This window comes from Streptomyces sp. bgisy159 (assembly GCF_965341775.1).
In the GTDB taxonomy this organism is placed as follows: Bacteria; Actinomycetota; Actinomycetes; order Streptomycetales; family Streptomycetaceae; genus Streptomyces.
Window position 1 is genome coordinate 1 of sequence record NZ_CBDQZH010000040.1, and the last position, 56,670, is coordinate 56,670.

A 56,670-nucleotide genomic window follows, 5' to 3' on the forward strand; every position below is an offset into this window, starting at 1 on the left:
AACCCTGGGCCGTCTCTGGGCCGTGCGAGGGTGCCCGAGGCCGACCGATGGCGACCGACAGTGACAGGCGAGTCGTGACCGGCAGTGGCGAAAGCCCAGGTCAGGGGGGCAGGCCCATACGGGTTTCCCCCCAGGGGTGGCGATCCGGCAAGATGGGGTGTATCTGCCCACTGCCTGATTTCAAGCTGCCGGACGGTTTCTCTTGGCTGAGTTCATTTACACCATGCGCAAGGCGCGCAAGGCGCACGGCGACAAGGTGATCCTCGATGACGTCACCCTGAACTTCCTCCCCGGGGCGAAGATCGGCGTCGTCGGGCCGAACGGTGCCGGTAAGTCGACCGTTCTGAAGATCATGGCGGGGCTGGAGCAGCCCTCCAACGGCGACGCGTTCCTGTCGCCCGGCTACAGCGTCGGCATCCTGCTGCAGGAGCCGCCGCTCAACGAGGAGAAGACGGTCCTGGAGAACGTCCAGGAGGGCGTCGCCGAGGTCAAGGGCAAGCTCGACCGGTTCAACGAGATCGCCGAGCTGATGGCCACCGACTACTCCGACGCGCTGCTCGACGAGATGGGCAAGCTGCAGGAGGAGCTGGACCACGCCAATGCCTGGGACCTCGACGCCCAGCTGGAGCAGGCCATGGACGCCCTGGGCTGCCCGCCCGGCGACTGGCCCGTCACCAACCTCTCCGGTGGTGAGAAGCGCCGCGTCGCACTGTGCAAGCTGCTGCTGGAGCAGCCCGACCTGCTGCTGCTCGACGAGCCCACCAACCACCTCGACGCCGAGTCGGTGAACTGGCTGGAGCAGCACCTCGCCAAGTACGAGGGCACCGTCGTGGCCATCACCCACGATCGGTACTTCCTCGACAACGTGGCCGAGTGGATCCTCGAACTCGACCGCGGCCGCGCCTACCCGTACCAGGGCAACTACTCCACGTACCTGGAGACCAAGCAGACCCGTCTCAAGGTCGAGGGCCAGAAGGACGCCAAGCGGCAGAAGCGGCTCAAGGAAGAGCTGGAGTGGGTCCGCTCCAACGCCAAGGGACGGCAGGCCAAGTCCAAGGCCCGCCTCGCGCGGTACGAGGAGATGGCCGCCGAGGCCGAGAAGATGCGGAAGCTGGACTTCGAGGAGATCCAGATCCCGCCGGGCCCCCGCCTGGGCAACGTGGTCGTCGAGGTCGAGAAGCTCAACAAGGCCTTCGGCGAGAAGGTCCTCGTCGACGGCCTCAGCTTCACCCTCCCGCGCAACGGCATCGTGGGCGTCATCGGCCCCAACGGCGCCGGCAAGACCACCCTGTTCAAGATGATCCAGGGTCTGGAGACCCCGGACTCCGGCGACATCAAGGTCGGCGAGACCGTCAAGATCTCCTACGTCGACCAGAGCCGCGAGAACATCGACCCGAAGAAGACGCTCTGGGAGGTCGTGTCCGACGGGCTCGACTACATCAACGTCGGCCAGGTCGAGATGCCGTCCCGGGCGTACGTGTCCGCGTTCGGCTTCAAGGGTCCCGACCAGCAGAAGCCGGCCGGTGTGCTGTCCGGCGGTGAGCGCAACCGCCTCAACCTGGCGCTCACCCTCAAGCAGGGCGGCAACCTGCTGCTCCTCGACGAGCCGACCAACGACCTGGACGTCGAGACCCTGTCCAGCCTGGAGAACGCGCTGCTGGAGTTCCCCGGCTGCGCCGTGGTCGTCTCCCACGACCGCTGGTTCCTCGACCGCGTCGCCACCCACATCCTCGCCTACGAGGGTGATTCCAGGTGGTTCTGGTTCGAGGGCAACTTCGAGTCGTACGAGAAGAACAAGATCGAGCGGCTCGGCCCGGACGCGGCCCGTCCGCACCGTGCGACGTACAAGAAGCTGACCCGGGGCTGATCGATCTTGCGGCACCTCTACCGCTGCCCGCTGCGCTGGGCGGACATGGACGCGTACGGCCATGTCAACAACGTGGTCTTCCTCCGCTACCTGGAGGAAGCCCGTATCGACTTCCTGTTCCGCCCGGACAAGGACTTCCAGCAGGGGTCGGTGGTGGCCCGCCACGAGATCGACTACAAGCGGCAGCTCGTCCACCGGCACACCCCGGTCGACATCGAGCTGTGGGTCACCGAGATACGGGCCGCGTCGTTCACCCTCACCTATGAGGTGAAGGACGGCGAGGTCGTCTACGTGCGGGCCTCCACGGTCATCGTGCCCTTCGACTTCGAGGCACAGCGGCCCCGCCGGATCACCGAGGAGGAACGCGAGTTCCTCCGGGAGTACACGGACGATGTCGGCGACGAGGAGGCCGTCGCCGCATGACCGTGCTCCACCTGGCCGACGAGGGGGAGGCGGCGGATCTCGCCGCCTTCCTCTCCCGGCTGCTCCACTACGACCGGGGCGCCGCGGTCCGCCTTCAGGCGGTCGGCACCGCGCTGGCCGTCTTCGGGCGGCCCCCCTCCTTCGAGGTGCTGGCGGTACGCGCGGTACGGCTGGCCAAGCCCTACGAGCACGGGCTGGACGACACCCTCGACGTGACCGTCTCCGCCGGTGAGCTGCTGGAGTCCGTCGACGAGGCGGGTGCCACGGCCGCGGTGCCGGCGGCGGTCACCGGCCCGCCCTGGGCGGGTGTGCTGCCGCCGCGCGGCGGCTGGCAGCCGGTCGCCGGGCTGCCGGGCGCGGAGGAGCTGCGCCGGCTCGTCTCGACGGCCGTCGCGGAGTTCCGCGGCCGTACGGAGGAACTGGCGCCCGAGGAGCGCACCCGCTCCCGACTCGACCTGATCGGGCGGGAGATATGGTCCCGGACGATCGCCGACACCGGGCTGCCGGTGCGCGCCGTGCACGCGGCCCAGTCGCTCGGCTTCCTGCGCGCGGGCGCCGCGGCACCGGCGCGGCTGGTCGCCTCCGGCGCGTGGCTGCGGCTGCGCACGCCCTACGGCTCCGTCGCCGTACGGCGGTCGGGGCTGGGGACGTTCGGCCTCAGCGTCCGCTGACGAACCGCGGGACGAGCGCCTGCTGGAGGAGCCCACCGGACGGGCGCCTGCCGGAGGAGCCCCACCGAACGAGCGCCTGCCGGACGGGCGGCTGCTGGAGGAGCCCCACCGGAGGAGCCCCCACCTGACGAGCGCCCACCTGACGAGCGCCCGCCGGACGAGCGACCCGCCCCCGCCGCTCAGCCCGCGCTGTCATCCGGCCACACCGTGATGTGGTCCTCCTCCAGATCGAGCGCCACCCGGTCCCGCATATCCAGCGTCCGGGTGTACTCGGCGGGCAGTTGGAGCCGGCCGGCCCGGTCGAGCATGGCGTACTCACGGGCGACGACCGTCTCGTGGCCGGTGCTCGCGTCGACCTCGCTGCGGCGCAGCACCTCGGTGGAGGTGCGGCCGTCGCGGATGGCGACCGTGCGGCGGACCTCGGTCGCGACGGCCCTGTCGTGGGTGACGATGACGATGGTCGTGCCGAGTTCCTCGTTGGCCGTGCGGAACGCGGCGAAGATCTGTTCCGCCGTGTGTGAGTCGAGTTCGCCGGTGGGTTCGTCGGCGAGCAGCACGGACGGGTCGTTGGCGAGGGCCACGGCGATGGCCACGCGCTGCTGCTGCCCGCCGGACATCTGGTGAGGGTGGCGATCCCGGCAGTCGGCGACCTGCAGCAACTCCAGCAGGGCGAGCGCGCGTTCGTCCCGGGCTCGGGCGCGGTGGCCGGTCAGCTGCAGTGGCAGGGCCACGTTCTGGGCGGCGGTGAGATAGGGCAGGAGGTTGCGGGAGGTCTGCTGCCAGATGAAGCCGACCACCTTGCGGCGGTAGCGGAGGCGGTCCTTCGCGGTCATGGCCAGCAGGTCGTGGCCGGCGACCCGGGCCGCACCGGCGGTGGGGGTGTCGAGACCGGCCAGGATGTTCATCAGCGTGGACTTGCCGCTTCCGGAGGCGCCGACCAGCGCCATCAGCTCGCCCTCGCGGACCAGCAGGTCCAGGCCCTGCAACGCCTGCACCTCCACGCCGTCCGTGGAGAAGACCCGGACCAGCCGGTCGCAGGTGATCAGCGCGTCGTGTCCGTAGCCGGGCTGTTCGCGGGCGCTGGTGACCCGGTCGGTGAGCTCGGCCAGAGTGGGGTCGGTCGTCGTCATGGCACTCCTTCGCGGCCGGCTCATTCCGGTTCCACCACGGTCGTCTCGGGCTTCACGGTCGTCTCGGTCTCCACGGCGGTCTCGGTCTCCACGGCGGTCTCGGTGCCCCCGAGGGTCCCGGTCCCCCCGAGAGGCCACCTCGTCCCGCCCGTTCACCTGCCGTCCCCCACCCTCAGTTCCCGTACCGTCCCCCGCCGCCCCGACCACCATGCCTGGACGGCCGCCACGCCCACCGTCACCGCGATCACGGCCAGGGCCGGGACGGTCAGGGACAACGGGTCGGTGTGGAGTTCCGCGCGGCTCGGCGTCGAGGACGACGCCGGCAGGGCGATCACGGTGAGGTCCAGGCCGGGGGAGAGCAGCCGGATCGCGGCCCACCCGGTGAGCACGCCGCCCAGCGCGGCCAGCGCGGCCTGCGGCAGCGACTCCAGGACGAGCAGGCGGCGGCCCTGCGCCCGGGTCAGGCCCATGGTGCGCAGCCGGGCCAGAAGCGCCCCGCGTTCGGGGGCGGTGCGCAGCAGGGCCAGCATCAGGGCGAGCACGGCGTAGCCCGCGCCCGCCGCGACGGCCGCCGCGTACAGGCGTTCCGTGCCGGACTGCAGGGGCGAGTCGGCGTAGCGGGCCCGTTCCGCGGCGCGGACCCGGACGAACACGGCGCTCCCGGCCGCCCGGCGCAGCGCGTCGCCGTCCGCGTGCTCCCCGCTGACCAGCAGCGCGGTCGGCCGGGCGGCCTCGGTGGCGAGCCCGGCGCGGTCCACGACCAGGAAGTTCTCGCTGGGCACGGCGGGGGTGACGGCCCGTACCAGGGTGATGCGGACGGTGACGGTGCTGCCGTCCGCCAGAGCGACCTCGAAGGGCGCCCTGCCGTAGCGTTCGGCCACCGCCTGCGAGGCCAGCGCGGGCAGCGCCTCGCCCCGGCCGCCCCCGGCCAGCTCACCGGCGGGGAAGGCACCGAGCTTGGTTTCCCGCGCGAGGTCCGCGTAGCGGGCCGGGTCGACGCCCACCACGGGTACGGAGTGCCGTCCGTTGCCGGGCCTGCCCTGGTAGTCGACGCTCACCGCGGTCACGTTCCGCACCCCGGAGACGTTCCCGACCCGGTCGGCCAGCCCGGTCGCGAGCGGATACGTGATCGACTCGATCCGGGCGTCCGCGCCGACCTCCAGCAGCGCCGCCCGGTCCCGCGCCTGGTCCACGCCCGCCAGCACCGAACCGCCGAACGCGGCGGTCGTGAGCGCGGTGAGCAGGGCGAGCAGCGGCAGCACCGCCGAGGCGGAGGTGCGGCCGGCGCGGGCCAGCGACAGATGGGCGACGAAGCCGCGCAGCCGGCCGGCCGGGCGGGCCAGGCCGCGCAGCGGCAGCGGGTAGAGACGCACCAGCACGAGCGCGGCGATCACGCCGACGAGGACCGGCGCGGCGGACACCAGTTGGTCACCGGACGTGCCCTGCCGGCGCAGCGCCTCCACCGCGCCGGCCGCGATCACCACCAGGGTCAGCTCCGCGACGGTGCGGCGCCGCGACGGCCGTACGGACGTCACGTCCTGACGGGCCGCGTGCAGGCGGACCACGCGGTGCGCGGCGGCCGCGCGCAGCGGGAGCGCGACGCAGGCCAGGACGGTCACGGCGAGAGCGGCCAGGGCGGCGGGCAGGGCGCGCGCGTCCGGCAGGACCAGCAGCGCCGCCGCCAGGCCCAGGGCGCCGGCCGGCACGGCGACCACCGCGGTCTCGGCCAGCAGCCGGACGGTGAGGCCGCTCAGTGAGGCGCCGCGCGCCCGCAGCAGGGCCAGCTCGGTGCGGCGGCGGTCGGCGGCGAGACCGCCCGCCATCATCAGCACCACCACGACCACCGTGCCGGTGCCGAACACGGCGACCGCGATCAGCGGTGAGATCGCGGACTGCAGGCGGTCGTACGAGCCGAGGACCCGGTCGAGCTTGGTGTTCGCGTCGGTGTACGGGCTGGTGAAGCCGCGGATCGTGCGCAGATCGGGTCCGGACACCAGGGACCCGACGGCGGACCGCAGCCGGTCCAGGTCCTGGTGGTGCAGCGCGTCCTGCCGGGGCGTCAGCCGCCAGAACGGGTACGGGTTCCCGGTCGTGCCGAGGAGCGCGGGCCCGGCCTCGGGCGGCAGCAGCAGCGCGCCGAGCCAGTAGCTGGGGGAGTCGGGGCCGCCCGGCGGCAGCTTCACCAGAAGGGGCTCGTGGAGCAGCGGGTCGTACGACCAGTAGGCGTCGTCCCGGTCCAGCGGTTCGACGATGCCGGTGATCCGGACGGCGAACCAGCCCCGGTCCAGCGCCGGCACATGGATGACCGAACCCACCTCGATGTGCAGGGTCCGGGCGGTCGCGGCGGTGACCGCGCCCTCGACCTCGGCCGTCCGGGCGGTGACCGGGCCGGACAGGTGCGGCAGCCGGCCCCCGCGCAGCCGGGCGTGCTCGGCCAGCCCCGCCTGGGCCACCAGCGACATCCGGGCGGGCAGTTCGCTCGGCCGGGGCAGCCAGGGATCGGCGGTCTCCAGGTCGACCTTGGTCCGCACCCCGTACGTCGACTGCCCGGGGTCGGTGGTGAGCGGCGCGCGCGGAAGGGCGCGGACCCTGGCGTACTGCTGGGCCAGGACCTCCGCGTTCAGCAGCCTCTCCCGCTCGGCCTGGGGGAGTGTCGCGTACGGTTCGGGCGCGGACAGCTGGACGGAGCTCCAGTTGCGCGGCGCCTTGTCCACGGTGTGCCGGAGCGCGGCGTCCTCGTACCGGCCGAGGGCGCGCGGGAACGCGGCGGCGAGGCAGGCGGTCACCGCGACGAGGACGGCGAGGGCGAGGGCGGCGCCGGGGGCCGCGCGCAGCCGGGTGCGCAGCCACGGGGCGGCGACCCGCGGGGGGCGCCTGATCGGGTTCGGCATGTCAGTCGGCCTCCCTCAGCACCTGCACCGGATCCGCCCGCCGTACCGACAGCACCGCCGTGACCAGGACGGGCACGACGGCCACCGCGGCCAGCAGCGCGGCCACCCGCGTCGGCGGCAGCTCCACCAGCAGATCCGGCACCGGGCGGGTGGCCTGGCCGGTCAGGACGATCAGCGGCAGCACGGACCGGGTCAGCACGGTGCCCAGGGCGGTGCCCACGGCCAGTGCCAGCGCCACCAGCACGCCGTGTTCGGCGGCGACCGTGCGGGCCAGCCGCCGGCGGGGCGCGCCCAGCGCCCGCAACACCGCGAACTCGGCGTCCCGCTCGCGCAGCGATCCGGCGGCGCTCACCGCGAAGCCCAGCGCGGCCAGCACCGCCGCCGCGCCCGCCGCCGCCGTGAACGCGGCCTCCGGGCCGGCCCCGAACGGGTCGTCGCGCAGCTCGGCGGCGATCTCGTCGCGCACCACCACCTGGGCCGGGTCCATGTCCGGGCGGGCCCGCAGCGCGGCCGCGACCTGGGCGGTCGCACCGGGTGAGCCGGGGCGCAGCCACCACTCGGTGGGCGCGGCCAAGACGCCGTAGCACTGTTGCAGGACCCGGTTCACGGCGCGCAGGTCCAGGAGCAGGGCGCCGCCGTCGCCGCTCGCCTCCTCGGCGGGCCCGGCCGTCGGCAGTTCGCGTACCGCGTGCCCGATCCGTACGGGAACGGTCTGGCCCTCGAAGGTGATGTCGAGGCTCTGGCCGGGACGGGCGCCGGTGGCGGTCAGGAAGCGGTCGGTGGCCAGGGCGGTCACGGCGCCGGCGGGCGGCTGGGGAACGTGCAGCCGGACGGTGAGGCCGGGGGTGAGCCAGGGTTCCTCGGCGGGCACGTACCCGGTGCCGTACTCGAGGGTGAGCGGCGGGCCCGTGGTGACGCGCGGTTCGGCGGGCCGGGTGGGGGCGTCGGGGGAGGGCCGCGAGGAGACCTGGCCGTCGGTGGCGGAACTCGCCGTCCACGAGGTGGGCAGGGGCACCGGGTGTGCCGTGCCGTCGGTCCCGGCCGCGCTCAGGGCGTCCAGGGTGAGGGTGTGGTGCTCGGCGCGGCCGGACGGCACGAGCAGCACCAGTTCCGCCCCGGTGAGGGTCAGCTCGCCCTGTCCGCCGCCCAGTTCCAGGGTCAGCCGGTGCGGGCGGCCGTCGGCGGGGAGCCGGCCGACGGGCAGCCGGTAGGGGGTGCCGTGGTCGTCCTGCACGGTCAGCGCGACGGTGGGCGCGGACTCCGACCCGGCGACCGAGCTGCGCAGCGTCGCCGTCAGCACCAGCCGGGTGCTGTCGGCCGGTACGGCGGCACCCACCGCCGTACCCTTCGGCGCCAGCCCGGCCACCAGCTCCCGCGCCGGGGCGGGCGCCAGGTCGGGGCGCATGAGCACGGTGTCCGCCGCGCGCTCGGTGTCCAGGGCCAGCACGGTCGCCGTGCGGTCGCCGGCCACCGGAAGGGTGCTGCGCACGGCCGGCGCGACGGCGGCGACGTGCGGCACGGCACCGTACTCCTGGGTGCGGCCCAGCTCGCCGTCGCCCGCGCCGAGGACGCGCAGCGGGGCGCCCGCCGCGAAGTCGGCCTGGTCCTCCTGCGAGCGGCCCCAGGAGGACACCTGGCCGATCGCCAGCATGCCGAGCGCGACGGCGAGGACCAGCAGCAGGACCGGGCCCGCGCCCCGCATCGGGCGACGGCTGACCTGCCAGCCCGCCAGCGCCGACGTCAGGCCGCGCCCGCTGGTCGCCCGGCGTTCGGCGAGCCTGGCCACCGGCGGCAGCAGCCGCAGCGTCAGCACGGTTCCGGCGAGCAGCAGCAGCGCGGGCGCCGCCACCAGCAGCGGGTCGATGCCCAGGGCGCCGCCGCGGTCCGGGGCCACCGCGCCGGAGGTACGCCGGTCCAGCTGCCAGTAGGAGACGCCCGCCACGGCGACCAGCCCCAGGTCGGCGCCGGCCCGCAGCGGCATGGGCAGGGCGCGGGCCCGCCGTTCGCGCAGGCCGGAGCCGGTCAGGGCCGGCACGCTCACCGCGAGGGCGCACGTGAGGGCGACACCGGCGGTCACCAGCCACACCCCGGTGCGCCCGCCGACGGGTACGTCCAGGTGCAGTCCGATCCGGGCGGGTGCGCCCCAGGCGGACAGCAGCCGGGTCGCCGGTGCCGCCAGCAGCGGGGCGAGGACCAGCGCCGGGACCGCCAGCAGCACTGCCTCCAGGGCGGCCAGGGCGGCGAGCTGTCCTCCGGAGGCGCCCCGGGAGCGCAGCAGCCGGGTCTCGCCGAGGCGTTCGGTACTCAGCAGCCGGGCCACCAGCAGCAGCGCGCACACGGCGAGCAGCGCGAGCTGCAGGGCGACGACCAGCAGGGTGGAGCGGGAGACCAGCAGGGAGCGCTGGACGCGGTCGACGACATCGGGCAGGGCGGTGGTGGCGGTGCCGCCGTTCAGCGCGGGGTCCGCGCGCAGGGCCGCGCGGGCGGAGCGCGCCGAGTCGCCGAGGGCGTCGAGACGGCCGGTGGTCAGCGAGGCGAAGTCGGCGGAGGCGAGCCACCCGGAGGGACCGGCGCTCACCCGGCCGCCGGTCACGACGGACGGGTCGGCCAGCAGTGGGCCGTAGGTGGTGAAGCTGGACTTCTTCACCCCGCGGCCGTCCAGCGCGTCCAGCCGCCAGTACGGGGCGGCCGGGTCGAGCGGGCGGTACAGCCCGGTGACGACGACGTCGACCGGGGGGCCGCCCAGCCGGTCGGCCAGGTGGATCCGGGTGCCCGGCTCCACCCCGAGGACGCGGGCGGCGGGCTGCGGCAGGGCGGCCTCGATCGCGCCGGTGTCGTCGGCGGCCCTCGGCCAGTGGCCCGAGGCGAGCCGCAGCTGGCTCCGGTCGAGCGCCGCGAAGTGGGTCAGATCCGGGTCGCCGGACCGTTTCTCCGGCGGCTGCAGGGAGCGCGGCAGCCCGTACGGGCCGGACCGCACCAGGGTGCGCACCGTCACCGACAGCCCGTCGAACGCCTTGCGCGCCCCCTCGCGGACCGCGGTGTCGGCCGCCGCGCGCCGGTCGGCGGGCACCTCGGCGGTGACGACCAGCGCGGTGTCGGCGGCGTTGCGCGGCCGGGCCAGGGAGTGGCGCAGCGCGGCGTCGCCGATCGCGCCCGAGTAGGCGGTGAGCGCGGCCAGCACGGCCGTCGTCAGCAGGACGGTGAGCAGCGCGGCGGCCAGCAGCGGCCGGTGCGGCCGCATCCGCCGTACGACCAGTCGAGCGAAACCCGCGTACGACGCCACCCGGCTTCCCCCAAGCCTTCGCTGACCAGATCTTCGGTGATGCTGTCAGACCGGTCGCGTCCGCGGTAAGCGATTGTGGATCAGCCTTGACCGGATTGTGACCGGAAATCGGCGTGCGGTGACCGGAATTCGGGATTCTGGACGGCGGGAAGGGTCCGTGGCGCGCCACCAGACGCTGCCGTGGGACGGGACGGTGCCGTGGGACGAGACCGTGCCGCGGGAGGGGTCAGTCGGGGGCGTTCACCATCGACGCGGCCGCGTACGTCAGGTAGTTCCACAGCGTCGTCTCGTGCTCCTCGGACAGCCCGAGTTCGTCGACCGCCACCCGCATGTGCCGCAGCCAGGCGTCGTGCGCCGCGCGGTCCACCACGAAGGGTGCGTGCCGCATGCGCAGCCGCGGGTGGCCGCGGTGGTCGCTGTAGGTCGTGGGGCCGCCCCAGTACTGCACGAGGAACAGCGTCAGCCGCTCCTCGGCCGGGCCCAGGTCCTCCTCCGGGTACATCGGCCGCAGAAGGGGGTCCTCGGCCACCCCCTGGTAGAAACGGTGGACCAGCCGGCGGAAGGTCTCCTCCCCGCCGACCTGCTCGTAGAAGGTCTGCTCCTGAAGCGTGCCGCGCCGAATCTCTTTCACGCACCCCATGGTCTCAGACGCGGCGACCGAGGACTCGGGGCGTAGGTCCCCTCCGGTCCGCCCCGCCCCGGCGGGGGTGCTCGCCTCCCGCGCGGTGGGGCCGCACAGTGGAGACATGGGTGCGGACGCACGCGATCAGGACCTGGCGGACCTCGCGGTCTCGGCGCGGGCCGGGCTGGTGCGCGAGATCGAGGCCAGCGGGGCGTTGGCCGCCGATCCGCGCTGGAGGGAGGCGTTCGCGGTGGTGCCGCGCCACCTCTTCGTGCCGTACTACTACGTCGCCACGACCGGCGGGTACGAACGGCGCTGGGGCGAGAGCCCCGACCCGGCGGCCCGCGAACGCTGGCTGCGCGGCGCCTACGCCGACACCCCGCTGGCCACCCGGCTGCGCGACGGCGAACTGGTGTCCTCCAGCAGCCAGCCCTCCCTCATGGCCCTGATGCTCGCCGAGCTGCGCGTCGAGGACGGCGACCGGGTGCTGGAGGTCGGGGCCGGCACCGGCTACAACGCGGCGCTGCTGTCGTACCGCCTCGGCGACGACCGGGTCACCACCGTCGACCTCGACCCGGAGATCACCGAGTCCGCGCGCCGCCATCTGGCCACCGCCGGCCACCACCCCGCCGTGGTCACGGGCGACGGGGCGCGGGGCGTGCCCGAGCGGGCCCCCTACGACCGGATCATCGCGACCTGCGCCCTCGACACCGTGCCGGGCGCCTGGCTCGCCCAGTGCCGGCCGGGTGCGCGGGTGCTGACGCCGCTGGCCACCGGACTGCTCACGCTGACCGTCCGGGACGCGGACCACGCCGAAGGGTCCTTCCTGCGGTCCCCGGCCTACTTCGTACCGCTGCGCGGCCGGCCCGGCCCGGAGCCCGTCGCCCTGGGCGGGGTGCCGCACCGGGCCCGGGAGAACGAACTGTTCCGGTTCCTGGTGGCGCTGACCCGGGGCGTCCTCGCACCCCAGGAGGCGTTCGCGCTGTGGCGGCGCGAGGGGATGCCGGGCCGGGAGCGGTACGGCATCACGGTGGCGGAGGGCCGGGCCTGGGCATGGCTGGACGATCCGGCGGGGCCCTACGCGTGGCCCCTGCCGGACCCTTCCTGACCCTTCCTGACTCTTTCGGTCCTTCCGGCCGTGTGCGCCGCCACGGCCGACGCGGCGCCGCTGCGGCGGCGCAGCTCAGCCGCGGCGGACGGTGATCGTCGTCCAGGCGCCGACGTGCACCCGGTCGCCGTCCTGCAGCGGTACCGGTACGAACGGGCGGATCGGCTCGTCGGAGCCGTTCACCGTCGTACCGTTCGTCGAGTTCTGGTCGACGACCGCCCAGCCGCCGTCGGGCTGCTGGACCAGCACCGCGTGCTGGTGCGAGACACCCGGGTCCTCCGGCGGCACCGACAGGTCGATGTCCGGGGTCTCGCCGGTGGAGTGCCGGCGGCGCCCGATGGTGATCTGGTTGCCGGTGAGGGTGCGCTGCTGCTCGGGCGAGTAGGCGGGCAGGTTCAGGCCCGCTGCCTCGGGGCCGGAGCGCTGCATCATCGCCATGAAGTAGTCGCGGTCCGGGCCGATGGTGGCCGTCCAGGTGGTCGGCTGCTGCGGGAACGCAGGGCCGGGCGGGGGCGGGGCCTGGGTGGCGCCGCCCGGCTGGGGGTAGCCGTAGCCGCCGGACTGCTGACCGCCATGACCGCCGCCGTGACCGCCGTGAGCGCCGGTTGCGCCCGGTCCGCCGGGGGCGGGGCCGGACGGCGGGGAGAGCACCCAGTCGTCCTCACCGCCGCCGAAGGGCGGTCCACCGGGGCCGGCGGGCCGCTGCGGCTGCTGGAACGGCGACGCGCCGGGGCCCCCGGGACCACCGGGATTGCCGGGCTGATGGAACGCCTGGGGGGCGCCGGGACCGTTGGGGCGGCCGGGGCCGCCCGGAGCGCCCTGACCGCCGGGGGTGGGCGGGGCCTGGGTGGCGCCGGGCTGCGGGTAGCCGTAGCCACCGGACTGGGCCTGCGGGCCGCCGGGCTGCGGATAGCCGTAGCCACCGGGCTGGGCTCCACCGGGACCGGCGTGGCCGCCGGAGCCGGAAGTCTCCCGTCCGAACGGCATGCCCGGACCGGGACCGCCGGGCCCGCCCGGACCACCGGAGCCGCCGGGCGCACCGGGACCGCCCTGGCCACCTGGAGCCCCCTGGCCACCTGGAGCGCCTTGACCGCCGAACGGGCCGCCGGGCGCACCCGGACCACCGGAGCCGCCGGGCGCACCCGGGCCGCCCGAAGGGCCGCCGCCGTGACCGCCCGGCCTGCCGGGCTCCCCGCCGAACGGCGGGCCGGTCGGGATGGGCTCGGCCGGCCGGTTCACCTGGGACGGCCGGGAGCCCTGGTAGTCGAAGGCGTCACCGCCGCCGAAGGAGGGCGGCGGGGTGAAGCGCCCGCCGGGACCACCGGGACCGCCGGGACCAGCGGGGCCGCCCGGGCGGCCGGGACCCCCCGAAGGGTCACCGCCGGGGCCGCCCGGCGCGGAGCCCGTGGGCCGCGGCGCGGCCGGCGTGTACGAGGTCGCCGTGTTGGTGAGGAAGTTCCACCGGCACTCCTCGCAGAAGGGCGCACCGCCCTCGCGGGGCGTGCGGCACTGCGGGCAGAGCTCGGGTTCTGGTTCGGGCACCGCGGACAGGTGCGGCGGCCGGCCGCCGGGCTGGGTGCCCTGCGGCGGCGGGAAGCCGTAACCGCCACCGGTCGGGGGCGGCGGGGGCGGGGGCGGGGGCACGGCACCGGCCATGCGGTGACCGCAGACCTCGCACCAGTCGTCGGAACCCGACTGGTGTCCGTTCGGGCAGGTCGGCATGTCGGCGCTTCCCCCTTTCCTCAGGGTCCTGCTAGGGAGTCCTCAACGTCAGCAACGGTCACTTCTTGACGCGAACGGTCTTGGTGGACCGGGTTTCGAGAGTCATCTCGTCCGCCTCCGCGACCTTCGCCTTCAACCGCACAGTACCCGTCGTGACGTCGACGACGTCCACCACCTTCGCAAGCAGTTTCGCAGTATCCGCGTTTCCGCAAGCGCTTGCCAGCTGAACCGCTCGCCCGAGTTTGGCCGTCGCTCCGTCCATATCGCCCGCTTTGCGGAGATCGAGGCCCTGTTGGATGGCTTGCGCCAGTTCCGCCTGCCCGGTGTAGTGCGCGACCTGGGGGTTGATCGACGTCGAGGCGACCATGTCGTCGGTCCACACGGCCCGTACGAGGCCCTGCGCGCCCAAGTTCTGTACGCCCCCGTCGGGTTGCGGAACCACCAGGGAGACCCGTGCGGCCAGCATCTCCTGGCCGATCGCGGCGGCCGGAACCTCCACACACAGGTGGTAGTCGCGGGACTCGTCCCCCCAGGAACCGGTGGGGTAGTCCCCGGCCCGCGGCCCCGCCTCGGCGCGACGGTCGGTCAGCTCCTCGACCGTGGGGGCGACTTGCTTGACGAACCGGATGGTGGTGCCGACCGGCGTCCACAGCCGCAGCGCCACGTCGGCGACCTCCTTGCCCATCGCCGTCTCCATCATCCGCGTGAAGTCGGCGGTCAGACCCGCCGGGTCGGCGACGATGTCGGCGGTGCCGAGCAGGGCGGAGGCGATCCCTGTGACTTCTTTCACTTCCCAGTCGGTGCCCACGCCCCGGGCGTCGCAGGTGAACCGCCCGGCGCAGGCGTCCAGTGCGGCCCGCAGCTCCTGCGGCGACTCGTGCTCGTTGCGGCCGTCGGTGAGCAGGATGCCGTGCCGGATGGAGACGTCGGCCGAGGACAGCAGCCGGTCGGCGAGCCGCAGCCAGGTCCCGATCGCGGTGCCGCCGCCCGCGCTCAGCCGGCGCAGTGCCTGTTTGGCCTGCGCGCGGGTGGTGGGATCGGCGACCGCGAGCCCCCCGCCGCCGGGGTAGACCTCCTTGGCGACGTGGGTACCGGCGATCACCGCGAAGCGCACCCCGTCGCGCAGGGTGTCGACGGCGGCGGCCGTGGCGTCCCGGGCGCCGCGCATCTTGGTCGGCGGATAGTCCATCGACCCCGAGCAGTCCACCATGATCGCCACGGCGGCGTCGGGATCCTGACCGGGTGCGTAGAGGTGCGGGGCGGCGACCGCGCCGCCGGTCGTGCCGCCGCCGGTGGCGGTCACGGTGACGATCGCGTTGACCTCGCGGCCGCCCTCGGGCAGGTACTCGTTCTGGTAGACGTCCACCGAGAACCGCGGCATGTTCGGCTTCGAGAAATTGGCCATGCCAGATCAGCATCCCCCTCGCGGACCCCGCCGGCGGCGGAGTGATGAGTCAGCCCGGACCGGTCCCCTCCGGTCCGGGGAGGTGTCCCCGTGTCTGTCGCCTCAGGCCGATCCTGCCCCCTGGGGCGGCGCCGGGAACGGTACGACGGCCACTGTTACGTTGTCGTGGCCCCCGCCGTCCAGGGCGTGCCCGACCAGTACGCGGGCGGCGTGCAGGGGGCGCACGGCGGCGTCCAGGGGGAGCGCGCCGGCCATCTCCTCGGCGGACTCGGCGTAGTTCCACAGGCCGTCGGTGCAGACCACCACGACACCGGGCCGGTCGGGCTTGAACGAGGCGGTGTGCGGCTCCAGTTCGTAGGCGTCGGCGCCGAGCCAGCCGGTGATCGCGTGGGCGCGCTCGTCGGCGTACGCCTCTGCCTCGTTCATCAGGCCGGCCGCGACCATCTGCGCGGCCCAGGAGTCGTCCTCGGTGAGCCGGGCGGCGGGCGCCGAGCGGTCCGCGGGGACCCAGTAGACGCGGCTGTCACCGACCCAGCCGACCACCAGCAGGCCGGCGGCGACGATGCTGCCGACCAGGGTGCAGGCGGGGGCGTTCTGGTGCGGGGCGTGCTCACGGGCGGTGGCCGGTTCCTCGGCGAGCGCGTTGACCGCCCGGGAGGCGGCGAAGATCGCGTCGTGCATGGCCTGCTGCGGGTGGGTGCCCAGGGGCAGCGCGGCCAGCAGCGACTCGCTCGCGGCGCGCGCGGCGGCCAGCGAGGCGTCGTCGGGGCGGGTCGCGGAGGACACGCCGTCGCAGACGACGGCCACACAGGCGGGCGAGCCGTCGGGCAGCGCGGCGGTGCCCAGGGCGAAGGCGTCCTCGTTGCGGTGGTGGCGCAGACCGCGGTCGCTGACCGCAGCGACCGGGCCCGACTCCTGCTCCACGTGGTCGCGTTCGCGCGGCTGGGCGTGCCCGCAGTTCTCGCAGTAGCCGTCGCCGTCGACCCGGCCCGCGCGGCACGCCACGCACACCTTGGCCGCGTCGGCGGCCACCCGCGGGTCCGGCGCCTGCAACGGGTACTCCTCCGGCTCCGGCGGCCGGTGGAACCGTACGCCCGCCGGAGGAGCGGGGACCGTCACGGAAACGGCGTCGGCGGCCGGCGGCGGCCCGCCCGGCCGCGGACCGGGGTCCGGGTCGTCCGTGCGGAACGGCACCGGGTCCCGCATGGCGAGCGTCGGATGGTCGTCCGGGGGCGGCGGCACGGCGGACAGGTCGTATCCGCACGCGCCGCAGAACCGGTCACCCGATTCGAGCGGCTCCGCGCAGCTCGGACACGTCGACAGGGCGGCCTGCCGGGGCATCTGCGACATCAACTACACCCACGTCCGGGGGCGGTAACGGTTGGCACGTTCCACCAGTTCGATCCTCTCCTCACCGCCGGTCGCCAGCCGGGCGAGCGTGCGGTACGAGCGCTCCAGGCCGAAGCGGAGCCCCCGTTCGTCCAGGTCGCTGCCGAGCAGCGGCTGCCGGCCGGTGCCCTGGCCCCCGGAGAGTATCCAGTCCAGCGCGCTGCCGAGGACTTCGGCGGCCAGCCGCTCGCGCCGGGCCGGGTCGAGGCCGAACGCGTCCAGCGCCTCCACCTGGGCCGCCGCGGCGGTGAGGTCCTCCACAAAGGGTACGTCGCCGGCGGCGGCGGTCCGCTGCCGCAGCCGGGCCCGCACGGCGGCCACCCGGGCGGCCGTGCAGTGGATGGACGACTCCGGTACCGACTCCAGGGTCCGTACGGCGCCTCGCCGGTCCCCGGCGGCGAGTTGGACCCGGGCCAGGCCGAAGGCGGCGCTGACGTAGCTGGGGTCGGTCGACCAGACCAGGCGGTAGTACTCGGCGGCGTTGTCGAGCTGGCCGAGCAGCTCCGCGCACAGCCCGAGGGCCAGCTTGGGAGCCGGTTCGCCGGGGAAGGCGTCGTAGATCGCGTCGAAGGCGAGGGCGGCTCCCTCGTGGTCGGCGGTCACCAGCGCGGCGACGCCCCTATACCACACCACCCGCCAGTCGTCGGGCCGTTCGTCCTCCAGCTCGTCCAGTTCCGTCAGCGCGGCCGGTACGTCACCCTGCTCCAGCCGCGCCCGCACCAGCCGCAGCCGGGTCTCGACGGACGGCGTCGGCGCGGCGGCCAGCGCGGTCACCAGCTCGCCGGGCGCGGAGGCCAGCAGCCCCGCGAGGAAACCGGCGTCGGGGTCCGCCGGGTCGACGTGCGGCACCGGCAGGGCGAGAGCGGCGGCCGGCGCGTCCACCGGCTTGACCAGGCCGGGGCCGACGGCGGCACCACCACCGGGCCGCCCGGCACTCCCGCGCGCCCGGCGGGCACCCAGCCGCGACACGTCGCCGTCCAGCAGCGGCACCAGCTCGGTGTCCGTGACCCGGGTCTCCGGACCGAACAGCGGCGACAGCGCGGGCCGGGCGCGTCCCGTCTGCAGGGACACCACCTCCCGCAGCACCCCCGTCAGCTGCTCGGCCATCTCCTGCGCGGAGGCGAACCGGCGCGCCGGGTCGGGGTCGGTGGCGCGCACCAGCAGCCGGTAGAAGGACTCGTAGGCGCGGAACACCTCGATGGTGTCGGGGTCGGGCAGCGAGTCCGCGTAGGCGGTGGTGTAGCCCTGGAAGTCGAAGGTGAGGACCGCGAGGGTACGGCCGACCGTGTACAGGTCGGAGGCGACCGACGGGCCGACGTCGGCGACTTCGGGGGCCTGGTAGCCCACCGTGCCGTAGATCGCGGACTCGTCGTCGTCCAGCCGCCGCACCGCACCCATGTCGATCAGCTTGAGCTGGTCCTCGGTCTGGATGGCGTTGTCGACCTTGAAGTCGCAGTAGAGGAGGTTGCGGCTGTGCAGGTGCCCCAGGGCCTCCAGCGCCTCGATGCCGTACGCGCACGCCTGCTCCACCGGCAGCGGGTCGCGCCGGCCGTCCGGCGTGCGGCGGGCGTTGGCGATCTCCTTGAGCGACTTGCCGCCGACGTACTCCATGACGATGTACCCGTCCAGCGAGCCGGTGCGCTGGTCGAGGTGCTCGACGAAGTTGTAGATCCGCACGATGTTGGCGTGCTCGATCTCGGCGAGGAAGCGCCGCTCGGATATCGCGGCGGCCATCGCGTCCTGGTCGCCGGTGTCCAGCAGGCCCTTGAGGACGACCCACCGGTCGGACACGGCCCGGTCCACGGCGAGGTAGACCCAGCCCAGGCCGCCGTGCGCCAGGCAGCCCACCACCTCGTACTGGCCGTGCACGATGTCACCGGCCGCGAGCTTGGGCACGAAGGAATAGGGGTGGCCGCACTTGGTGCAGAACCCCTCGGTGCGGCCCGGCCGGTCGCCGCGCGAACGGCCCACCGGCGCACCGCAGTCGGAGCGCGAGCAGAACCGCTTGCGCTCGGGCACCTCCGGGTTCTGCAGCACCATCGCGCGCGGGTCGGGGCGCGGCACCTGCGGCACGGTGACCAGACCGACGCCGAGCCGAGCCCGCCCGGACGACCCGGCGGTGGAGCCGGAGCTGCGCACGGACACCGAGCGGCCCGTGGACCGGCCCGACAGCGACCGCGACAGGCGACCCGACACCGAGCGCCGCGACCGCGAGGACTGCGACGACGTGCGCGAGGAGCGGGCGGACCGCCCGGAGCCCGAACCGCCGCCGCCCGCCGAGTCCTTGCCGCCCGAGGTGATCCCGGTCGGCTTCGATGCGACCATGCCTCCCGCGGCCGCGACGACGGGGGCGAGCCCGCAGGTCCCGCAGTACAGCTCGCCGCCGCCCATGTCCTCGTACGACCCGTCGCAGCCGGGCCGCTGGCACGACTGTCCTGCCTGACTCATGGCCTACCTTCCCCCCGTGCGGTCCTGCTGCCCGCCCTGTTCCGGGACCCGCGGCCCGCCGAGCAGTTCGGCGGCGGCCTGCTGGTAGCGCAGCACGGCCTGTTCGGCCACGCGCAGGTCGCAGGGCGCGCTCCACAGCATCCGGCGGGCCGCGTCGTACCGTTCGACCAGCAGCGCGTCCTCGGCGAGGCCGTGCCGGGCGACCTTCGCCTTGTAGGCGTCGAGCCGGCCGCGCAGCTCCGCGCGGACCGCCAGCGGGGCGGTCACCGCGGTCAACGACTCACGGGCGCGCAGCAGTTCGTCCTCCGCCTTCTCCTCCAGCGACTCCAGCAGCGGTGACAGGCGGTGCCACTGGGCCCGCCGGCGGTACTCGGCGGCCGTCGCCAGCTGCTCCTGCAGCGCGGTCGGCGGGCCGCTGACCACCGGCACCTCCGTCGCGGCGATCTTCGCCAGCACCTCCCCGCGCGCGGTGCGCGCCTCGGCGAGGGTGCGGTCCGCTCGGCTGAGCACGTCCCGCAGCCGCACCAGCCGCTGCTCGGCGTCCTGGCGGACGGTGAGCACGGCGTCGATCTCCCGGCGCACGTCCTCCAGGGCGCGTGCCTCCCGGTCGTACACCGTGGTGTCCGGCCGGCCGCCGCCCGGTGCCGAACTGCCCTGCGTGGGCTGCCAGAACGCCAGCGGGTCGCGGACCACCTGCTCGCGCAGGCCGGTCAGGGTGCGGGTGATGCGCTCCAGGTCGTCGCCGGCCGGGTGCTCGCCGGGCCGCACGCCCACGGAGTGCGCGAGCCGGCGGGTGCGCTGCAGCTCGGCGGCGAGGAGGTCTATCCGCGCGGGCAGCGCCGACCAGACCGCGTCGGCGGCGACGACCATGTCCAGCGACGACGCGTACAGCTCGTTCATCCGGTCGACCAGCGCGGCCAGGGTGAAGCGCCGGCTGAGCAGGCCGGCGCCGTCCGGGACGGAGGTATGGCCGGGGGTGGTCCCGCCCGCCACCGTCACGGCGTCTCCGCGCAGCAGTTCGGTCAGCTCCGCCAGATCCTCACGGCTGGACCAGCGGCGCCGGGAGCGGATGTCCCGGGCGGTGCGCAAGGCGTCCGTGTAGGCGTCGAAGTAGGTCCACAGCAGTGATATCGCCGCCTCCGCGGCCCGCCAGCGCTCCTGGGTGACACCGGTCAGCTCGGCCCCTTCCAGGAGCCTGCGGCCCGCGTGGTCCTGGAGGGCCAGCAGCGAGGTCTCGATGGCCTCGTGCTCCTGGCCGAGCCGCGCCAGCGCACGGTCCACCTCGTCCCGGTCCATCACCGGCCCAGGAGGCCCCGTGACGCTCATCGATCACCTCTCGCTCGCCGTGTGCTGCCGTTCGTCCGCTGCTGCCCCGCCCCGTCGTGCCCGCCCGCCGTGCCGTGTCCGCCGTCAGCTGGTGCGCAGGTACCGGGGGGCCGGCGGTTGCGACCCGCTCGCGTCCTTCCCCAGTGTCGCCGACAACCAGGTGTCGTACGAGGTCTGCCAGCCGTTCGCGCGGTACCGCACGAGGGTCTGGTTGACCCGGCGTACCAGATCGTCGGCGTCCTTCTTCATCGCCACGCCGTAGTACTCGGTCGTGAACGGCGCCCCCTTCAGCTCCACCCTCGGGTCCTGCGCGGCCTGGCTGGCGGCGAGGGCGCCGTCGGTGACCACCGCGTCGGCCTCGCCGAGCTGGAGGCGGACCAGGCAGTCCAACTGGTTGGGCACCGTCAGGGAGATGTCCGTGTCGGACGGCAGCCGCCCCGCCTTCAGATCGCCCTCCAGCTTGGCGTAAGCCGTCGAACCGGCCGCCGTGCAGATCCTCTTGCCGGCCAGCGAGCCGTCGTAGCCGGTGATCGGCGAGGACTTGGCGGCGAGCACTTGCTGCCCCGTCTTGAAGTAGGGCGCGGAGAAGGCGACTTCCTCCAGCCGGCCACACGTGATCGTCATGGTCCGCACCACCATGTCGACCCGACCCTCCTGGATCGCCGGGACCCGCTGGTTGGTCGGTATCGCCTTGAACTGCACCGCGTCCGGGTCGCCGAGGATGTCCTGGGCGATCCGGTGCACCAGGTCGATGTCGAAGCCCTCCAGCCCGGCGTCCGCGTTGTTGGTGTCGCGGTAGCCCCAGCGGTAGCTGTTCTGGTCGACGCCGACGACCAGCTTGCGCCTCTCGCCCGGCCGGCTCTTGATGGCCTCGATGGACGGCCCGTCCACGCCCGACGGGGCGAGGGTCTGCTCCTCGGGGGCCGTGCACGTGGTGTCCTTCGCCGGGGTGCCCGCGGCCAGGCCGGGACCGCCGACGCCGGCCGCTTTGGCCCCGGGTCCGGCCGAGCGCACGGCCGGCAGCAGCACCAGCGCCGCCGCGAGCGCGCACACCGCCGCCATCGCTCCCACTCCGCCCCAGCCCTTGAGGGCCGCCCGCATCCGTCGCGCGCGCTTGGTCACCATGCCCCCTCTCACCGGTACTCCGACAGCCTGCGGCCGATGCCCGACAGGGCGCCCGCCGCGCCCAGGACGGCGAGGACGGCGGCGCCCACCGGCAGCCCGTCGAAGGCGTCCGAGCCGTCGCCGGCCGCCCGCCGGAACTCGTCCTGCTCGTGGTCGAGCGCCTTGGCCAGGTTGGCGTCGACGCTGTCGAAGCACTCGCCGGTGGCGCCCTCGGCGCCGATCACCATCGCCAGCGCCTGCCGGTAGTTGCCGTTGTCGTCCTGCGCGCGGGCGGCGGTGTGCCGCTTCTTCCACTCCGCCATGTTGCCCTCGGCCGAGGCGACCGGTTCCCGGCCCGCGCCGTCGTCGGCGATCCGCGCGGCCCTGGCCAGGTCCCTGCCGAGCAGACCCATCTCCTCGGCGAAGTCGCTGTCGTAGCGGTCGACCGTCTCGCCGCCCCGCTTCACCGTCTCCGCGCCGCGCGCCACCAGCGTCAGGTTCTCGTTGCCGCGCGCCTTCAGGGACGCGATGCGCGCGTCGTGCAGGGCGTTCAGCGATCGCACGCCGTGGTCGTAGGAGTCGTTCAGGCCCGCGCGGGCGAGGGTGTGGCCGACGACCAGCCACAGCAGCACCGCCGTGACCGCCGCCGTCGCGGCCACCAGGCCGTGGTTGAGGACCCGGTTGGTACGGCGGTACGTGCGGTGCTGCGCCCAGGCGAGCGCGGCGAGCGCGAGCGCACCGAGCGCGATCGCCGCCCACGGGTACGGCGTGGCGTCCCCGTAGTCGTCGCGCAGCCGCTGGTTCTCCCGCTTGTACAGGTCCTCGGCCGCCGGGAGCATCTCCTGCTGCATCTTCTGGTTGGCGTAGCGCAGGTACGCGCCGCCGACCGGGAATCCCTGCCGGTTGTAGGTGCGGGCCCGCTCGACCAGGCCCTTGTACTCCGGCAGCAGGGTGTTCAGCTTGGTGACGGCCTCCGTCGAGGCGGAGCCCGGCTCGGCGTTGTTCGCGGCGGTGACGAGCTTGGCGGCGGCCGTGTCGATGTCCCGCTCGTAGCGTTCCCGGGTCGCGGCGGTCTCCTGGCCGCCCGCCAGGAAGCCGCTGGACGCGGCGGTGTTGGCGTCCGCGAGGGAGCGGTAGATGTCGGCGGCGGCGGAGCTCAGCGGCTGGCTGCGGTGCAGTACGGCGTCGGCCGCGGCCGCCCGCTCCGCCGTCTGCCAGGCGGTGACCGCGCCGAACGCGACGACGAGCAGGGCGAGGACCGCGCCGATGGCCCGCAGCCGGCCCGGCTCGGTGGTGGCGGACGCCCGTAGCCGGTCCACACCCTCGGCGAACGCGGTACGGCGGGGCGGGGCGGCCTGCGCGGCCGGTCCCGTCGGACGCGGGGGACGCGGTGCGGCGGGGCGGGGCGGGGGCCCGGGCTGCGGTGGTACCGCCGGCACCGTGGACGCGCCGGAACCCGGTGGCGCCGCGCTGCCGTTCGGCGGGTTCATCACGTACGACCTCCCCCATGGTCATCCCTCGCCGCAAGTATCCCTGCCGGGACCGACATCCGCACCGGCCTTCACTGGATCTTGATCGGATCGCAGCGTGGCCGAGCGTGACCACCGGGGTACACGTCCGGGGGCCCTGTTCGGTTCCGGCCGGCCGGCGTCGCCGGTACCTGGGAGCGTGGCCGGGGCGGAGGGCCGCCGCCCTAAACCCGCAGGTGCAGGGGAACCCGGCGCACGGGAACCTGGCGCACGCGAACCTGGGCGGCGCGCGCCCCGGCGCCCGCCGCGCGTGCGCCGGGGCGGGCGCGGCACCCGGCCGCTCCCGCGGGGAGACGTTCCCGGGACCGCCGCGCCCCCGTGCGGGCGACGGTGCGGGCGGCTCGGTTCAGCCGCCGTAGTGCGCCCTCACGCGCGCGTGCGCCTCCGGCGGAGCGCCCACCCGGTCCAGCCCCAGCAGCGCCGCCCCCAGCACCGGGCTGGCCCGCACCACCCGGGGTACGGCCTTGGGTGCCCGGGCCGCGAGCAGCCGCCGTATCCCGTCGTCGAGCCGGTGGTGACCGGCGGTCAGGACACCGCCGCCCAGCAGCACCGGGACGTCCTCCGCCAGCAGGTCGAGCCGGGTCAGCGCGACGGTCGCCATGGCCACCACCTCGCCGGCCAGCCGGTCGACGATCCCCCCGGCGACGGCGTCGCCCCCCGCGGCCGTCGCGAACAGCACCGGCGTCAACTCGTGGCGGCGGCGCGGCTCGACCCGCTCCAGGTGCAGCGCCTCGATCAGCGCGTCCATCGAGTCGAGGCCGAAGTGGGCGGGCAGGGTGCGGGCCAGCGCGGTCGGTTCGCCCCGCCCGTCCGCGGCGCGCGCAGCGAACCACAGCGCCTCCTCCGCAAGGCCCCAACCGCCGCCCCAGTCCCCGGAGATACGGCCGAGGGCGGGGAAGCGGGCGGTACGGCCGTCGGGGCGCATGCCGACGCAGTTGATGCCCGCGCCGCACACCACGGCCACGCCCCGCGGCTCGGCGGCCCCCGCCCGCAGGATCGCGAAGGTGTCGTTGCGCACGTCCACCGACGCGCCCCACGCGCGGGCGTGCAGCGCGGCCGTCAGCCGCTCCTCCTCCACCGGGAGGTCGGCGTTGGCGAGGCAGGCCGAGACATGGGCGGCCGTGTCCACACCCGCCGCCCGGTACGCGCGCGTGACCGTCCGCGCGAGCCCGTCCACGGCCCGCTCCACGCCCACCGTCGGCGGCCGGAAGCCGCCCCCGCGCGCGACGGCCAGCACCCGCCCGTCGGCCCCCACCACCGCCACGTCGGTCTTGCTGTTGCCCGCGTCGATGGCGAGGACACTCGCGCTCAGGCCCACGCGAGGTGCTCCCGGTTGTGCGCGAGCAGCCGGTCGGTGAGGGCTTCCGCGTGCGCGTACTGCCCGACCAGGGGATGCGCGAGCAGCGCCCGGAACACCCGCTCCCGGCCGCCCCCGACAGCCGCCTCCAGCGCCAGTTCCTCGTACGCCGTCACGCCCGCCATCAGACCCGCGAACAGCGGGTCCGGCGCGGTGACCGGCAGCGGGACGGGGCCAGTGGGGCCGACGGCGGCCTGCACCTCGATCACCGCGTCCGGCGGCAGGAAGGGCAGCGTGCCGTTGTTGTACGTGTTCACCACCTGGTACGGGCTGCCCGTGCCGCCGAGCAGCGCCGCCGCCAGGTCCACGGCGGCCTCCGAGTAGTAGGCGCCGCCCCGGCGGGCGAGCAGCTCGGGCTTCTCGTCGAGCGCCGGGTCCGCGTACAGCCGCAGCAGGTCCCGCTCCATGGCCGCCACCTCGGCCGCCCGCGACGGCTTGGCGCGCAGCTCGCGGACCACCTCGTCGTGCGCGTAGTAGTAGCGCAGGTAGTACGACGGGACCACGCCGAGGCGGTCCAGCAGCGGGCGCGGCAGCCGCAGGTCGTCGGCGATCGCCTCCGCGTGGTCGGCGAGCAGCCGGGGCAGGACGTCCGCGCCCTCCGGGCCGCCGAGCCGCACCCCGGTCTCCCACGTCAGATGGTTCAGGCCCACGTGGTCCAGGTGGACCTCGGCCGGCGGCACGCCGAGGTGGCCGGCGAGCCGGCGCTGGAAGCCGATCGCCACGTTGCACAGCCCGACCGCCTTGTGCCCGGCGCGCAGCAACGCGCGCGTGACGATGCCGACCGGGTTGGTGAAGTCGATGATCCAGGCGTCCGGGTTGGCGCGGCGCACCCGTTCGGCGATGCCGAGGACCACCGGGACCGTGCGCAGCGCCTTGGCCAGCCCGCCGGCACCGGTGGTCTCCTGGCCCACGCAGCCGCACTCCAGCGGCCACGTCTCGTCCTGTTCGCGGGCCGCCTGGCCGCCGACCCGCAGTTGCAGCAGCACCGCGTCGGCGCCCTCCACGGCCGCGTCCAGGTCGGCGGTGGTGACGATGCGGCCCGGGTGGCCCTGCCGGGCGAGGATCCGCCGGGCCAGGCCGCCCACCAGCTCCAGCCGGTCGGCCGCCGGGTCCACGAGCACTAGTTCCTCGACGGGCAGGGTGTCCCTGAGACGGGCGAACCCGTCGACGAGTTCGGGGGTGTAGGTCGAGCCTCCGCCGACCACTGTCAGTTTCATCGCCGGTTCAGCCCTTCACTCCGGTCAGCGTGACACCCTCGACGAACGCCTTCTGCGCGAAGAAGAACACGAGGATGACGGGGGCCATGACCAGCACCGTGGCGGCCATGGTGAGGTTCCAGTCGGTGTGGTGCATGCCCTTGAACGACTCCAGGCCGTAGGACAGGGTCCAGGCGTCCGGGTTCTCCGAGGCGTAGATCTGCGGGCCGAAGTAGTCGTTCCAGGCGTAGAAGAACTGGAACAGGGCGACGGCCGCGATGCCGGGCTTCGCCATGGGCAGGACGACCTTCAGCAGGGTCCGCAGATCACCGCAGCCGTCCACCTTGGCCGCGTCGACGTACTCGTCGGGGATCGTCGTCAGGAACTGCCGCAGCAGGAAGATCGAGAACGCGTCGCCGAACGCCATCGGCACGATCAGCGGCCACAGCGTGCCGGACAGGTCCAGCTGCCGGGCCCAGAACAGGTACATCGGGATGATCACCACCTGCGGCGGCAGCATCATCATCGAGATCACCAGCATCAGCGCCAGGTTCCGGCCCCTGAAGCGGAACTTGGCGAGCGCGTAGGCCACGGGGATCGAGGAGACGACCGTCAGGACCGTTCCCAGCCCCGCGTACAGCAGGGTGTTTCTCCACCAGAGCGCGAAGCCCGGGGTGTCGAAGACCTTCCGGTAGTTGCCCCACTCCCAGGTGTCGGGGATCAGGTCCCGGCTCAGTGCCTGGCTGTCGTTCATCAGGGAGGTCAGCAGGACGAAGACGAAGGGCAGCACGAAGAACAGGGCGGCCGCCACGCCCAGCGAGTGCACCGCTATCCACCGCAGTGCCGTCGTACGGCGGTTCACTGGTCAGTCACCTGCCTGTACGAGTCCGCCCCGGCGGCGCATCAGCAGCGCTGTGAACGCCGTCGACAGGGCGAACAGGACGAGGGCCACCACACACGCCGAGCCGTAGTCGAAGCGCTGGAAGCCGAGGTTGTAGACGAGCTGGGGGAGGGTCAGGGTGGAGTGTTCCGGGTAGCCGGGCTCGAAGAGGGTGCCGGCGCCCTGGATGACGCCCGAGGCGACCTTCCCGGCGACCAGCGGCTGCGTGTAGTACTGCATGGTCTGGATCACGCCGGTGACCACGGCGAACATCACGATCGGCGAGATGGTGGGCAGGGTCACGTACCGGAACCGCTGCCACGCCGACGCCCCGTCCAGCTCCGCCGCCTCGTACTGTTCCCTCGGTACGTCGAGCAGCGCGGCCATGAAGATGACCATGAGGTCGCCGACGCCCCACAGGGCGAGCAGGGTGAGTGCCGGCTTGGACCAGGCGGGGTCGTTGAACCAGCCCGGTGCCGGCACGCCGGTCTTCTCCAGCAGCGAGTTCACCGGCCCGGTGCTGGGGTTGAGCAGGAAGGCGAAGGCCATGGTGGCGGCCACCGGCGGGGCCAGGTAGGGCAGGTAGAACAGGGTGCGGAAGACCCCGGTGGCCGTCTTGATCTTCGTGATGAGCAGCCCCACGCCCAGGCCGAACGCAACCCGGAGGGTGACCGCCACGAGGACCAGCCACAGCGTGTTGCGCAGGGCGGGCCAGAAGTAGGGGTAGTGCGCGAAGACGTACGTCCAGTTGCGGGTGCCGTTCCACGTCGGCGGCCGGAAGCCGTCGTAGTGCATGAACGAGAAGTAGACGGTCGACAGCAGCGGATACGCGAAGAAGACCGAGAACCCGATCAGCCAGGGGGAAAGAAAGGCAACGGTCCGCAGCGCGGCCCGGCGGCGTTTGGCGGCGAGGGTGACGGTGCGCATCGGCTGGCTACTTCGCCTGGGCGATGTCGGTGTCGATCTGCTCGGCCGTCTCGCGCAGTCCGGCCTTGAGGTCCGTGGCCTTGCCGCTCTCGTAGTCGTAGCCGAACTGCTGGAGCGTGGCGAGGTAGACGCCTCCGTTGACGGTCGCGGGGGCCGTGGTCGAGTGCGGGTTCGCCGCGATGTCGAGGAAGGTCTTGAAGCGCGGGTCGTACGTCAGCTTCGGCGACTTCAGGGCGGCCAGCGTCGACGGCACGTTGTGGATGGCGTTGGCGAAGCCCACCACCGCGTCGGTGTCGGTGGTCATGTACTTCACCAGTTCCCAGGCCGCGTTCTGCTTGCGGCTGGTGGCGGCGATGCCGGCGATGGTGCCGGTGATGTAGCCCTTGCCGTACTCGTCCGCCCGGTCGTCCGGGACGGGCAGCGGGGCGACACCGATCTCGAAGTCCGGCTTGGCCTCCAGAGCCATGCCGAGCCGCCACTCGCCGTCCATCTGCATGGCGACCTGACCGGTGTGGAAGGGGTGCCGGGGGCCCCACTCGTCGCCGAGGCCGGCGCGGAACTTCTCCAGCCGCCGGTAGCCGCCGAGCGAGTCCACCAGCTTCTTCTGCAGGGTGAAGCCGGCGGCGACGGCCGGGTCGGTGCCGACGGTCGACCTGCCGTCCCGGTCGAAGTACGTGGGGGAGAACTGCCCCAGGTAGTGCTCGGTGGTGCTCTCCCAGCCGTGGTAGTTCGGCATGAAGCCGAGCTGCCGGTAGCCGTCGCCCTGGGGGATCGTCAGCTTCCTCGCGACCGTCTCGAACTCGGACCAGGTCTTCGGCGGGGCGGCGATCCCGGCCTTCGCGAACGCCGTCTTGTTGTAGTAGAGCCCGTACGCGTCGCCCAGCAAGGGGACCGTGCACCGGTCGCCGTCGTACTGGGTGTACTCGTTCATCGCCTTCGGGAAGGTCTTCTCCGGGTCGAGACCGGCCTTCTCGAAGAACGGGTTGAGGTCGACCAGCGCGCCCGACGCGCAGAACCGGCCCACGCTGTTCGTGGTGAACGAGGAGATCACGTCGGGCGCCTTGGAACCGCCCGCGCGCAGCGCCTGGTTGATCTTGTCGTCGGTCATGTTGCCGACGACGTTCACATGGATGTCGGGGTGCGCCTTCTCGAAGCCGGCCACCAGCTCCTTGACGGCCTTGACCTCGCCGGGCGCGCTCCACGCGTGCCAGAAGGTGATCGTCGCCTCCCCGGACGCGTCGTCGGCGGCCGTGCCGCCGCTCTGGCCGGTGCAGGCGGTGGCCAGCAGCGAGAGCGCGGTCACCGCAATCAGGGTGAAAGCCGCTTTTCTTGTCTTCTCGGGCATGGCTGCGGGCATGACGGGGCCTCCCAGGGACGGGGCGGTGGATGAGGAGAAAGCGGGGGTGAGGGGAACGCGAGGGGGAGCAGGGGGCGGGTGCGCGCCGTGCGCCGTGCGGTCAGCGGGAGGTGTCGAAGACCTCGTCGCGGGTGGCTGCCAGCGCGCTCTCCAACGCGCCGCGCAGCACGGGGTGTTCGCGTACGTCGCCGACGACCAGCTTCGGCCGGGACGCGGCCAGCTCCGCCAGTTCGGCCTGGACCAGGGCGCGCAGCGGCTCGCCGCCGGCCGTGAGCAGTGCGCCGCTCAGCACGACGAGTTCGGGGTCGAGGACGGAGACGAGCGAGGCCAGACCGGTCGCCAGCCGTGTCGCGTAGGTCCGCAGCAGCAGCTGGTGCTGCGCGGTGTCCTCGGCGGCCGCACGGGCGACCAGCTCGGCGGCGGACTCGGCGTACGGCCCCATGGGGATGTCGGAGAAGCCGAGTGCGGCCGCGAGCTGCGGAATGGCCTGCGAGCCGGCCAGCTCCTGGTAGCCGCCGCTGTTGGCCTTGGTGACATGGCGTACGAGCGGCGCGCCGGGAACCGGAAGGAAACCCACCTCGCCGGCGCCACCGGTCCACCCGCGGTGCAGCCGTCCGCCCAGCACCAGGGCCGCGCCCAGCCCCTCCTGGTTCCACAGCAGCACGAAGTCCTGGTGCCCCCGGGCCGCCCCGAGCCGCTGCTCGGCCACGGCGGCCAGGTTGACGTCGTTCTCGTACTCCACCGGCATCGGCAGCGCGGCGGCGAGCTCGTCGAGCAACGCGGGGGAGTGCCAGCCGGGCAGGTGCGAGGCGTAGCGCAGCCGTCCGGTGGTGGGGTCGAAGGCGCCCGGGGTGGCGACCACGAGCCGGCGCACGTCGTCCCGGGCCAGCCCCGCCGCCTTCACGGCACCGTCCAGTGCGTCGGTGACCTGGCGTACGACCGCCTCGGCGGTCTTGCGGCCCGGCGCGGGCACCTCGTGGGTGCCGACGGTGCGCCCGGTGATGTCGGCGACGGCGGCGAGGGCGCGCTCGGGGGTGACGTCCAGCCCGGCGGCGTACCCGGCGTCCGGGTTGACCTCGTAGAGCTGTGCGTTGGGTCCGGGCCGGCCCTCGCTGGTGCCGGTGGCCAGCACCAGCCCGGCCGCTTCGAGGCGGGCGAGCAGCTGGGAGGCGGTCGGTTTGGACAGGCCGGTGAGCTTGCCGATCCGGGTGCGCGACAGCGGCCCGTGCGCCAGCAGCAGGTCCAGGGCCGCGCGGTCGTTCATGGCGCGCAGCACCCGCGGGGTGCCCGGCGTACCGGCGGTTCCTGCCATGGAGTTCGACACCTGCCTCTCGGCTGCCCAGCTTCCCATACGGCGCCCCTTCCGAGGCGACTGTTAGGAAAGTTTCCTATCGTCGGTGTGCGAGGACGGTAGGGCTTGGCGGAGCAAGGCGTCAAGGGGGTGCTTCCGGCGGCGACACACCACCGCCCCGGCACGAAGGCGCCGGGGCGGTGGTCGGACGGGCGGTCCGGTGCTACCTCGTGGCACCGGGCGGGGTCAGCGGCGCCGTAGCCCGGGACTGCGGGGAGAGGGCGTTGGCGAAGGCCGACGGGGCCGCGATCGACGCCGAGGGGTCCGGCGCGGTCTCCTCCGCCCCGGCCTCCTCCGCCGGGGCGACGACGCTGATGCCGGCCGCGTCCAGGGCCTGCTTCAGGCGCCAGCGCAGCTCGCGCTCCACCGGCGCGGCCTTGCCCGGCATGGTCTTGGCGGCGACGTGCATCACCATCGCGTCCGGCTTCACGCTGTCCAGGCCGAGCACCTCGACCGGGCCCCACAGCCGCTCGTTCCACGGCTCGTCCCGCGACATCGCCTCGCCGGCCGTGGTGAGGACCTCCTTGACCAGCGTCAGGTCCTCGTCGGGGCGCAGGGTGACCTCGACGTGCGCCGTGGACCAGCCCTGGGACATGTTGCCGATGCGCTTGACCTCGCCGTTGCGGACGTACCAGATCGCCCCGTTGTCGCCGCGCAGCTTGGTGACCCGCAGCCCGACCTCGACGACCTCGCCGGAGGCGACCCCCGCGTCGATCGTGTCGCCGACGCCGTACTGGTCCTCCAGGATCATGAACACGCCGGAGAGGAAGTCGGTGACCAGGTTGCGCGCGCCGAAGCCGATCGCCACGCCCGCGACACCGGCGGACGCCAGCAGCGGAGCCAGGTTGATCTCGAAGGTGGACAGCACCATCAGGGCCGCCGTGCCCAGGATCAGGAAGCCCGCCACCGAGCGCAGCACCGACCCGATCGCCTGTGAGCGCTGACGGCGGCGCTCCACGTTCACCAGCAGACCGCCCAGCGTGGTCCCGTCCACCCCCGGCGCCGTGCGGTTCATGCGGTCTATCAGCTTGGTGATCGCCCGCAGCACCACCACCCGGAGCACCGCCGCTATCACCAGGATCAGCAGCACCCGCAGCCCGATCGCGAGCCACGTCGCCCAGTTCTCCTCGACCCACCCGGCGGCGCTCGTCGCGCTCTGCTGGGCGTCCTGCAGCGAGGGCACCGTCACGGCCGGCGTCTCGGTCGACGACGGGGACGGCGAGGGATCGGCGGCCGACGGAGCGGCGAACAGGGACACGGCGGGGTACCTCCAGGTGCGTCGGCCCACCCCCGGCGCTCACCAAGGTCACGAAAAGGTCACCGTACGGGCGGGAAGAACACACTAACGGGGTCCGGGGCGTGCCCCCGCCGGACGCCCGGCGCGCGGAACGTGCCCACCTGCGCTTAGCGGCCCCTCGATCCGGGGGACACATCCAGATGTGGTCGAAAACACTCCCAGCCCGTTACCGGGACATGGTGGCGCGTTCACCAGGCATGAGGGGAGACTGACTGCAGATCGTCCCGGCGCGAGCCACGCGCCGCCGACGCCCAAGGAGGCATCCGTGCCGCATGTCCTGGTCCTCAACGCGTCGTACGAGCCGCTCGGCGTCGTACCGCTCCGCCGCGCGCTCATCCTCGTCCTGGAGAACAAGGCCGTGTGCCTTGAGGAGTCGGGCGCCTTCCTGCACAGCGCAACCGTCACTGTCCCCGCGCCAAGTGTGGTCCGGCTCAAGCGATTCGTCCGGGTTCCCTATCGGGGGCCCGTTCCTCTTACCCGCCGTGCGCTCTTCGCGCGCGACGGCGGCCGGTGCATGTACTGCGGTGGCGTCGCAACCAGCGTCGACCACGTCATTCCGCGCAGCCGCGGGGGCAAGCACGTCTGGGACAACGTGGTGGCCTCGTGCCGCCGCTGCAACCACGTGAAGGCCGACCGTCACCTCGGTGAGATCGGCTGGCGGCTGCGCCACAAACCCGCTCCTCCGACCGGCCTGGCCTGGCGCATCATCGGCACCGGCCACCGTGACCCGCGCTGGCTGCCCTACTTGCAGCCGTACGGCGCGGACGACGCCCTGGCCCGGATCGACGGCATCTCCGCCTGAGGTCCGGGCCTTCGCGCACCCGCCCCACCACCGGGAGGCCGCCGCCGGTCCGGCCGGGGCGGGGCGTCGTCCGTCCCGCGCCGGGCGCCGCCCTTGCCGGTGCCGCCCGTGCTCGACAGTGCCCGTACTCGACGGCCGCCCGCCCGTGCTCGACAGTCGCCGCCGGCGCGCGTCGGACGCCTCGCGCCCCAGCATGGCTGTCGCGCTCCCGCCGTGCTCCCGGTGCCCCGGCATGGCTCTCGCCTCCCTGCCGTACCCTCACCGCCCCGCCATGGTCCTCGCACCCTCGCCGCCCCCCTCGGTAAGCCTCTCGCGCCCCCGCCGTGCCCTCCGCGCTGTGCACGCCCCGGGGCGCGCGGCATGGCGCAGGTCTCCCGCGCCCGGCGTGCGGGCGTGCACGCGGGCGTGTCCCGGGCACGCACGGCGCTCTTGCGGGACGCGCACGCGGCGCACTTCCGCGCCCCCACCTCGCCCCACGCCCCTCCGGCACGGTTGCCGAGCCCCCGCCAAGATGGGACAGAATGTGATGAACAGCGCGTTGTTCCATCAGGTACGTCTGTGGCCGCGCCCACTGGGTAGGGCTGCGGTAATCCCGCAACGGCCCGACTAGGAGGTCACCGTGGTCGCACCCGCCCACCCCCGGCTCCCCATCCACTCCAAACGCCCGGCGGAACTGCCCGTCCAGCGCACCGGCATCGCCGAGCGCACGGCATCCGCCGATCACCGGGCGTCCGCCGCATACCGCGCGTCTGCCGAGTACGCCGACGCAGCCGAATCCCGTGCCTGCGCGTTCAGCGCCGAGAGCGCCTGCACCGAGGCGCCGCTGACCAGCGAACCGCCCCTGCCCGATGTCGAGCCGCTGACCAGCGAGCCGCCGCTCGCCGCCGTCGAGCCGCTGACCAGCGAGCCGCCGCTCGCCGCCGTAGACCCCGACTTCATGAGGTCCTAGATGACCGCGCCAGGGCCGGAGCCGGCCCCGACCGAGCCACCGGACCCGCCGGACGCGAGCGGGGCGCTCTCCGAGGAACTGGCCCGGCTCGCCGACCTGCACGGCGTCGCCACGTCCTACCGCCCCGCCCCGGACCGCACGGTCCCCGCCTCCGTCCTCGCCGTCATCCGCGCCCTGGCCGCCCTGGGCGTCGACGCGAGCGACCCGGAGGCCGTGCGCGAGGCGCTCGCCGTCCGCGAGCGGGACCTGGCACGACGACTGCTTCCGCCCACGGTCGTCGTCTGGAACGGCTCCACCCGGCCGCCCCGGGCCCTGGCCGCCCTCCCCGAGGGCACCCAGCTGCACATCACCACCGAGGACGGCCGGGCCCACGCGCCGATGCCCGCCCCGGGCCCGCCCGCCCACCTCCCGCCCGGCGTCCACGCCCTGACCGCCACCGCCCCGGACGGCCGCACCGCCCGCGCCCACCTGATCGTGGCCCCGGCCCGGCTCCCGGCGCCGCCCGGACGCTCGTACGGACTGCTCGTCCAGCTCTACTCCCTGCTGTCCACCCGCTCCTGGGGCATGGGCGACCTCGGTGACCTGGCCGAACTCACCGGCTGGGCCGGGCGGGCCCTCGGCGCCGGGTTCGTGCAGGTCAACCCGTTGCACGCGGCCGTACCCGGCACCCCCACCGACCCCTCCCCCTACCGGCCGTCCTCCCGCCGCTTCCCCGACCCGGTGCACCTGCGCATCGAGGACATCCCCGAGTACGCCTTCGTCGCCGACCCCGACCGCACCCGCGACCTGCGCGACCGCGCGTCCCGGCTGCGCGCCGCCGTACTGGACGAGGGCGCCCTGATCGACCGCGACGCGACCTGGGCCCTCAAGCGCGCCGCGCTCGACCTGCTGGCCGAGGTGCCCCTGGGGCCCGGACGGCACGCCGCCTACTGCGACTTCCTCGCCGAACAGGGTGAGGCCCTGGAGGACCACGCCACCTGGTGCGCCCTCGCCGAGGTCCACGGCTCCGACTGGAGCCGCTGGCCGGCGGGCCTGCGCGACCCCCGCTCGGCCGAGACCGCCCGCGCCCGCACCGACCTGGCCGACCGCGTCGACTTCCACTGCCGGCTCGCCTGGCTCACCGACACCCAGCTCGTCGCCGCCCAGCGCACCGCGCGCGAGGCCGGCATGCCGGTCGGTGTCGTCCACGACCTGGCGGTCGGCGTGCACCCCACCGGTGCGGACGCCTGGGCCCAGCAGGACTACCTCGCGTCCGGCATGTCGATCGGCGCGCCCCCGGACGCCTTCAACGCCCGCGGCCAGGACTGGGGCCTGCCGCCCTGGCGCCCGGACCGCCTCGCCGCGTCCGGCTACGCGCCCTACCGACGGCTGCTGCGCGCCCTCTTCCGGTACGCCGGTGCCCTGCGCATCGACCACGTCATGGGCCTGTTCCGCCTCTGGTGGGTCCCGCAGGGCGAACCGCCCACCCAGGGCACGTACATCCACTACGACGCCGACGCCATGCTCGCCGTCCTCGTCCTGGAGGCGTCCCGGGCCGGCGCCGTGGTGATCGGCGAGGACCTCGGCACCGTGGAGCCCGGCGTGCGCGAGGCGCTGCGCGAGCGCGGGGTGCTCGGCACCTCCGTCCTGTGGTTCGAGCGCGACTGGGAGGGCGACGCCCGCCCGCTGCCCCCCGACCGCTGGCGCGCCGACTGCCTGGCCACCGCCACCACCCACGACCTGCCGCCCACCGCCGCCCGCCTCACCGGCGACCACGTCGCCCTGCGCGACCGCCTCGGGCTGCTCACCCGCCCGCTGGAGGAGGAGCGCGCCGCCGACGCCGCCGACACGGGGGAGTGGCTGGGCGAACTCACCCAGCTGGGGCTGCTGGCCGGCACCGGCGGCGGCGCCGACCGCGGCTCCGAGGAGGCCCAGATCCAGGCCGTCCACCGGTTCCTGCGGCACACCCCCGCCCGCATGATCGGCGTCTGGCTGCCCGACGGCGTCGGTGACCGCCGGCCGCAGAACCTCCCCGGCACCTGGGACCAGTATCCGAACTGGCGTCTGCCGATCGCGGACGCGGAAGGCCGGCCGGTCACGCTGGAGGAGCTGACCGGGTCGGCGAGACTCCGCGCGCTGGTCGACGTCCTGCGGGATCCCGGGTCCGCGGCTGAGGCCGAGGCGGACGGCGCCGGTACCGGCCACGTGTGACCGGCCTCGGCCACTCATAAGGCACCCCGGGCGAGCCCGCCCGCCCGCCGTTCGCTACCTTGGCACCGTGGACAAGAAGAACGCCCTGCGCGCCGGCGCCCTGGCCGCCGGTACGACGCTGATGATGCTGCTCATGTCGTCCCCCGCGCTCGCGCTCACCCGCGACGACGGCGACGACCCCGGCCCGGGCCTGAGCGTCATCGAGACGCTGGGCCTGTTCGTCCTGGCCCCGCTCGCGCTGTTCGCGATCATCGCGGGCCTCGTCATGGTCCTGGACCGCTCGCAGAAGAAGAGCGACACCACCAGCACCAACATCACCACCAAGGCCGAAGCGAAGGCCTGACCCGCCGCGTCTCAGGACGCGCTCCGCTCCACTCCGAGGGCGCCCTCCCCACCGCCGTACGGCCCCGTGCCGAACGACGACAGGGAGGGCGCCCTCGGCGTTGGTGCGGCGTTGGTGCGGCGCTGCTTCGGCGTTTGCGGGCTCGCTGCGGCTGCGCGGTCGCAGGGCCACGCGGCCGGGCGGTCGGACGGTCACGCGATCGGTCGGTCATGCGGGTGGGTGGTCATGCGGGTGGGTGGTCCTGCGGATGGGTGCCTGTGACCGTGCGGGCGGGGCGGGGCGGGGCGGTCCCGGGCTCACGGGTGCGGCGCCGTGAGGTAGCGCTGGACGGTGGGGGCCAGCCAGGCCAGCACCTCCTGCCGGGACAGCGCCGCGGCAGGCGGGAAACGCAGTACGTATCGGGTGAGCGCCAGCCCCAGGAGCTGCGTCGAGCAGAGCGCGGCACGGATCGGGATCTGTTCCGGGTCCGGGCACACCGTGCGGGCCACGGGCAGCAGCTGCTCACGGAAGATGATCTGCATCCGCTCGGCGCCGGCCTGGTTGGTGATGCCCACTCTCAGCAGGGCGGTGAGCACCTCGTTCGCCTCCCACAGGTCGAGGAAGTGGCCCACCAGTGCCTGCCCGACCTCCTCGCGGGGGAACGCGGTCAGGTCCGGCAGCTTGAGATCGACGGCGATCGCCGCCGCGAAGAGGCCCTCCTTGCTGCCGTAGTAGCGCATCACCATCGAGGGGTCGATGTTCGCGTCCCGGGCGATGGCCCGGATGGTGGCCCGGTCGTAGCCGTCGGCGGCGAAGCGTTCCCGGGCCGCGTCGAGGATCGCGGTGCGGGTGGCGTCGGAGCGGCGTTTGGTGTCCGTCATGCCAACGAGCGTAGGCCAACTCGTGTTGGCCAACCAGTGTGGGCCCTCTGGTGTGGGTGGGGTCGTTCGGCGCGAGCCTTGGCCCCCCGCTCGGCGCGAGCCTTGGCCTCCGGCTCGGCGTGAGCCTCAGCCTCCCGCCCGTGATGCCAACAGTTGTTTGCCAACACCCGTTGACCGCCATCGACGGTGGACCTAAGCTTGCCTACAAGCGTTGACCAACAGCCGTTGACCAACAACCGTTGGCATCAGGAGGCCAAGAATGACCGCGCCCCGCCCCGGCACCCACACCGAAACCCTCACCGAAGCCGCCGCCGGAACACCGCACCCCGTGATCGTCGTGGGCTCGGGCCCCACCGGCCTCCTCCTCGCCGGCGACCTCGCTGCCGCCGGCGTCCCGGTCACCGTCCTCGAGAAGCGCCCCCACGGCATCAGCAACCTCTCCCGCGCCTTCGGCGTGCACGCCCGCACCCTGGAGCAGCTCGACGCCCGCGGTCTCGCCGACCAGCTGATCGCCACCGGCGACACCATCACCGAGCTGAGCCTCTTCCGTCGGCTCTCCCTGGATCTCGGCACGCTCCGCTCCCGCTTCCCGTTCCTGCTCATCACCCCGCAGTACGAGGTCGAGCGGCTGCTGGAGCGGAGGGTGCTGGAGCTGGGCGTCGAGTTCTCCCACCAGAGCGAGGTGGTCGCGCTGCGGCAGGACGGCGACGGGGTCGACCTCGACGTGCGCGGCCCGGACGGGGAGGTCGTCACCCGCCGCGCCGCCTACGTGGTCGGCACGGACGGTCACCGCAGTGCCGTACGGCAGGCGATCGGCGTGTCGTTCCCCGGCGTGGCCGTCATCAAGTCGCTGTTCCTGGCCGACGTCCGGCTCGCGGAGCGGCCCGACGGCGTCCTCACCGTCAACGGCGCCGGCGACGCCTTCGCGATGATCGCCTCCTTCGGTGACGGCTGGTACCGGGTGATGGGCTGGAACCGCCGTCACGAGGTCCCGGACGACGCCCCGCTCGACCTCGACGAGGTCAAGGAGGTCACGCGCCGGGCGCTGGGCACCGACTACGGCATGCACGACGCGCGCTGGCTGTCGCGATTCCACAGCGACGAGCGGCAGGCGCCGCGGTACCGGGTCGGGCGGGTCTTCCTCGCCGGGGACGCCGCGCACGTGCACTCCCCGGCGGGCGGTCAGGGCATGAACACCGGCCTGCAGGACGCCGCCAACCTCGGCTGGAAGCTCGCGGCCGTGGTCAAGGGGCACGCCCCCGAGGCGCTCCTGGACACCTACCAGACCGAGCGGCACCCGGTCGGCAAGGCGGTGCTGCGCAGCAGCGGCGGCCTGGTGCGGCTGGCCCGGGCGCGGAACCCGGTGCTGCGAGCCGTGCGCGGCCTGGTCTCGGCGTTCGTCAACGTGGCCCGGCCCGCCCAGCGCAAGGCGCTCGGGCAGATCTCCGGCATCGGGTACCGGTACCCCGCCCCGCGCGGTGCCCACCGCCTCACCGGCACCCGCGTCCCGGACGTGGCCCTGGCCGACGGCGGCCGCCTCTACGAGGCGCTGCGCGGCGGCCGGTTCGTCCTGCTCGCCCCGGCCGACGGCCCCGGGGCCGACCCGAAGGGCGTCCGCGCCGACGGGGTGACGGTGGCGCGCTGGGCGAGTGCCCGCCGTACGACGGTCCTGGTCCGCCCCGACGGATACGCCGCCTGGGCGTCCGACGCCCCCGACGCCGCCGCGCTGGAGGCCGCGCTCGCCGCGCACGTCGGTTGAGCCCGGCGGCGGCCGGTACCGGCGCGGCTAACGTTCCGTCGCGGACAGCAACTCTCTCAACAGGTCGGCCAGTTGGCCGGCCTGTTCGGCGTCGAGGGCGGAGGACAGGGCCTCCGTCTGGACGGCGAGGCCGGCGCCGACCGCGCGTTCGACGAGGTCGAGGCCCCGCTCGGTGAGCGTCACGCGCAGTCCCCGCCGGTCGTGCGGGTCGGGGGAGCGGCTGAGCAGGCCGGCCCGTTCGAGCTTGTCGAGGCGGCCGGTCATGCCGCCGGTGGTGAGCATGAGCGTCGCGGACAGCTCGCGCGGCGAGAGGGCGTACGGCTCGCCCGAGCGGCGCAGGGTGGCGAGGACGTCGAACTCGCCGCGGGCGAGGCCGAGTGGCGCGTAAGCCTTCTCTATCCGGTCGCCCATCGCCCGCGCGAGGCGGAACACCCGGCCGAACACCTCCATGGCGGCCGTGTCCAGATCGGGCCGGACCGCCGCCCACTGCTCGATGATCGCGTCGACGGCGTCCCCGGTGGCCTGGGGTTCTGAGCTCATGCGCCCAGTATCGGCCGGATTCCCGTTCGCCCGCAAGAAAGCAACTTGCCAGCAAGTTGCTTAGCGCTAAGCTACTCTCCTGTAAGCCACCTACGAGCTATCCCACTGCTGGAGAGGGTCCGGCCATGAAGCGATCCGCCACCGTCCTGCTCACCGCCCTCGCCCCCGTCTCCTGGGGCACGACCTACGCGGTCACCACGGAGTTCCTGCCGGCCGACCGCCCCCTGTTCACCGGCCTGCTGCGGGCCCTGCCCGCCGGCCTGCTGCTGCTGGCCCTGGCCCGGGTGCTGCCACGCGGCATCTGGTGGGCCAAGGCGGCGGTGCTCGGTGCGCTGAACATCGGCGCGTTCTTCCCGCTGCTGTTCCTGGCGGCGTACCGGCTGCCCGGCGGCATGGCGGCGGTCGTCGGCTCGGTCGGCCCCCTGTTCGTGGTCGGCCTCTCGGCGCTGCTGCTGGCCCAGCGCCCCACCCTTCGCGCGCTGCTCACCGGCGTCGTGGCCGCCCTCGGCGTCAGCCTGGTCGTCCTGAGAGCGGCCGGCGCGCTGGACGCCCTCGGCGTGCTCGCGGCCCTCGCCGCCACCGCCGCCATGTCCGCCGGTACGGTCCTCACCAAGCGGTGGGGCCGCCCCGCGGGTGTCGGTCCGCTGGCCCTGACCGCCTGGCAGCTGACCGCGGGCGGCCTGCTCATCGCCCCGGTCGCCCTGCTCGTCGAGGGCGCCCCGCCCGCCCTGGACGCCCCCGCGGTCGGCGGCTACATGTATCTCGCCCTCGCCAACACGGCCCTCGCCTACTGGCTGTGGTTCCGCGGCATCGGCCGCCTCACCGCCACCCAGGTCACCTTCCTCGGCCCGCTCTCCCCGCTGACCGCCGCCGTCCTCGGCTGGGCTGCCCTCGGCCAGTCCCTCACCCCGCTCCAGCTGACCGGCCTGCTCCTCGCCTTCGGCGCCACGGTGGCGGGCCAGCTCCCGGCGGGCACCGGCACGGTCCGGCCGACGGCCCCCGCCCGTCCCGGCGGCACCACCGTCCCGACGGCCGAGCCCGCACCCGCCGTCTCGGGCCGCTGACCCACCGCCACCTCCTCAGGTCCCCTCCGCCCCGCTCGCCGCCCCCGCCCGGTCTGCAGGACACGTCCGGCACGCACTGGTTGGGCGCGGTGTCGGGGCCGTGCGGTGGTCCCGTAGTGGCCGGCCTCATGGACCAGTCCACCGAGTGGGTCGAAGTCATCGAGACGGGTCGCACCGCAAATGCCCCGCCTGCCCAGGCACCCGGCGCCGCCCTACGCGGCCGGCCCAGGTCAGGGCCGCTCCGCCGGCCCCGCCCTTCCCGCCCGGTCGACCCGGTACACGTCCGGCACGCACAGGTTGACTGCCGTGGCGGCCACGATGAGGGTGGCGCAGGCCAGGAGGACCGTACGGCTGTCCCAGACGTCGGCGGCGAGACCGGCGACGAGGTAGCCGAGGGGGACGGCGAGTCGCTCCCCGACCTGGTTGAACGCGCTCATGCGGCCCAATTCGGCCGGTGGGACGTGGCGTTGGAAGGCGGTGGTCCAGGCGACGATCGCCAGGTCCAGTCCGACCCCGGCGAGCGCGGCGGCGAGGAGCACGTACGGCAACGCCAGTCCCACGCCCAGGGCGAGCAGGGGCAGGGCGAGCCCGGAACCGGTCGTGACCGACACCAGCAGCAGGCGGTGGGTGCGCAGGCGCAGGGCGAGGAGGGTGCCGGCCAGCAGACCGCCCGCGAACGTGGCCTGCACCAACCCCCAGTCGGGGGCGCCCCCGTACCGCCGAGCGGCCACCACCGGGCCGAGGAGCTGGAATCCGGCCAGCCAGGCGGCGACGAGAACCGTTCCCGCCGCCGTGTACGTCCACAGCCAGGCGCGCGACCAGAAGCCGGTCCAGCCCGCCCGCAGGTCGTCGAGCGCGCTGGTCACGGTGAGCGGGGCGTCCAGGCGCAGCCCGAGCAGGAGCGTCGCGGCGACGGCGAAGGTGGCCGCGTCCCAGGCCAGCGCCCAGGCCGGACCGCTCGCGGCGACGACCAGCCCGCCGATGACCGGACCGAGCAACTTGACCGCGTTGCCCGGCAGCCGCAGCAGCGCGTTGGCCCGCTGCAACTGCTCGGCGGTGACCAGCAGGCGCACGGCGCCCTGCGCGGCGGGCGCCGTCACGGCGGTGGCCGCACCGGAGACGAGGCCGCAGGCGGCGATGGCGGCGGTCGTCGCGTGACCCCCGGCGACGATCAGAGCGAGCGCGCCTTGCGCGGCGGCCGCGAGCAGATTGCCGGCGAACAGGATCCGGCTGCGCGACAGCCGGTCCGCGAGCACCCCGCCCGCCAGGAGGAAGGCGATGGCCGGCACGGTGTTGCCTGCCAGCACCAGCGACAGCGAACCGGCGCCCCCGCCGCCCCCGATGACCGAGTAGGCAAGGGCCAGCGGCGCCATCGCGGAGCCGGTCGACGAGATCAGGTGGGCCATCAGGAAGCGCCGGAAGCCGGCGCTGCCCAGTGGCCCTCGGCGGGTCGTCCCCGGCGTCGTGGCGGTCTGCATGGTCTCCCTCGGCTCGGCGGACGATCACCGTAGTCCGAGGACGGGCACGCCGGTTCGGCGCCCCGAAAGGGCTGCTGATGAACCGAGTTGACCCGTTCGCCATGCGTGGTCGTCCTCGCGCCCGCCCTTGCTCTCGCCGCGCCCGGCCTCCGCGTCGCTGGCCTCTGCACGCCCGGCCTCCGCGTCGCTGGCCTCTGCGCCCCCGGCCTCCGCGTCGCTGGCCTCTGCGCGCCGCCCGCCCGCCACGTCGCTGGCCGTCGTGCCCCCGCCACCGCGTCGATCGCCGCCGTCACCGTCCGCCGCAGCGTCTCCGGGGCGGTCCCCGCGCGGGAGCGCAGGTTGAGGCCGTAAGCACGGCCTGGCCTTCGACGTCCTCAGCGACCTGGGGTGCGACACCGCCAAGCAGTACGGCCTCGCCTTCGACCTGCCCGACGACCTGGCCGCCATCTACGCACGCATCGGCTCCGACCTCCACCGTGCCAACGGCGGCCACGCCCGCACCCTCCCGCTCCCCGCCACGTACGTCATCGACACCGCGGGCACGGTCCGTTGGGCCTTCGTCGACACCGACTACACCGCCCGCGCCGAACCGGCCGACATCCTCGCGGCACTGGACGGCCTCACCCCCCTCGGCTGACCGGCACCGCCTCAGCCGCGCTCCACCGCGTACAGGAAGCACCCGTACTCCACGGCCCGTACGTGCACCACCGCCACCGCCGGGTCGGCGAACGCCTCACGCAGCGCGTCGCCGAAGCCGCCGTCGACCAGCCGCCCGCCGAGGATGCGCCCCTCGGCGGAGTAGCGGCGCAGCACCCGGCGGTCGTTGGTGAAGGGCAGGCCGGAACCGGCCGCCGGTCCCGCGCAGGGCACCGCGTGCACGAAGACGGGGCCCTGCTCGTCGTAGGGCCCGGGTTCGGCCCCGGTCCCGGCCGCCCAGCGGCGCAGCGGGGCGTACGACACCAGCGCGATCCGTTCGCCGGGTGTGCTGTGCCGCAGACAGCAGCGCAGCGGGGAGCCGCCCTCCGAGTCGGTGAAGGGGGCTGCGGGGCGGCCGGCGTCGTCGCGGTCCAGCAGGTCCTTCAGGACGTGCGGCGGGATGGCGCGGGGGTGCGGGGTGTCGTACGTCGTCGTCATACGCCCAGGCTGACGCCTGCCCGCCCGTCGCACCGGCGGCTTTCGGACCCGGTGCTGCACCGGGTCCGGGCCCGGCCGCGGGGAGCCTCCCGCCCGGGCCGGCCAGTGGCCCCCGCCGGCCCGGACGGATCCGGACAGGTCAAGGGGTTTCCCTCGTCGCACCGCACCCCGCCCCGTGGAAGGATGGCCGAACCCACACATAACGAGGAGATGACCGCGTGCCTGGCACAAACCTGACTCGCGAAGAGGCACAGCAGCGGGCGAAGCTGCTGACCGTTGACTCGTACGAGATCGATCTCGACCTCTCCGGCGCGCAAGAGGGCGGCACCTACCGGTCCGTGACCATCGTGCGCTTCGACGTCACCGAGAACGGTGCCGAGTCCTTCATCGACCTGGTGGCGCCGGCCGTGCACGAGGTGACCCTCAACGGCGACGCCCTCGACCCCGACGAGGTCTTCAAGGACTCGCGGATCGCGCTCCCGGGGCTGCTGGAGGGCCGCAACGTCCTCCGGGTCGTCGCGGACTGCGCGTACACCAACACCGGTGAGGGCCTGCACCGGTTCGTCGACCCGGTCGACGAGCAGGCCTACCTCTACACGCAGTTCGAGGTACCGGACGCCCGCCGCGTCTTCGCCTCCTTCGAGCAGCCCGACCTGAAGGCCACCTTCCAGTTCACCGTGAAGGCGCCGGCCGGCTGGACGGTCATCTCCAACTCGCCCACGCCCGAGCCCAAGGACGACGTCTGGGCCTTCGAGCCGACGCCGCGGATCTCGTCGTACATCACCGCGCTGATCGTCGGCCCGTACCACTCCGTGCACAGCGTGTACGAGAAGAACGGCCAGAGCGTCCCGCTCGGCATCTACTGCCGCCCCTCGCTCGCCGAGTTCCTGGACTCGGACGCCATCTTCGAGGTCACCCGGCAGGGCTTCGACTGGTTCCAGGAGAAGTTCGACTACGCGTACCCGTTCAAGAAGTACGACCAGCTGTTCGTGCCCGAGTTCAACGCGGGCGCCATGGAGAACGCCGGCGCGGTGACCATCCGCGACCAGTACGTGTTCCGTTCGAAGGTCACGGACGCGGCGTACGAGATCCGCGCCGAGACCATCCTGCACGAGCTGGCCCACATGTGGTTCGGCGACCTGGTCACCATGGAGTGGTGGAACGACCTCTGGCTGAACGAGTCGTTCGCCACCTACACCTCCATCGCCTGCCAGGCATACGCCCCCGGGTCGCGCTGGCCGCACTCGTGGACCACCTTCGCCAACTCCATGAAGACGTGGGCGTACCGGCAGGACCAGCTGCCGTCCACCCACCCGATCATGGCGGAGATCCGCGACCTCGACGACGTGCTCGTCAACTTCGACGGCATCACCTACGCCAAGGGCGCCTCCGTCCTGAAGCAGCTCGTCGCGTACGTCGGCATGGACGAGTTCTTCCAGGGCGTACAGGCGTACTTCAAGCGCCACGCCTACGGCAACACGCGCCTGTCCGACCTGCTCGGCGCCCTGGAGGAGACCTCCGGCCGCGACCTGGGCACCTGGTCGACGAAGTGGCTGGAGACCGCGGGCATCAACGTCCTGCGCCCTGAGATCGAGACGGACGCGGACGGGGTCATCACCTCCTTCGCCGTCCGCCAGGAGGCCCCCGCGCTGCCCGCCGGCGCCAAGGGCGAGCCCACCCTGCGCCCGCACCGCATCGCCGTCGGCCTGTACGACCTGGACGAGGCCTCCGGCAAGCTGCTGCGCGCCGAGCGCGTCGAGCTGGACGTGGACGGCGAACTGACGGCCGTGCCGCAGCTCGTGGGCAAGCGCCGCCCGGCGGTCGTGCTGCTGAACGACGACGACCTCTCCTACGCCAAGGTCCGCCTCGACGAGGCGTCCCTCGCCTTCGTGACCGAGCACCTGGGCGACTTCGAGGCGTCCCTGCCGCGCGCCCTGTGCTGGGCGTCGGCGTGGGACATGACGCGCGACGCCGAACTGGCCACCCGCGACTACCTGTCCCTCGTCCTGTCCGGCATCGGCAAGGAGTCGGACATCGGTGTCGTGCAGTCGCTGCACCGGCAGGTGAAGCTGGCGATCGACCTGTACGCCGACCCGACCGCCCGCGACGCCCTGCTGACCCGCTGGACCGACGCCACCCTGGCCCACCTGCGCGCGGCCGAGCCCGGCGGAGACCACCAGCTGGCCTGGGCCCGCGCCTTCGCGGCGACCGCCCGCACGCCCGAGCAGCTGGACCTGCTGGAAGGGCTGCTGGACGGCACGCAGACGATCGACGGGCTGGCCGTGGACACCGAGCTGCGCTGGGCGCTCGTGCAGCGGCTGGCCGCCGTCGGCCGCTTCGACGAGGCGGAGATCGCCGGCGAGTACGAGCGCGACCGGACCGCCGCCGGCGAGCGCCACGCCGCCACGGCCCGCGCCGCCCGCCCGACCGCCGCGGCCAAGTCCGAGGCGTGGGCGTCGGTCGTGGAGTCCGGCAACCTCCCGAACGCCGTCCAGGAGGCCGTCATCGCCGGCTTCGTCCAGACCGACCAGCGCGAACTGCTCGCCCCCTACGCGGACAAGTACTTCGAGGTGGTCAAGGACATCTGGGACTCCCGCTCCCACGAGATCGCCCAGCAGATCGCGGTCGGCCTCTACCCGTCGATCCAGGTCTCCGCCGACACCCTGACCAAGACGGACACCTGGCTGGCGGCCACCGGCCCGAACGCGGCCCTGCGCCGCCTGGTCTCCGAGTCCCGCGCGGGCGTGGAACGCGCCCTCAAGGCCCAGCAGGCGGACGCGGCGGCCCAGTGACCGGCCGTCCCCTTCGCGTCTGAGGGGGCGCCCGGTGTGCAGCACACCGGGCGCCCCCGTTCCTTCGGCGCGGGGCGGCGAGCACCCGGCCCCGCAGCGTCCCGTCCCCGGCCGCCTGAGCGCCCCGCCCGGCCGGGCGCGCGACACGGTCCGGCCCGGAACGACGACCGCCCTCCCCGCCGAGGCGGGAAGGGCAGGGTTCGTCGGAGCCGGGCCGCCCGGGTGTCAGCCCTTCAGCTCGGCCGCGACCAGCTCCGCCAGCTGCACCGCGTTCAGCGCGGCACCCTTGCGGAGGTTGTCGTTGGAGATGAACAGCGCCAGGCCGTGCTCCACCGTCTCGTCGCGGCGGACGCGGCCCACGTACGACGGGTCCTGGCCGGCCGCCTGCAGCGGGGTCGGGATGTCGGTGACCGCGACACCGGGGGCCGCCGCCAGCAGCTCGATCGCGCGCTCGGGGCTGATCGGGCGGGCGAACCGGGCGTTGACCTGCAGGGAGTGGCCGGAGAACACCGGCACGCGCACACAGGTGCCGGATACCTTCAGCTCGGGGATCTCCAGGATCTTGCGGGACTCGTTGCGGAGCTTCTGCTCCTCGTCGGTCTCGTTCAGACCGTCGTCGACGATCGACCCGGCGAGCGGGAGCACGTTGAACGCGATCGGGCGCTGGTAGACGCCGGGCTCGGGGAAGTCGACCGCCGAACCGTCGTGGGTGAGCTTGTCGGCGTCGGCGATCACCTTCTGCGCCTGGCCGTGCAGCTCCGCCACGCCCGCGAGACCGGAGCCGGACACCGCCTGGTAGGTGGCGACGACCAGCGCCTCCAGGCCGGCCTCCTCGTGCAGCGGCTTCAGGACCGGCATCGCGGCCATCGTGGTGCAGTTCGGGTTGGCGACGATGCCCTTGGGGCGGTCCGCGACGGCGTGCGGGTTCACCTCGGAGACGACCAGCGGCACCTCGGGGTCCCGGCGCCACGCCGAGGAGTTGTCGATCACGACAGCGCCCTGCGCGGCGACCTTCTCGGCCAGCGCCTTCGAGGTGGCGCCGCCCGCGGAGAACAGCACGATGTCCAGGCCGGTGTAGTCGGCGGTGGACGCGTCCTCGACGGTGACGCCGTCCAGGACCGACCCGGCCGAGCGGGCCGAGGCGAACAGGCGCAGCTGCGTGACCGGGAAGTTCCGCTCCTGGAGGATCCTGCGCATGACCGTGCCGACCTGACCGGTGGCTCCGACGATTCCGACCCTCACGGTGACTCCCTGTCTCGTTTCCTGCGTAATGCCCGACCGAGGCTTTTCCATCATGCGGCCGACCCCGGCCCACCTGTCCAATCGTTTGGTCCCGGTGGTCAACCCGTGGGACGCCCGGCAGCGGCCGACGGTTCGTCCCGGGGCGCGGAAATACCGCTCGCACCCTCGCTGAACTGGAGGAATTCATCCGGCCGGGCTCCCGTGCCGGAAGCTCGCCTGCCCGTCGCGCGGCGGCTCACACCCAGTGTGACGTACGCCTCTGCGCCCCCGGCGCACAAGGCGCCGAACGTTTCCGCCCCCGTCGGCGTCATAGGGGAAACGCGGTGAGGGGAGGGCGTGCTGTGCTGCGCGGGAGGGCCCGCCGCGGCCGGCGGACGGTCGTGGCCGAGCACGGGGGCGGCCCCGGCGGCGATCCGCTGGACGCGGCGCAGGAACGCCGGGTGCGGGCGGTGCTCGCGCTCGGCGGGGTACCGCAGGCGGACCTGCCGGACGGGGTGCAGCAGGTCCGCCTGCGGCTGCTGGAACGCGCGGCCGGCGGCCGGGAGGCGCCCCGGGACGTCTCGGCGTGGGCGGCGGTGGTCGCCTCCAACCTCGCCATGGACTGGCACCGCGCCCGACGGCGCCGGGAGCGGCTGGGGGAGCGGCTGGCCTCCCTGCGCCAGTTCGAGCAGCCCTCCGGTGAGGACACCAGCGTGCTCTCCCTCGCGCTCGCGCAGGGCCTGGACGAACTGCCCGCCGCCCAGCGGCAGGTCGTGGTGCTGCGCTTCTACGCCGACCTGCCGGTGCGCTCCATCGCCGAGGAACTCGGCGTCCCGGAGGGCACGGTCAAGAGCCGCCTCCACACGGCGGTCCGGGCCCTGCGCGCCCGCCTGCACGAGGACGAGGTGGTGTGACATGCCCGCCGGACACGACGAGCGCGACGGCCGCGACCAGCGTGATGGCCACGACGAGCGCGACGGCCGCGACCAGCGTGATGGCCGCGGCGAGCTCGGCGGCCGTGATCAGCGTGATGGCCGCGACAAGCTCGACCGCCGCGACCAGCGTGATGGCATTGACGAGCCCGACCAGCCCGACCAGCCCGACCAGCCCGACCAGCCCGACCCGCGCGACGACCGGGCCCCGCGTGGCCTCCCGCACCAGCCGGACCCCGGTGACGTGTCCGGCGCCCGGGACGCTCTGATGGCCGCCCTCTCCGACGCCGGGCTCTCCGAGGCGGAACGCGCGGACCCCGGCTTCCTGGCCGAGCACCGGGCCGCCACCGCCGACCTGGCCCTGCTCCGCACCCACCTGACGGCTCTCGCGGACACCCTCACCGGGACGCCCCCCGCGACCGACGACCGCCCCGCACCGGCACGCGCCCCCGACCCGGCCCCCGTACACCCGCTGCCCCCGTCCCGGCGTCGCCGTCCCCGGAGCCGTGCGCTGCAGGCGGTGGGTGTCGCCGCGGCCGGGGTCATGGTGCTCTGGGGCGGGCTGCTGCTCGCGCGGGGCGGGGGCGCGGGGGACACGGCTGTGTCCAGCGGGGCGGAGAAGGCCCGGTCGGACGCCGGGTCGGGCACCGCCGAGGACTCCGCAGAGGCGGCGTACGGCCCGCTGAGCGACCCCGGTTACCTCGCGTGCGCCCGTGCGGTCGTCGAGGGTGACGTCACCGTCGTGCGGCAGCGGGCCGGCACCGGCGACCGCCGGATCACCCTGCGCGTCACCCGCTCCTACAAGCCGGCGCGGGCCGCCGCCTCGCTCACGGTCACGGTCCCCCGCGACCTCGATCCCCTGCTCGCCGAGGGCGACCACGTGCTCCTGGCGCTCTCGCCGGGCTCGGCCGTCCCGGACGTCTGGGCGGTCGGCGAGAGCCGTGTCGCTGCGGAACGGTCGGCGCTGGACCGCTCCCTGCCCGCGGCCGAGCACCTGGACTGCGCTCCGGGTGGCTGACGCCCGCCCGGCCGGCCACCGGACGTCGCAGGAGGGCGACGACACCCGTACGTCGAAGGGGCGGGCGCCGCCCCCACCGCGCCCGCCCCTGACCGCCGTACACCTGCCGCAGCCGGCGTACGTCCCCACCACGGCACCCCCCCCGACCATGGCCCCCCGCCCCGGCTTTCCCCCCAGCCATGGCTCCCCTCACCGCGGCCCCCACCGCGGCTCCCCTCCACCGCGGCACCCCCTGCCACGGCCCCCCCCACCGCGGCCGGTCCCCCGACCCGAGTAGGTCTACGGCTCGAACTTGTCCCACACCCAGCTGCCGGTGTCCTCGGTCGGCTTCTCCGGCTTCGGCATCGGCGGGTCGCCGAGGTCGTCCTCGATGACGACCGGGGCGGGTGGCGTGTCCGCCGCGACGGCGGCCGAGGCCCCGAGCGTCAGCGGCAGTGCCAGGGCCGCGACGACCGCCGCGGTGCCGACGGCGGTCCGGGCGGCTCGCCTGGTGATCTGTCTCATGCTGTGCCTCTGCATTCCTTGGTTCCCAAGCGCCTGCGGACACGATCATGTGCGGTGTGTCCGGCCGCTGTCAGTACGTGACCACTGGCATGAGGCGGCCATGGCAGCCTCATGCCACCCCCCGGGGGGTTTCACGCGGGGGGTTTCACGCCGGCCAGGCTCTCGCCGGGCGCACCTGCCAGGGGGCGTTCAGATAGGGGTCGGGGGCGCAGCAGTCGAGGGTCCAGCCGGAGAGCGGTCCGGGGGCGGTCAGCCAGTGCTCCCAGCCGTGCCGGGCGAGCACGGTCGCCTCGTTGCGGGACGGGGCCTCCACGAAGGTCATGACCACCACGGAGGTGCCCCGGCGGACCGGCGACACATGGGCGATCCCCGGCCGGGGCGCGGCCCGGCTGAGCCGTGTGACGTCGTCGAGCCACCGGTCGCCGGGCAGAACGTCCGGCGGCGCGGGGCCCTCGGCGAACGCGGGCCCGGGCGGCGGGAGGAGGACGACCTTGACTGCGTACACCCGGCGACCTTAGGCGGCCGGACGGCGGCCCGGCCGCGCGTCAGCCCTGACCGCCACCGGTCATGGCAGGGAGCGGCCACCCCTTGCGGCACCAGCCCCCCGCCCGCCTCGCGGCCCTGGTCCCCGCCCGCCTCGCGGCCCTGCCCCGCCCGTCTCCCTGCCCCTGCCCAGTACGTCCCCCGTCGCCCCTCACAACCACCCCCGGCGCACCGCCTCCGCCCCCGCCTGGAAGCGGCTCTGGACACCGAGACGTTTCTGCAGATCGGCGGTGTTGCGGCGGACGGTACGCAGGGAGACGCCCATCTTGCGGGCGATGCCCTCGTCGGTCATGCCCCCCGCCAGCATCCTCAGCAGCGCGCTCTCCCGGTCGGTGGGCGCGTCGTCCGAGGGTTCCTGGGGCGGCTCGCCGAGCGGTACCGCGCTCTCCCACACCAGGTCGAACAGCTCCTCCAGCGCCCGCACCATGCTGGGGTAGCGGATCAGCAGGGCGCCCTGCTTGCTGTCGTCGGGGTCGATGGGGATCACGGCGGCGGCGCGGTCGCACAGGATCATGCGCATCGGCAGCGTCGGCACGGTCCGCGTCTCCCCGCCGACGGAGGCCAGCCAGGTCGCGTACTCGACGGTCGCGGAGTCGTTGCGCACGCTGTCGAGGTAGACGGTCCGCATCCGCACCCCGCGCGCCAGGTTCTGCTCGTCCAGTGGCCGTCCCGCCTCCAGCGCGGCGGCGCTGAGCGCGCCGCCCGGCACGAAGGTGTGGACGTCGGAGCGGGCGCCGTGGGCGAGTTCCATCAGCCGGACCCGTACCGCGTCCACGCCCTCCAGCCGCTCCACCCCGCTGTCCCCGCGGTGCGCGGTGATCGCGGTGTACTCGGCGGCGAGGGTGGCCAGCGCGGCCCGCTCACGGGACAACCGGGCGCGCTGCTCGTCGAGTTCGGCCTCCTTGCGCAGCAGCAGCGGGGAGATGACCACCTCGGGGCTGACCGGCACGAACTGGTGGTCGGTGGCCTCGTGCAGCAGGGACAGCTGGGTGAGCCGGTCGAGCGCCGCACGGACCTCGGCGGGGGCCAGACCGGTCTCCCGGGCGATGTCCTCCAGGGTCCAGGACGGGTGCAGCAGCAGGGCCCGGTAGACGTCGTGCGTGGAGCCGTCTATGCCGATGGAGTCCAGCAACGTTCCCCCTGGCGGTTCGTGACGGTCAGGTCGGCTGGGCCGACGGTACCGGATCTTCCGCCCCTCACCGCGGGAGCCGCCCGGCTGGCAGGCTGCGGCCATGGCCACCGGGTGCCAGGTGCGGGGCCGTCCGGGGCGTCCCGGGCGGGCCTAGGGTCGTAGCCATCCGGACCGGGACCCGAGGACGGCGCCGCGCGGGGGGCGGTACCGCCCGGTCGGGCCCAGGGAAAAAGGGGCGGGTGCTTTGGGGAGCACCCGCCCCTCTTTTCGTTCTCTCGGCCGGCGCTCCGCGGGCGACCGCCGGCCGCGCGGAGCGCCGGTGTACGGCAGGCCGGCGACGGTCGCCGCCGGTGTGCCGCTAGCCGACGACCTTCTGGATCACCACCGTGCCGGTGCCCGCCGCGGTGCCCCGGGCGTTGATCAGCCGGACCTCGCCGAAGAGCTGACGGCCCTCGGGGCCGGCCGACCGGGCGACCACGTCACCGGAGATCGTCGCGGACGCGCCGCTGGCGATGGAGACGCTCCTGGTGGTGTCGACGTTCACCGTGCCGAGGTCGGCGGAGAAGTAGACGTCCTTGTAGGAGAACGTCGTGGTGCCCGCCGGCACGCTGTAGCCGTCGACCACGACCGTGTACGTCCCGGCGGCGGGCTCGGTCAGGCTGACCGACTCCTCCGAGTCGCCGTCGGCGGACTGGCCGACGGTGACGCCGTCCTTGAGGACGGTCAGGTCCAGGTCGGCGTTCGGGTCGGAGGTCGAGCCGATGGCGATGTCGAACCGCTCGACGCCCTCGGGGACGACGACCGTGCTGCGCTGCGACTCGTGGTGGCCGATGGTCGGCGTCGCGATCTTCGCGGAGCCCAGCGAGCCGCCCTCCAGCTTGCCCTGAAGGGCCGCGAAGTCGTTGGTCACGGTCCACTCGGCGGTGACCGGCGTGCCGACCGTGGCCTCGGGGACGGTCCGCACGGCCGGCTCGAAGACCGTGCCGAGCACCGAGACGTCCAGCTTGTACGGGTTGTCGAGGAACGGCGAGGTGCGCCGCGACTCGACCTCGATCTCCCAGACGCCGGGCAGCGGGTCGGTGTAGGTCCGCAGGTCGGGACGGCAGGTGTTGGGGCTGTCCGGCACCGAGTAGTGCGGGTAGCAGTAGATCGTCGAGCTGTCCTCGACCGGCACGCCGTACGGGTTGATGGTGATGAACCGGGTCTGGCTGTCGCCCTTCAGCCCGCCGAGCGCGACCTCCAGGGTCCTGGCGCCCTGCGGCACGGTCACGAAGTACGAGGTGCTGCTGTTGCGCTGCACCGAGGCGGACTTGGTGAACGCGTACGACGGCTTTGCCAGTTCGTGGGAGGCGACGACGGTGGTGAGGATCTGCTTGTCGACGCCCTCGGTGTCCTCGTCGTCCAGCTCCAGGATGGCGCTGTGCGCGCCGGCGCTCTTCGCCTTCGCCCGCACCTTGACGGTGACCGGCTTGTTCAGCGGGAGTTCGACCTCGTCGTCACCGAGCAGCTTGAAGGTGCCGTCGTTGTTCTTCCACTCCAGCTCGTGCTCGACGGTGCCGGCCGGGCCGGACGTACGGGTGATGGTGATGTCGTACGTCTTCTTCTGGCCGACCTTCAGGCCGCCCTCACGGTCGTAGAGGCCGGTGCCGAAGCCCGGCTCCTTCAGCAGCTGGTCGATCGCGGTGTCGACCGGCGCCTTGACGGTGTAGTCGTGCGCGGTCGCGCCGTCCTTGATGGCGTCCCACGCCTGCACGATACGGATCAGGCCCGCGCCCTGGACGTGCGCCGGCACGCCCTTGATGGTGCGCGCGGTGCTGGTCAGCGCGGTGCGCAGGGTCAGCGGCGACAGCGGGATGTGACGCTGCTTGGCGGCGGACAGCAGCAGCGCGCTCGCCCCGGCGGCCTGCGGGGAGGACATCGAGGTGCCCTGCAGCATGGCGTAGCCGGGCGGCAGGCTGTAGCCGGCCTCGGCGGTCGGGGAGCCCGGCGCCCAGGTCTGGATGGTGTTGATGGCGGCGCCCGGCGCGGTCAGCGTCGGCGTGAAGCCGCCGTCCTCGCGGGGGCCGGCGGAGGAGAAGGGCAGCATGGCGTACTTCTTCTTCACCACGGAGCCGTAGTTGGCCGCCCAGGTCTCCTTGGAGATGGAGGCGCCGACGCTGATGACCTTGTCGGCCAGGCCGGGGTCGCCGATGGTGTTGGTGCCGGGGCCCTCGTTGCCGGCGGAGATCACCAGCTGGACGCCGTACTGGTCGATGAGCCGGGTGTAGAGCTCGGCGCGGGCGTTGTTGCCGTCGTTCAGCGCGGGCAGGCCGCCGATCGACATGTTGACGATGTCCACGCCACGCTTGGTGACGAGGTCGATCATGCCCTCGGTGAGCGCGACATTGGTGCAGCCGCCGGTCCAGGTGCAGGCCCGGGAGGAGACGATCTTCGCGCCGGGCGCGGCACCGTTCATCTTCCCGCCGAACAGGCCGTTGGCGGCGGTGATGCCCGCGACGTGGGTGCCGTGCCGGCCCTCGATGACGCCGATGCTGACGTAGTCGGACTTGTCGCCGGCCTGGTCGTACGTGACGTCCTTGCGGATCTCCACGACGAACGGGATGCGCTCGGCGATGGCGGTGGCCGGGTCGTCGGTGCCGAAGTAGCCGATCTGGAAGCCGTCCTTGTACGGCTTCATGGCCTCTTCGTCCGTGAAGTCCCCGTCGTTGTCGAGGTCCACCCGGACGGTGCTGGCGGCGGGGTCGTAGAGCACGCCCCAGACGTCGGTGGTGTCGCCGTCGCGGTTGAGGTCGCCGGCCATGTCGCCGCCGCGGGTGGCGGACTCGGCGAAGGTCTGCAGCTTGTACGCGCCCGCGGGCGCCTTCCAGGTGCGGCCGCCGGCGGTGAACACGGGGCCGGTCACCGAGGCGTTCATCCGCAGCCAGGTGCCGTCGCGGTCGGTGACCGGGTCGGTCGCGGTCACCCAGTCGACGATCTTGCGCTCGCCGGTGGTGGTCTTCTGCAGCGCCGGGTGGGCGATGTCGACGCCGGAGTCGAGGATGCCGATGGTGACGCCGCGGCCGTCGTACCTCGGGTGGTCCTTCACGAAGGACACCGCGCCCGTCTCGAAGGACGGGTTGTACGGGTTCCTGGCGGGCGTCTTCCGGCCGGGAGCGGGGTAGCCGGCGCCGTGGCCGGTCGCGTCGGCGGTGCTGCCGGGGGCCGGGTCGTCCAGGGCGATCTCCTGGCGCAGGTCGATGGCCTGTACGGAGGAGAGCTTGGTGGCGGCGGTGAGGGCCTTGTCGGCCTTGCCGGTCGGGACGGTGGCGCGGACGTAGCCGAGCTTGTCGTCGGTCCTGCCGATCAGGGTGCCGCCCTCGGCGGTCAGCTGGTCGCGGACCTGCTCGGTCCGGCCGGGTGTGGTCGCCACCATGAAGGTGACCGTCCGGTCGCCATCGGCCTTGGCCTCGGCCAGTAGCTGCGCGTCGTCCGAACCGAGCTTGTCGTCGGCGGACTTGGCGGGCTGGGTGGCGGGCGCGGGCGCCGGGTCGTCGGCGGTCGCGGCGAGGGCGGCGGGTATCGGACCTGCCGCGGCCAGCGCGGCGACGAGACCGGCGGCCACGGCTGTGCGGGCCACGCGTCTCGCGACCGGTGCCGGGCCGCGGTGGGGGGTGTGGGTCATCGGCATCCCTTGTAGCTGAAGGAACGTGCGTCGGACGACCGCACAGCCTTGCCCAAGGGAAGGAGTTCTGGGGGAGATTGGCCGAATCGAAGGGGATCTATGGGGAAAACCCGCGATGGACGTTACGGGCGTACGGGGCCGGCTGTGACATTCCTGTGAGGCGCCGGCCCGGCCGGGTCAGGCGTCCTTCGAACGGGCGTAGTGCCGGGACGCCTTGGCGCGGTTGCCGCAGGCGGCCATGGAGCACCAGCGGCGGGTGCCGTTGCGGGAGGTGTCGAAGAAGTGCAGGACGCACGCCTCGTGCGCGCAGGCCCGGATCCGGTCGGGCGCGGTGGCGAGCAGCCGGAGGTAGTCGCGGGCGGCGAGCCAGGCCGGCCCCCACGCCGGGTCGCCGAACTCCGGCCGCTCGCCGGGCCCTTCGGCGGTCAGGGTGGGCCGGACGCGCCCGTGGGCGAGCACGGCGTCGACGCCGTCCGGACGTGACTCGTCCACGGCGGCCCGCAGGGCGTCCCGCGCGGTGAGCAGGTGCCGCAGCGCGGCGGCGTCGGCGGCGAAGTCGCCGTCCAGGCCGTTGGCGGCCAGCCACACCGCGAGCCCGTCGGTGTCCGTGAGCAGGTCCTGCGGCCCGCCGTCGCCCCGCCACCGGGTGTTGAGCAGATCGAGGGAGAGCGGTTCCCCGGTCAGCGGGCGGGGGTCGAGGGGTGCGGACATCCGGGGCCTCCTTGCGTACTAACCACTTAAGGGTACGTGACCGGTTGACGCACCCCTCTCTAACCACTAACGTCAAAGACGCCGGTTAGGGAACTTCCCGGCCGGACCACCACCCAAGGGGGGGCACAGCCATGACCGCTCTGCGCACCGGCCACATAGGCCTCAACGTCACCGACATCGCCCGCTCGCTCGACTTCTACCGGGACGTCCTCGGCTTCACCGTGATCGGCGAGGGCAAGGAGGAGGGCCGCCGGTACGCCTTCCTCGGCGACGGCGACAGCCTCGTCCTCACCCTGTGGCAGCAGGCCGAGGAGGGCTACGACCCGCACCGCGCCGGCCTGCACCACCTGGCCTTCGAGGCCGCGTCCGTGGACCGGGTCGAGGAGTACGAGGCGGCCTTGCGCGCCTACGGCGTCGACTTCGCCTACGACGGTGTGGTCGCCCACGGCGAGGGCGCGGCCTCCGGCGGCATCTTCTTCCACGACCCCGACGGCACCCGTCTGGAGATCTCCGTCCCGACCGGCGTCCAGGGCGCACCCGCCCCGGCCGAGTCCGCCCCGACCTGCGGTTTCTTCTGACCGGCCAGCGGTCTTCGCCGAAACGCTCGAAACGCTCGAAACGCTTGGAACGCTCGAAACGCACGAGATGGAGGGATCGCCGATGACGGGCGTCTACCACGCCGGCTCCCGAGCCGTGCAGGACCGGGCCGGCGTACGCGACCTCGCCGACCACGTCGGCCGGTCCGTGCTCGGCGGCATCAAACCGGTGGCCGCCGCCTTCCTGGAGCTCCAGCCGCTGCTCTTCCTCGGCGCCGCCGACCCGGTGACGGGGGCGGTGTGGGCGTCGGTCCTCTCCGGTGCCCCGGGCTTCCTCCGGGCCACCGGGCCCCGACAGCTCTCCGTCATCGGCGGCCCCGCTCCCGCGGACCCGCTGGCGGCCGCCCTCGCCACCCCGGGCACCCACGTGGGCACCATCGCCCTCGACCCGCGCACCCGCCGCCGTATGCGCCTGGGCGGCCGCTCCCGGCCGACGGAACGCGGCTTCGCCGTCGAGGCCGACCGGGTCTTCGCCAACTGCCCCAAGTACCTGCAGAAACGGCAGTCCTACGAGTTCGTGGACCGCCCGCCGGCCGAGGCGGCGCGCGGTGACGAACTGACGCCCTCCCAGGCGGGGTTCATCACGGCCGCCGACACGTTCTTCCTGGCCACCGTGCACGACGACGGCGCCGACGCCAGCCACCGGGGCGGCAACCCCGGCTTCGTCCGCGTCGACTCTCCGCGCGAGCTGAGCTGGCCGGACTACCCCGGCAACTCCATGTTCCTCACCCTCGGCAACCTCACCACCGACCCGCGGGCCGGCCTGCTCTTCCTGGACTGGACGACCGGCCGCACCCTGCGCCTGACCGGCCGGGCGCGCGTGGAGCACGGCCCCGACGGCACCCGCACCCTCCGCTTCACCCTCACCGAGGCCCTCGACACCCCGGCGGAGTTGCCGCTGCGCTGGTCCCCGCCCGAATACTCGCCTGCCAATCCGCGGCCCGCGCGTTAACGTCCCGGCGTGCGCCGGAATCTGAGGGTGGCGGCCTACGCCGTGTGTGTCCGTGACGGAGAGATCCTGCTGGCCCGTTCCCCGGCGGAGGACGGCACCCCCGAGTGGGTGCTGCCCGGCGGCGGCATGGAACACGGCGAGGACCCGCACGACACGGTCCTGCGCGAACTGGCCGAGGAGACCGGTTACCGCGTCGAGGTGACCGG

45 protein-coding genes and 1 pseudogene (1 of these 46 only partly in view) are annotated in these 56,670 nt (G+C 73.9%); 18 read left to right on the top strand and 28 right to left on the bottom strand.

Annotated features, from left to right (window positions below; translation table 11 throughout):
- Positions 1–202 precede the first annotated feature (202 nt).
- Genes ettA through ACSLTV_RS28535 form a run of 3 tightly spaced genes read left to right on the top strand, consistent with a single transcriptional unit; the run spans position 203 to position 2,961 of the window.
- Positions 203–1,867, top strand: coding sequence for an energy-dependent translational throttle protein EttA (ettA, locus tag ACSLTV_RS28525; RefSeq protein WP_432133072.1), 1,665 nt, complete (start codon positions 203–205; stop codon positions 1,865–1,867).
- A 6-nt stretch (positions 1,868–1,873) separates the two neighbouring features.
- Entirely contained in the window at positions 1,874–2,290 is a 417-nt protein-coding gene (locus tag ACSLTV_RS28530; RefSeq protein WP_432133071.1) for an acyl-CoA thioesterase, read from the top strand.
- Positions 2,287–2,961: a hypothetical protein gene (locus tag ACSLTV_RS28535; protein ID WP_432133070.1), complete on the top strand. Its 675-nt coding sequence runs from the start codon at positions 2,287–2,289 to the stop codon at positions 2,959–2,961. Before ACSLTV_RS28530 ends, ACSLTV_RS28535 begins: the two co-directional genes overlap by 4 nt.
- 179 nt (positions 2,962–3,140) lie before the next feature.
- On the opposite strand, the gene ACSLTV_RS28540 is transcribed toward ACSLTV_RS28535, so the two are convergent.
- From ACSLTV_RS28540 to ACSLTV_RS28555, 4 genes are all read right to left on the bottom strand, one after another.
- Positions 3,141–4,091 (bottom strand): ABC transporter ATP-binding protein, encoded by a 951-nt coding sequence (locus tag ACSLTV_RS28540; RefSeq protein WP_435613128.1) that lies wholly within the window; start codon positions 4,089–4,091, stop codon positions 3,141–3,143.
- A gap of 152 nt (positions 4,092–4,243) precedes the next feature.
- Entirely contained in the window at positions 4,244–6,982 is a 2,739-nt protein-coding gene (locus tag ACSLTV_RS28545; protein ID WP_435613129.1) for an ABC transporter permease, read from the bottom strand.
- A 1-nt stretch (position 6,983) separates the two neighbouring features.
- A complete protein-coding gene (locus ACSLTV_RS28550) occupies positions 6,984–10,223 on the bottom strand; it encodes an FtsX-like permease family protein (RefSeq protein WP_435613146.1) in 3,240 nt (1,079 codons plus the stop codon).
- 268 nt (positions 10,224–10,491) lie between these two features.
- Positions 10,492–10,905 (bottom strand): globin, encoded by a 414-nt coding sequence (locus tag ACSLTV_RS28555; protein WP_432133362.1) that lies wholly within the window; start codon positions 10,903–10,905, stop codon positions 10,492–10,494.
- A 106-nt stretch (positions 10,906–11,011) separates the two neighbouring features.
- Between ACSLTV_RS28555 and ACSLTV_RS28560 the strand changes: the two genes are divergently transcribed.
- A complete protein-coding gene (locus ACSLTV_RS28560; protein ID WP_432133067.1) occupies positions 11,012–11,995 on the top strand; it encodes a methyltransferase domain-containing protein in 984 nt (327 codons plus the stop codon).
- Positions 11,996–12,070: 75 nt separating this feature from the next.
- Here ACSLTV_RS28560 and ACSLTV_RS28565 read toward each other — a convergent pair whose 3' ends face one another.
- The 4 genes from ACSLTV_RS28565 to ACSLTV_RS28580 all read right to left on the bottom strand — a co-directional run bounded on the left by ACSLTV_RS28565 (position 12,071) and on the right by ACSLTV_RS28580 (position 18,575).
- On the bottom strand, positions 12,071–13,717 hold the full coding sequence (locus ACSLTV_RS28565; protein ID WP_435613130.1) for an FHA domain-containing protein: 1,647 nt from the start codon (positions 13,715–13,717) through the stop codon (positions 12,071–12,073).
- Positions 13,718–13,775: 58 nt separating this feature from the next.
- A complete protein-coding gene (locus ACSLTV_RS28570) occupies positions 13,776–15,122 on the bottom strand; it encodes a VWA domain-containing protein (protein ID WP_432133065.1) in 1,347 nt (448 codons plus the stop codon).
- 102 nt (positions 15,123–15,224) lie between these two features.
- A complete protein-coding gene (locus ACSLTV_RS28575) occupies positions 15,225–16,472 on the bottom strand; it encodes a PP2C family serine/threonine-protein phosphatase (RefSeq protein WP_432157891.1) in 1,248 nt (415 codons plus the stop codon).
- Between the two features lie 3 nt (positions 16,473–16,475).
- Positions 16,476–18,575, bottom strand: a complete 2,100-nt coding sequence (locus tag ACSLTV_RS28580) for a tetratricopeptide repeat protein (protein WP_435613131.1) — start codon at positions 18,573–18,575, stop codon at positions 16,476–16,478.
- Between the two features lie 10 nt (positions 18,576–18,585).
- Between ACSLTV_RS28580 and ACSLTV_RS28585 the strand changes: the two genes are divergently transcribed.
- On the top strand, positions 18,586–18,954 hold the full coding sequence (locus ACSLTV_RS28585; protein WP_435613132.1) for a hypothetical protein: 369 nt from the start codon (positions 18,586–18,588) through the stop codon (positions 18,952–18,954).
- 8 nt (positions 18,955–18,962) lie between these two features.
- Here ACSLTV_RS28585 and ACSLTV_RS28590 read toward each other — a convergent pair whose 3' ends face one another.
- The 10 genes from ACSLTV_RS28590 to ACSLTV_RS28635 all read right to left on the bottom strand — a co-directional run bounded on the left by ACSLTV_RS28590 (position 18,963) and on the right by ACSLTV_RS28635 (position 31,244).
- Positions 18,963–20,285 (bottom strand): hypothetical protein, encoded by a 1,323-nt coding sequence (locus ACSLTV_RS28590; RefSeq protein ID WP_432133062.1) that lies wholly within the window; start codon positions 20,283–20,285, stop codon positions 18,963–18,965.
- A gap of 84 nt (positions 20,286–20,369) precedes the next feature.
- On the bottom strand, positions 20,370–21,410 hold the full coding sequence (locus ACSLTV_RS28595) for a glutamate ABC transporter substrate-binding protein (RefSeq protein WP_432133061.1): 1,041 nt from the start codon (positions 21,408–21,410) through the stop codon (positions 20,370–20,372).
- An 8-nt stretch (positions 21,411–21,418) separates the two neighbouring features.
- Positions 21,419–22,879 carry a hypothetical protein gene (locus ACSLTV_RS28600; protein ID WP_435613133.1) on the bottom strand — a complete coding sequence of 487 codons (1,461 nt, stop codon included), beginning with the start codon at positions 22,877–22,879 and terminating at the stop codon, positions 21,419–21,421.
- 385 nt (positions 22,880–23,264) lie between these two features.
- Positions 23,265–24,236 (bottom strand): N-acetylglucosamine kinase, encoded by a 972-nt coding sequence (locus tag ACSLTV_RS28605; protein ID WP_435613134.1) that lies wholly within the window; start codon positions 24,234–24,236, stop codon positions 23,265–23,267.
- Positions 24,227–25,492 (bottom strand): 6-phospho-beta-glucosidase, encoded by a 1,266-nt coding sequence (locus ACSLTV_RS28610; protein WP_435613135.1) that lies wholly within the window; start codon positions 25,490–25,492, stop codon positions 24,227–24,229. The genes ACSLTV_RS28605 and ACSLTV_RS28610 overlap by 10 nt, the downstream gene beginning before the upstream one ends.
- Positions 25,493–25,499: 7 nt before the next feature.
- Positions 25,500–26,333, bottom strand: coding sequence for a carbohydrate ABC transporter permease (locus ACSLTV_RS28615; protein ID WP_432133057.1), 834 nt, complete (start codon positions 26,331–26,333; stop codon positions 25,500–25,502).
- 3 nt (positions 26,334–26,336) lie between these two features.
- A complete protein-coding gene (locus ACSLTV_RS28620) occupies positions 26,337–27,278 on the bottom strand; it encodes a carbohydrate ABC transporter permease (protein WP_432157896.1) in 942 nt (313 codons plus the stop codon).
- 7 nt (positions 27,279–27,285) lie between these two features.
- The gene (locus tag ACSLTV_RS28625; RefSeq protein WP_432133361.1) at positions 27,286–28,623 is read right to left on the bottom strand and encodes an ABC transporter substrate-binding protein; all 1,338 of its coding nucleotides are present in this window, start codon (positions 28,621–28,623) and stop codon (positions 27,286–27,288) included.
- A 112-nt stretch (positions 28,624–28,735) separates the two neighbouring features.
- Entirely contained in the window at positions 28,736–29,947 is a 1,212-nt protein-coding gene (locus ACSLTV_RS28630) for an ROK family transcriptional regulator (protein WP_432133055.1), read from the bottom strand.
- Positions 29,948–30,149: 202 nt separating this feature from the next.
- Positions 30,150–31,244, bottom strand: a complete 1,095-nt coding sequence (locus ACSLTV_RS28635; protein ID WP_432133054.1) for a mechanosensitive ion channel family protein — start codon at positions 31,242–31,244, stop codon at positions 30,150–30,152.
- Between the two features lie 304 nt (positions 31,245–31,548).
- Here ACSLTV_RS28635 and ACSLTV_RS28640 point away from each other — a divergent pair, with 304 nt between their 5' ends.
- From ACSLTV_RS28640 to ACSLTV_RS28655, 4 genes are all read left to right on the top strand, one after another.
- Positions 31,549–32,085: an HNH endonuclease gene (locus tag ACSLTV_RS28640; protein WP_362765675.1), complete on the top strand. Its 537-nt coding sequence runs from the start codon at positions 31,549–31,551 to the stop codon at positions 32,083–32,085.
- A 694-nt stretch (positions 32,086–32,779) separates the two neighbouring features.
- Positions 32,780–33,034 (top strand): hypothetical protein, encoded by a 255-nt coding sequence (locus ACSLTV_RS28645; RefSeq protein WP_432133360.1) that lies wholly within the window; start codon positions 32,780–32,782, stop codon positions 33,032–33,034.
- Complete coding sequence (gene malQ / locus ACSLTV_RS28650; RefSeq protein WP_435613136.1) at positions 33,035–35,224, top strand: 4-alpha-glucanotransferase; 2,190 nt, start codon at positions 33,035–33,037, stop codon at positions 35,222–35,224.
- 67 nt (positions 35,225–35,291) lie between these two features.
- On the top strand, positions 35,292–35,567 hold the full coding sequence (locus tag ACSLTV_RS28655; RefSeq protein ID WP_432133052.1) for a hypothetical protein: 276 nt from the start codon (positions 35,292–35,294) through the stop codon (positions 35,565–35,567).
- Between the two features lie 296 nt (positions 35,568–35,863).
- Here ACSLTV_RS28655 and ACSLTV_RS28660 read toward each other — a convergent pair whose 3' ends face one another.
- A complete protein-coding gene (locus tag ACSLTV_RS28660) occupies positions 35,864–36,427 on the bottom strand; it encodes a TetR family transcriptional regulator (RefSeq protein WP_432133051.1) in 564 nt (187 codons plus the stop codon).
- Between the two features lie 259 nt (positions 36,428–36,686).
- Between ACSLTV_RS28660 and ACSLTV_RS28665 the strand changes: the two genes are divergently transcribed.
- Positions 36,687–38,186, top strand: coding sequence for an FAD-dependent monooxygenase (locus tag ACSLTV_RS28665; RefSeq protein ID WP_435613137.1), 1,500 nt, complete (start codon positions 36,687–36,689; stop codon positions 38,184–38,186).
- A gap of 27 nt (positions 38,187–38,213) precedes the next feature.
- On the opposite strand, the gene ACSLTV_RS28670 is transcribed toward ACSLTV_RS28665, so the two are convergent.
- Positions 38,214–38,726 carry a MarR family winged helix-turn-helix transcriptional regulator gene (locus tag ACSLTV_RS28670; protein WP_435613138.1) on the bottom strand — a complete coding sequence of 171 codons (513 nt, stop codon included), beginning with the start codon at positions 38,724–38,726 and terminating at the stop codon, positions 38,214–38,216.
- 125 nt (positions 38,727–38,851) lie between these two features.
- Here ACSLTV_RS28670 and ACSLTV_RS28675 point away from each other — a divergent pair, with 125 nt between their 5' ends.
- The gene (locus ACSLTV_RS28675; RefSeq protein ID WP_432133048.1) at positions 38,852–39,790 is read left to right on the top strand and encodes an EamA family transporter; all 939 of its coding nucleotides are present in this window, start codon (positions 38,852–38,854) and stop codon (positions 39,788–39,790) included.
- 230 nt (positions 39,791–40,020) lie between these two features.
- Here ACSLTV_RS28675 and ACSLTV_RS28680 read toward each other — a convergent pair whose 3' ends face one another.
- Positions 40,021–41,268, bottom strand: coding sequence for an MFS transporter (locus tag ACSLTV_RS28680; RefSeq protein WP_435613139.1), 1,248 nt, complete (start codon positions 41,266–41,268; stop codon positions 40,021–40,023).
- Between the two features lie 349 nt (positions 41,269–41,617).
- Here ACSLTV_RS28680 and ACSLTV_RS28685 point away from each other — a divergent pair.
- A pseudogene (locus ACSLTV_RS28685) lies at positions 41,618–41,905 on the top strand (redoxin domain-containing protein); the annotation flags it as partial.
- A gap of 11 nt (positions 41,906–41,916) precedes the next feature.
- Here ACSLTV_RS28685 and ACSLTV_RS28690 read toward each other — a convergent pair.
- Entirely contained in the window at positions 41,917–42,402 is a 486-nt protein-coding gene (locus ACSLTV_RS28690) for a DUF1203 domain-containing protein (RefSeq protein ID WP_432133046.1), read from the bottom strand.
- Between the two features lie 218 nt (positions 42,403–42,620).
- On the opposite strand from ACSLTV_RS28690, the gene pepN reads away from it, so the two are divergent.
- The gene (pepN, locus tag ACSLTV_RS28695; RefSeq protein ID WP_432133045.1) at positions 42,621–45,194 is read left to right on the top strand and encodes an aminopeptidase N; all 2,574 of its coding nucleotides are present in this window, start codon (positions 42,621–42,623) and stop codon (positions 45,192–45,194) included.
- Positions 45,195–45,419: 225 nt separating this feature from the next.
- Here pepN and ACSLTV_RS28700 read toward each other — a convergent pair whose 3' ends face one another.
- On the bottom strand, positions 45,420–46,436 hold the full coding sequence (locus ACSLTV_RS28700) for an aspartate-semialdehyde dehydrogenase (RefSeq protein ID WP_432133044.1): 1,017 nt from the start codon (positions 46,434–46,436) through the stop codon (positions 45,420–45,422).
- 341 nt (positions 46,437–46,777) lie between these two features.
- Between ACSLTV_RS28700 and ACSLTV_RS28705 the strand changes: the two genes are divergently transcribed.
- A complete protein-coding gene (locus tag ACSLTV_RS28705) occupies positions 46,778–47,329 on the top strand; it encodes a sigma-70 family RNA polymerase sigma factor (protein WP_432133043.1) in 552 nt (183 codons plus the stop codon).
- A gap of 1 nt (position 47,330) precedes the next feature.
- Positions 47,331–48,365: a hypothetical protein gene (locus ACSLTV_RS28710; RefSeq protein WP_435613140.1), complete on the top strand. Its 1,035-nt coding sequence runs from the start codon at positions 47,331–47,333 to the stop codon at positions 48,363–48,365.
- A 279-nt stretch (positions 48,366–48,644) separates the two neighbouring features.
- Here ACSLTV_RS28710 and ACSLTV_RS28715 read toward each other — a convergent pair whose 3' ends face one another.
- The 5 genes from ACSLTV_RS28715 to ACSLTV_RS28735 form a co-directional block, all read right to left on the bottom strand.
- Positions 48,645–48,869 carry a hypothetical protein gene (locus ACSLTV_RS28715; protein ID WP_432133041.1) on the bottom strand — a complete coding sequence of 75 codons (225 nt, stop codon included), beginning with the start codon at positions 48,867–48,869 and terminating at the stop codon, positions 48,645–48,647.
- Between the two features lie 145 nt (positions 48,870–49,014).
- Entirely contained in the window at positions 49,015–49,374 is a 360-nt protein-coding gene (locus ACSLTV_RS28720; RefSeq protein WP_432133040.1) for a hypothetical protein, read from the bottom strand.
- Between the two features lie 189 nt (positions 49,375–49,563).
- Positions 49,564–50,544 carry a LuxR C-terminal-related transcriptional regulator gene (locus ACSLTV_RS28725; protein ID WP_432133039.1) on the bottom strand — a complete coding sequence of 327 codons (981 nt, stop codon included), beginning with the start codon at positions 50,542–50,544 and terminating at the stop codon, positions 49,564–49,566.
- 358 nt (positions 50,545–50,902) lie between these two features.
- Positions 50,903–54,205 (bottom strand): S8 family serine peptidase, encoded by a 3,303-nt coding sequence (locus ACSLTV_RS28730; protein WP_435613141.1) that lies wholly within the window; start codon positions 54,203–54,205, stop codon positions 50,903–50,905.
- A 177-nt stretch (positions 54,206–54,382) separates the two neighbouring features.
- The gene (locus ACSLTV_RS28735) at positions 54,383–54,916 is read right to left on the bottom strand and encodes a CGNR zinc finger domain-containing protein (protein ID WP_435613142.1); all 534 of its coding nucleotides are present in this window, start codon (positions 54,914–54,916) and stop codon (positions 54,383–54,385) included.
- 131 nt (positions 54,917–55,047) lie between these two features.
- On the opposite strand from ACSLTV_RS28735, the gene ACSLTV_RS28740 reads away from it, so the two are divergent.
- From ACSLTV_RS28740 to ACSLTV_RS28750, 3 genes are all read left to right on the top strand, one after another.
- Positions 55,048–55,494 carry a VOC family protein gene (locus tag ACSLTV_RS28740; RefSeq protein ID WP_432157902.1) on the top strand — a complete coding sequence of 149 codons (447 nt, stop codon included), beginning with the start codon at positions 55,048–55,050 and terminating at the stop codon, positions 55,492–55,494.
- An 82-nt stretch (positions 55,495–55,576) separates the two neighbouring features.
- Positions 55,577–56,464 carry a pyridoxamine 5'-phosphate oxidase family protein gene (locus ACSLTV_RS28745; protein WP_432157903.1) on the top strand — a complete coding sequence of 296 codons (888 nt, stop codon included), beginning with the start codon at positions 55,577–55,579 and terminating at the stop codon, positions 56,462–56,464.
- A 9-nt stretch (positions 56,465–56,473) separates the two neighbouring features.
- Positions 56,474–56,670 carry the start of an NUDIX hydrolase gene (locus ACSLTV_RS28750; RefSeq protein WP_432133034.1) on the top strand. The gene runs 283 nt beyond the window's last position, so only the first 197 of its 480 coding nucleotides appear in the window; the start codon lies at positions 56,474–56,476; its stop codon lies beyond the right edge, outside the window.

What these genes read in the sequence shown, in the direction of transcription:
- ACSLTV_RS28535 (WP_432133070.1), top strand. Translation starts at nt 2,287, where the DNA reads ATGACCGTGCTCCACCTGGCCGACGAGGGGGAGGCGGCGGATCTCGCC.
- ACSLTV_RS28540 (WP_435613128.1), bottom strand. Translation starts at nt 4,091, where the DNA reads ATGACGACGACCGACCCCACTCTGGCCGAGCTCACCGACCGGGTCACC.
- ACSLTV_RS28545 (WP_435613129.1), bottom strand. Translation starts at nt 6,982, where the DNA reads ATGCCGAACCCGATCAGGCGCCCCCCGCGGGTCGCCGCCCCGTGGCTG.
- ACSLTV_RS28550 (WP_435613146.1), bottom strand. Translation starts at nt 10,223, where the DNA reads ATGCGGCCGCACCGGCCGCTGCTGGCCGCCGCGCTGCTCACCGTCCTG.
- ACSLTV_RS28555 (WP_432133362.1), bottom strand. Translation starts at nt 10,905, where the DNA reads ATGGGGTGCGTGAAAGAGATTCGGCGCGGCACGCTTCAGGAGCAGACC.
- ACSLTV_RS28560 (WP_432133067.1), top strand. Translation starts at nt 11,012, where the DNA reads ATGGGTGCGGACGCACGCGATCAGGACCTGGCGGACCTCGCGGTCTCG.
- ACSLTV_RS28565 (WP_435613130.1), bottom strand. Translation starts at nt 13,717, where the DNA reads ATGCCGACCTGCCCGAACGGACACCAGTCGGGTTCCGACGACTGGTGC.
- ACSLTV_RS28570 (WP_432133065.1), bottom strand. Translation starts at nt 15,122, where the DNA reads ATGGCCAATTTCTCGAAGCCGAACATGCCGCGGTTCTCGGTGGACGTC.
- ACSLTV_RS28575 (WP_432157891.1), bottom strand. Translation starts at nt 16,472, where the DNA reads ATGTCGCAGATGCCCCGGCAGGCCGCCCTGTCGACGTGTCCGAGCTGC.
- ACSLTV_RS28590 (WP_432133062.1), bottom strand. Translation starts at nt 20,285, where the DNA reads ATGAGCGTCACGGGGCCTCCTGGGCCGGTGATGGACCGGGACGAGGTG.
- ACSLTV_RS28595 (WP_432133061.1), bottom strand. Translation starts at nt 21,410, where the DNA reads ATGGTGACCAAGCGCGCGCGACGGATGCGGGCGGCCCTCAAGGGCTGG.
- ACSLTV_RS28600 (WP_435613133.1), bottom strand. Translation starts at nt 22,879, where the DNA reads ATGAACCCGCCGAACGGCAGCGCGGCGCCACCGGGTTCCGGCGCGTCC.
- ACSLTV_RS28610 (WP_435613135.1), bottom strand. Translation starts at nt 25,492, where the DNA reads ATGAAACTGACAGTGGTCGGCGGAGGCTCGACCTACACCCCCGAACTC.
- ACSLTV_RS28620 (WP_432157896.1), bottom strand. Translation starts at nt 27,278, where the DNA reads ATGCGCACCGTCACCCTCGCCGCCAAACGCCGCCGGGCCGCGCTGCGG.
- ACSLTV_RS28625 (WP_432133361.1), bottom strand. Translation starts at nt 28,623, where the DNA reads ATGCCCGAGAAGACAAGAAAAGCGGCTTTCACCCTGATTGCGGTGACC.
- ACSLTV_RS28630 (WP_432133055.1), bottom strand. Translation starts at nt 29,947, where the DNA reads ATGGCAGGAACCGCCGGTACGCCGGGCACCCCGCGGGTGCTGCGCGCC.
- malQ (WP_435613136.1), top strand. Translation starts at nt 33,035, where the DNA reads ATGACCGCGCCAGGGCCGGAGCCGGCCCCGACCGAGCCACCGGACCCG.
- ACSLTV_RS28660 (WP_432133051.1), bottom strand. Translation starts at nt 36,427, where the DNA reads ATGACGGACACCAAACGCCGCTCCGACGCCACCCGCACCGCGATCCTC.
- ACSLTV_RS28665 (WP_435613137.1), top strand. Translation starts at nt 36,687, where the DNA reads ATGACCGCGCCCCGCCCCGGCACCCACACCGAAACCCTCACCGAAGCC.
- ACSLTV_RS28670 (WP_435613138.1), bottom strand. Translation starts at nt 38,726, where the DNA reads ATGAGCTCAGAACCCCAGGCCACCGGGGACGCCGTCGACGCGATCATC.
- ACSLTV_RS28675 (WP_432133048.1), top strand. Translation starts at nt 38,852, where the DNA reads ATGAAGCGATCCGCCACCGTCCTGCTCACCGCCCTCGCCCCCGTCTCC.
- ACSLTV_RS28680 (WP_435613139.1), bottom strand. Translation starts at nt 41,268, where the DNA reads ATGCAGACCGCCACGACGCCGGGGACGACCCGCCGAGGGCCACTGGGC.
- ACSLTV_RS28690 (WP_432133046.1), bottom strand. Translation starts at nt 42,402, where the DNA reads ATGACGACGACGTACGACACCCCGCACCCCCGCGCCATCCCGCCGCAC.
- ACSLTV_RS28710 (WP_435613140.1), top strand. Translation starts at nt 47,331, where the DNA reads ATGCCCGCCGGACACGACGAGCGCGACGGCCGCGACCAGCGTGATGGC.
- ACSLTV_RS28715 (WP_432133041.1), bottom strand. Translation starts at nt 48,869, where the DNA reads ATGAGACAGATCACCAGGCGAGCCGCCCGGACCGCCGTCGGCACCGCG.
- ACSLTV_RS28730 (WP_435613141.1), bottom strand. Translation starts at nt 54,205, where the DNA reads ATGACCCACACCCCCCACCGCGGCCCGGCACCGGTCGCGAGACGCGTG.
- ACSLTV_RS28735 (WP_435613142.1), bottom strand. Translation starts at nt 54,916, where the DNA reads ATGTCCGCACCCCTCGACCCCCGCCCGCTGACCGGGGAACCGCTCTCC.
- ACSLTV_RS28740 (WP_432157902.1), top strand. Translation starts at nt 55,048, where the DNA reads ATGACCGCTCTGCGCACCGGCCACATAGGCCTCAACGTCACCGACATC.
- ACSLTV_RS28745 (WP_432157903.1), top strand. Translation starts at nt 55,577, where the DNA reads ATGACGGGCGTCTACCACGCCGGCTCCCGAGCCGTGCAGGACCGGGCC.